60 protein-coding genes and 1 pseudogene (2 of these 61 running past the window's edge) are annotated in these 55,054 nt (G+C 61.0%); 24 read left to right on the forward strand and 37 right to left on the reverse strand.

Features of this window, described 5'->3' with window-relative positions:
* The 5 genes in view from ACR0LW_RS08705 to ACR0LW_RS08725 are tightly spaced (each overlapping or abutting the next) and all read right to left on the reverse strand, a layout consistent with a single transcriptional unit that may run on beyond the window.
* Window positions 1-385, reverse strand: the 5' portion of a protein-coding gene (locus tag ACR0LW_RS08705; protein WP_480882284.1) for a molybdopterin-binding protein. It extends 1,685 nt beyond the left edge of the window; 385 of the gene's 2,070 nt are visible here — the first part of the coding sequence; it begins with the start codon at window positions 383-385; its stop codon lies off the left edge, out of view.
* Complete coding sequence (gene mobB / locus ACR0LW_RS08710) at window positions 382-873, reverse strand: molybdopterin-guanine dinucleotide biosynthesis protein B (RefSeq protein ID WP_480882285.1); 492 nt, start codon at window positions 871-873, stop codon at window positions 382-384. The genes ACR0LW_RS08705 and mobB overlap by 4 nt, the downstream gene beginning before the upstream one ends.
* Window positions 870-1,514 (reverse strand): molybdenum cofactor guanylyltransferase MobA, encoded by a 645-nt coding sequence (mobA, locus tag ACR0LW_RS08715; RefSeq protein ID WP_480882286.1) that lies wholly within the window; start codon window positions 1,512-1,514, stop codon window positions 870-872. The genes mobB and mobA overlap by 4 nt, the downstream gene beginning before the upstream one ends.
* A complete protein-coding gene (locus ACR0LW_RS08720) occupies window positions 1,511-2,047 on the reverse strand; it encodes a hypothetical protein (RefSeq protein WP_480882288.1) in 537 nt (178 codons plus the stop codon). The genes mobA and ACR0LW_RS08720 overlap by 4 nt, the downstream gene beginning before the upstream one ends.
* A complete protein-coding gene (locus ACR0LW_RS08725) occupies window positions 2,044-2,982 on the reverse strand; it encodes a formate dehydrogenase accessory sulfurtransferase FdhD (RefSeq protein WP_480627027.1) in 939 nt (312 codons plus the stop codon). The genes ACR0LW_RS08720 and ACR0LW_RS08725 overlap by 4 nt, the downstream gene beginning before the upstream one ends.
* On the opposite strand from ACR0LW_RS08725, the gene ACR0LW_RS08730 reads away from it, so the two are divergent.
* Both ACR0LW_RS08730 and ACR0LW_RS08735 read left to right on the forward strand, forming a co-directional pair.
* Window positions 2,981-3,691 carry an AzlC family ABC transporter permease gene (locus ACR0LW_RS08730; protein WP_170453175.1) on the forward strand — a complete coding sequence of 237 codons (711 nt, stop codon included), beginning with the start codon at window positions 2,981-2,983 and terminating at the stop codon, window positions 3,689-3,691. The two genes, ACR0LW_RS08725 and ACR0LW_RS08730, sit on opposite strands and share 2 nt — an antisense overlap.
* The gene (locus tag ACR0LW_RS08735) at window positions 3,688-4,020 is read left to right on the forward strand and encodes an AzlD domain-containing protein (protein WP_170522163.1); all 333 of its coding nucleotides are present in this window, start codon (window positions 3,688-3,690) and stop codon (window positions 4,018-4,020) included. Before ACR0LW_RS08730 ends, ACR0LW_RS08735 begins: the two co-directional genes overlap by 4 nt.
* Here ACR0LW_RS08735 and ACR0LW_RS08740 read toward each other — a convergent pair.
* The 7 genes from ACR0LW_RS08740 to ACR0LW_RS08770 form a co-directional block, all read right to left on the reverse strand.
* Window positions 4,009-4,641, reverse strand: coding sequence for a hypothetical protein (locus tag ACR0LW_RS08740; protein WP_170453177.1), 633 nt, complete (start codon window positions 4,639-4,641; stop codon window positions 4,009-4,011). The two genes, ACR0LW_RS08735 and ACR0LW_RS08740, sit on opposite strands and share 12 nt — an antisense overlap.
* 18 nt (window positions 4,642-4,659) lie before the next feature.
* Window positions 4,660-4,794: an aa3-type cytochrome c oxidase subunit IV gene (locus ACR0LW_RS08745; protein ID WP_170453178.1), complete on the reverse strand. Its 135-nt coding sequence runs from the start codon at window positions 4,792-4,794 to the stop codon at window positions 4,660-4,662.
* Window positions 4,795-4,908: 114 nt separating this feature from the next.
* Window positions 4,909-5,469: a hypothetical protein gene (locus tag ACR0LW_RS08750; RefSeq protein ID WP_480585600.1), complete on the reverse strand. Its 561-nt coding sequence runs from the start codon at window positions 5,467-5,469 to the stop codon at window positions 4,909-4,911.
* The gene (locus tag ACR0LW_RS08755) at window positions 5,456-7,294 is read right to left on the reverse strand and encodes a glycerophosphodiester phosphodiesterase family protein (protein ID WP_480882289.1); all 1,839 of its coding nucleotides are present in this window, start codon (window positions 7,292-7,294) and stop codon (window positions 5,456-5,458) included. Before ACR0LW_RS08755 ends, ACR0LW_RS08750 begins: the two co-directional genes overlap by 14 nt.
* A gap of 57 nt (window positions 7,295-7,351) precedes the next feature.
* The gene (locus tag ACR0LW_RS08760; RefSeq protein ID WP_480882291.1) at window positions 7,352-7,804 is read right to left on the reverse strand and encodes a DUF6173 family protein; all 453 of its coding nucleotides are present in this window, start codon (window positions 7,802-7,804) and stop codon (window positions 7,352-7,354) included.
* Between the two features lie 3 nt (window positions 7,805-7,807).
* Complete coding sequence (locus tag ACR0LW_RS08765; RefSeq protein WP_480882292.1) at window positions 7,808-8,854, reverse strand: MBL fold metallo-hydrolase; 1,047 nt, start codon at window positions 8,852-8,854, stop codon at window positions 7,808-7,810.
* Entirely contained in the window at window positions 8,854-10,557 is a 1,704-nt protein-coding gene (locus tag ACR0LW_RS08770) for an acyl-CoA dehydrogenase (protein WP_170633353.1), read from the reverse strand. The genes ACR0LW_RS08765 and ACR0LW_RS08770 overlap by 1 nt, the downstream gene beginning before the upstream one ends.
* 139 nt (window positions 10,558-10,696) lie before the next feature.
* On the opposite strand from ACR0LW_RS08770, the gene ACR0LW_RS08775 reads away from it, so the two are divergent.
* Entirely contained in the window at window positions 10,697-11,644 is a 948-nt protein-coding gene (locus ACR0LW_RS08775; RefSeq protein WP_480882294.1) for an L-threonylcarbamoyladenylate synthase, read from the forward strand.
* Here ACR0LW_RS08775 and ACR0LW_RS08780 read toward each other — a convergent pair whose 3' ends face one another.
* Window positions 11,645-12,199 carry a YqgE/AlgH family protein gene (locus tag ACR0LW_RS08780; protein ID WP_170453185.1) on the reverse strand — a complete coding sequence of 185 codons (555 nt, stop codon included), beginning with the start codon at window positions 12,197-12,199 and terminating at the stop codon, window positions 11,645-11,647.
* A 145-nt stretch (window positions 12,200-12,344) separates the two neighbouring features.
* Here ACR0LW_RS08780 and ACR0LW_RS08785 point away from each other — a divergent pair, with 145 nt between their 5' ends.
* The gene (locus tag ACR0LW_RS08785; protein ID WP_170453186.1) at window positions 12,345-13,157 is read left to right on the forward strand and encodes a protein-disulfide reductase DsbD domain-containing protein; all 813 of its coding nucleotides are present in this window, start codon (window positions 12,345-12,347) and stop codon (window positions 13,155-13,157) included.
* A gap of 4 nt (window positions 13,158-13,161) precedes the next feature.
* Complete coding sequence (locus tag ACR0LW_RS08790; protein ID WP_480585580.1) at window positions 13,162-13,581, forward strand: NUDIX hydrolase; 420 nt, start codon at window positions 13,162-13,164, stop codon at window positions 13,579-13,581.
* Here the strand turns inward: ACR0LW_RS08790 and ACR0LW_RS08795 are convergent.
* From ACR0LW_RS08795 to ACR0LW_RS08820, 6 genes are all read right to left on the reverse strand, one after another.
* Entirely contained in the window at window positions 13,578-16,979 is a 3,402-nt protein-coding gene (locus tag ACR0LW_RS08795; protein ID WP_480882295.1) for an efflux RND transporter permease subunit, read from the reverse strand. The genes ACR0LW_RS08790 and ACR0LW_RS08795 overlap by 4 nt on opposite strands.
* A gap of 5 nt (window positions 16,980-16,984) precedes the next feature.
* A complete protein-coding gene (locus ACR0LW_RS08800) occupies window positions 16,985-18,433 on the reverse strand; it encodes an efflux RND transporter periplasmic adaptor subunit (RefSeq protein WP_480882296.1) in 1,449 nt (482 codons plus the stop codon).
* Window positions 18,434-18,539: 106 nt separating this feature from the next.
* Entirely contained in the window at window positions 18,540-19,082 is a 543-nt protein-coding gene (gene moaB / locus ACR0LW_RS08805; protein WP_170522142.1) for a molybdenum cofactor biosynthesis protein B, read from the reverse strand.
* A gap of 6 nt (window positions 19,083-19,088) precedes the next feature.
* Window positions 19,089-19,709 (reverse strand): LysE family translocator, encoded by a 621-nt coding sequence (locus tag ACR0LW_RS08810; RefSeq protein WP_480882297.1) that lies wholly within the window; start codon window positions 19,707-19,709, stop codon window positions 19,089-19,091.
* Complete coding sequence (locus tag ACR0LW_RS08815; protein ID WP_480882299.1) at window positions 19,706-20,305, reverse strand: metallophosphoesterase family protein; 600 nt, start codon at window positions 20,303-20,305, stop codon at window positions 19,706-19,708. The genes ACR0LW_RS08810 and ACR0LW_RS08815 overlap by 4 nt, the downstream gene beginning before the upstream one ends.
* Entirely contained in the window at window positions 20,305-21,069 is a 765-nt protein-coding gene (locus tag ACR0LW_RS08820) for a uracil-DNA glycosylase (RefSeq protein ID WP_480882420.1), read from the reverse strand. The genes ACR0LW_RS08815 and ACR0LW_RS08820 overlap by 1 nt, the downstream gene beginning before the upstream one ends.
* 73 nt (window positions 21,070-21,142) lie before the next feature.
* Between ACR0LW_RS08820 and ACR0LW_RS08825 the strand changes: the two genes are divergently transcribed.
* The 9 genes from ACR0LW_RS08825 (at window position 21,143) to ACR0LW_RS08865 (ending at window position 27,261) form a co-directional block, all read left to right on the forward strand.
* Window positions 21,143-21,769 (forward strand): scavenger receptor class F, member 2, encoded by a 627-nt coding sequence (locus ACR0LW_RS08825; protein ID WP_480882300.1) that lies wholly within the window; start codon window positions 21,143-21,145, stop codon window positions 21,767-21,769.
* Between the two features lie 60 nt (window positions 21,770-21,829).
* A complete protein-coding gene (locus tag ACR0LW_RS08830; protein WP_480882302.1) occupies window positions 21,830-22,765 on the forward strand; it encodes an aspartate carbamoyltransferase catalytic subunit in 936 nt (311 codons plus the stop codon).
* Complete coding sequence (locus ACR0LW_RS08835) at window positions 22,762-23,283, forward strand: hypothetical protein (RefSeq protein ID WP_480882303.1); 522 nt, start codon at window positions 22,762-22,764, stop codon at window positions 23,281-23,283. Before ACR0LW_RS08830 ends, ACR0LW_RS08835 begins: the two co-directional genes overlap by 4 nt.
* Complete coding sequence (locus ACR0LW_RS08840) at window positions 23,268-23,654, forward strand: hypothetical protein (protein ID WP_480585561.1); 387 nt, start codon at window positions 23,268-23,270, stop codon at window positions 23,652-23,654. Before ACR0LW_RS08835 ends, ACR0LW_RS08840 begins: the two co-directional genes overlap by 16 nt.
* Complete coding sequence (gene pyrC, locus ACR0LW_RS08845; RefSeq protein ID WP_480882304.1) at window positions 23,651-24,931, forward strand: dihydroorotase; 1,281 nt, start codon at window positions 23,651-23,653, stop codon at window positions 24,929-24,931. Before ACR0LW_RS08840 ends, pyrC begins: the two co-directional genes overlap by 4 nt.
* A complete protein-coding gene (gene plsY / locus ACR0LW_RS08850; protein ID WP_480882306.1) occupies window positions 24,931-25,536 on the forward strand; it encodes a glycerol-3-phosphate 1-O-acyltransferase PlsY in 606 nt (201 codons plus the stop codon). The genes pyrC and plsY overlap by 1 nt, the downstream gene beginning before the upstream one ends.
* Entirely contained in the window at window positions 25,533-25,802 is a 270-nt protein-coding gene (locus ACR0LW_RS08855; protein ID WP_480882307.1) for a hypothetical protein, read from the forward strand. The genes plsY and ACR0LW_RS08855 overlap by 4 nt, the downstream gene beginning before the upstream one ends.
* A gap of 189 nt (window positions 25,803-25,991) precedes the next feature.
* Window positions 25,992-26,465 (forward strand): YHS domain-containing (seleno)protein, encoded by a 474-nt coding sequence (locus tag ACR0LW_RS08860; RefSeq protein WP_480882308.1) that lies wholly within the window; start codon window positions 25,992-25,994, stop codon window positions 26,463-26,465.
* 262 nt (window positions 26,466-26,727) lie between these two features.
* Window positions 26,728-27,261 (forward strand): porin family protein, encoded by a 534-nt coding sequence (locus tag ACR0LW_RS08865; RefSeq protein ID WP_170522132.1) that lies wholly within the window; start codon window positions 26,728-26,730, stop codon window positions 27,259-27,261.
* A 51-nt stretch (window positions 27,262-27,312) separates the two neighbouring features.
* On the opposite strand, the gene ACR0LW_RS08870 is transcribed toward ACR0LW_RS08865, so the two are convergent.
* Window positions 27,313-28,296: a quinone oxidoreductase family protein gene (locus tag ACR0LW_RS08870; protein WP_480882310.1), complete on the reverse strand. Its 984-nt coding sequence runs from the start codon at window positions 28,294-28,296 to the stop codon at window positions 27,313-27,315.
* 194 nt (window positions 28,297-28,490) lie between these two features.
* Here ACR0LW_RS08870 and ACR0LW_RS08875 point away from each other — a divergent pair, with 194 nt between their 5' ends.
* A complete protein-coding gene (locus ACR0LW_RS08875) occupies window positions 28,491-29,348 on the forward strand; it encodes a DUF2189 domain-containing protein (RefSeq protein WP_480882311.1) in 858 nt (285 codons plus the stop codon).
* A gap of 20 nt (window positions 29,349-29,368) precedes the next feature.
* Here ACR0LW_RS08875 and ACR0LW_RS08880 read toward each other — a convergent pair whose 3' ends face one another.
* Window positions 29,369-30,355 (reverse strand): NAD(P)H-quinone oxidoreductase, encoded by a 987-nt coding sequence (locus ACR0LW_RS08880; protein WP_170737309.1) that lies wholly within the window; start codon window positions 30,353-30,355, stop codon window positions 29,369-29,371.
* A gap of 57 nt (window positions 30,356-30,412) precedes the next feature.
* Entirely contained in the window at window positions 30,413-31,105 is a 693-nt protein-coding gene (locus ACR0LW_RS08885) for a COQ9 family protein (protein ID WP_480585540.1), read from the reverse strand.
* 111 nt (window positions 31,106-31,216) lie between these two features.
* Between ACR0LW_RS08885 and rpsU the strand changes: the two genes are divergently transcribed.
* Window positions 31,217-31,423 carry a 30S ribosomal protein S21 gene (rpsU, locus tag ACR0LW_RS08890; RefSeq protein WP_005614280.1) on the forward strand — a complete coding sequence of 69 codons (207 nt, stop codon included), beginning with the start codon at window positions 31,217-31,219 and terminating at the stop codon, window positions 31,421-31,423.
* Window positions 31,424-31,724: 301 nt separating this feature from the next.
* A complete protein-coding gene (locus tag ACR0LW_RS08895) occupies window positions 31,725-32,720 on the forward strand; it encodes a CAP domain-containing protein (RefSeq protein ID WP_480882312.1) in 996 nt (331 codons plus the stop codon).
* Between the two features lie 106 nt (window positions 32,721-32,826).
* Here the strand turns inward: ACR0LW_RS08895 and ppk2 are convergent, their stop codons facing one another.
* The gene (ppk2, locus tag ACR0LW_RS08900; protein ID WP_170453205.1) at window positions 32,827-33,765 is read right to left on the reverse strand and encodes a polyphosphate kinase 2; all 939 of its coding nucleotides are present in this window, start codon (window positions 33,763-33,765) and stop codon (window positions 32,827-32,829) included.
* 772 nt (window positions 33,766-34,537) lie between these two features.
* On the opposite strand from ppk2, the pseudogene ACR0LW_RS08905 reads away from it, so the two are divergent.
* Window positions 34,538-34,813: pseudogene (locus ACR0LW_RS08905) on the forward strand (CPBP family intramembrane glutamic endopeptidase); the annotation flags it as partial.
* 51 nt (window positions 34,814-34,864) lie between these two features.
* Here the strand turns inward: ACR0LW_RS08905 and ACR0LW_RS08910 are convergent.
* Window positions 34,865-35,323 carry an Lrp/AsnC family transcriptional regulator gene (locus ACR0LW_RS08910; protein ID WP_170453206.1) on the reverse strand — a complete coding sequence of 153 codons (459 nt, stop codon included), beginning with the start codon at window positions 35,321-35,323 and terminating at the stop codon, window positions 34,865-34,867.
* Window positions 35,324-35,459: 136 nt separating this feature from the next.
* Here ACR0LW_RS08910 and ald point away from each other — a divergent pair, with 136 nt between their 5' ends.
* Window positions 35,460-36,578: an alanine dehydrogenase gene (ald, locus tag ACR0LW_RS08915; protein WP_480627050.1), complete on the forward strand. Its 1,119-nt coding sequence runs from the start codon at window positions 35,460-35,462 to the stop codon at window positions 36,576-36,578.
* A gap of 190 nt (window positions 36,579-36,768) precedes the next feature.
* Here the strand turns inward: ald and ACR0LW_RS08920 are convergent, their stop codons facing one another.
* The gene (locus ACR0LW_RS08920; RefSeq protein WP_170453208.1) at window positions 36,769-37,575 is read right to left on the reverse strand and encodes a mechanosensitive ion channel domain-containing protein; all 807 of its coding nucleotides are present in this window, start codon (window positions 37,573-37,575) and stop codon (window positions 36,769-36,771) included.
* A gap of 216 nt (window positions 37,576-37,791) precedes the next feature.
* Between ACR0LW_RS08920 and ACR0LW_RS08925 the strand changes: the two genes are divergently transcribed.
* A complete protein-coding gene (locus tag ACR0LW_RS08925) occupies window positions 37,792-38,490 on the forward strand; it encodes a glutathione S-transferase N-terminal domain-containing protein (protein ID WP_170522116.1) in 699 nt (232 codons plus the stop codon).
* A gap of 51 nt (window positions 38,491-38,541) precedes the next feature.
* Here the strand turns inward: ACR0LW_RS08925 and ACR0LW_RS08930 are convergent, their stop codons facing one another.
* The 11 genes from ACR0LW_RS08930 to ACR0LW_RS08980 all read right to left on the reverse strand — a co-directional run bounded on the left by ACR0LW_RS08930 (window position 38,542) and on the right by ACR0LW_RS08980 (window position 50,144).
* Window positions 38,542-38,991 carry a YtoQ family protein gene (locus ACR0LW_RS08930; protein WP_170453210.1) on the reverse strand — a complete coding sequence of 150 codons (450 nt, stop codon included), beginning with the start codon at window positions 38,989-38,991 and terminating at the stop codon, window positions 38,542-38,544.
* A gap of 64 nt (window positions 38,992-39,055) precedes the next feature.
* Window positions 39,056-40,015 carry a hypothetical protein gene (locus ACR0LW_RS08935; RefSeq protein ID WP_480882315.1) on the reverse strand — a complete coding sequence of 320 codons (960 nt, stop codon included), beginning with the start codon at window positions 40,013-40,015 and terminating at the stop codon, window positions 39,056-39,058.
* Window positions 40,016-40,265: 250 nt separating this feature from the next.
* The gene (gene pheT, locus ACR0LW_RS08940) at window positions 40,266-42,662 is read right to left on the reverse strand and encodes a phenylalanine--tRNA ligase subunit beta (protein ID WP_480882316.1); all 2,397 of its coding nucleotides are present in this window, start codon (window positions 42,660-42,662) and stop codon (window positions 40,266-40,268) included.
* 78 nt (window positions 42,663-42,740) lie between these two features.
* Window positions 42,741-43,535 carry a CE1 family esterase gene (locus ACR0LW_RS08945; protein ID WP_480882317.1) on the reverse strand — a complete coding sequence of 265 codons (795 nt, stop codon included), beginning with the start codon at window positions 43,533-43,535 and terminating at the stop codon, window positions 42,741-42,743.
* 362 nt (window positions 43,536-43,897) lie between these two features.
* Entirely contained in the window at window positions 43,898-44,398 is a 501-nt protein-coding gene (locus ACR0LW_RS08950; RefSeq protein WP_170522108.1) for a hypothetical protein, read from the reverse strand.
* On the reverse strand, window positions 44,395-45,468 hold the full coding sequence (gene pheS, locus ACR0LW_RS08955; RefSeq protein ID WP_170453215.1) for a phenylalanine--tRNA ligase subunit alpha: 1,074 nt from the start codon (window positions 45,466-45,468) through the stop codon (window positions 44,395-44,397). The genes ACR0LW_RS08950 and pheS overlap by 4 nt, the downstream gene beginning before the upstream one ends.
* Before the next feature lie 81 nt (window positions 45,469-45,549).
* Complete coding sequence (locus ACR0LW_RS08960) at window positions 45,550-46,626, reverse strand: Hint domain-containing protein (protein ID WP_480882318.1); 1,077 nt, start codon at window positions 46,624-46,626, stop codon at window positions 45,550-45,552.
* A 174-nt stretch (window positions 46,627-46,800) separates the two neighbouring features.
* A complete protein-coding gene (locus ACR0LW_RS08965; RefSeq protein ID WP_480882319.1) occupies window positions 46,801-48,171 on the reverse strand; it encodes a glutamate--cysteine ligase in 1,371 nt (456 codons plus the stop codon).
* A gap of 65 nt (window positions 48,172-48,236) precedes the next feature.
* The gene (locus ACR0LW_RS08970; RefSeq protein ID WP_480882321.1) at window positions 48,237-48,764 is read right to left on the reverse strand and encodes a hypothetical protein; all 528 of its coding nucleotides are present in this window, start codon (window positions 48,762-48,764) and stop codon (window positions 48,237-48,239) included.
* The gene (locus tag ACR0LW_RS08975) at window positions 48,761-49,282 is read right to left on the reverse strand and encodes a hypothetical protein (protein WP_480882322.1); all 522 of its coding nucleotides are present in this window, start codon (window positions 49,280-49,282) and stop codon (window positions 48,761-48,763) included. The genes ACR0LW_RS08970 and ACR0LW_RS08975 overlap by 4 nt, the downstream gene beginning before the upstream one ends.
* A gap of 136 nt (window positions 49,283-49,418) precedes the next feature.
* Window positions 49,419-50,144: a 16S rRNA (uracil(1498)-N(3))-methyltransferase gene (locus ACR0LW_RS08980; RefSeq protein WP_480882324.1), complete on the reverse strand. Its 726-nt coding sequence runs from the start codon at window positions 50,142-50,144 to the stop codon at window positions 49,419-49,421.
* Window positions 50,145-50,156: 12 nt separating this feature from the next.
* On the opposite strand from ACR0LW_RS08980, the gene ubiA reads away from it, so the two are divergent.
* The 4 genes from ubiA (at window position 50,157) to ACR0LW_RS09000 (ending at window position 54,372) form a co-directional block, all read left to right on the forward strand.
* Window positions 50,157-51,119: a 4-hydroxybenzoate octaprenyltransferase gene (ubiA, locus tag ACR0LW_RS08985; protein WP_480882326.1), complete on the forward strand. Its 963-nt coding sequence runs from the start codon at window positions 50,157-50,159 to the stop codon at window positions 51,117-51,119.
* Between the two features lie 64 nt (window positions 51,120-51,183).
* A complete protein-coding gene (locus ACR0LW_RS08990; RefSeq protein ID WP_480882327.1) occupies window positions 51,184-53,097 on the forward strand; it encodes an OmpA family protein in 1,914 nt (637 codons plus the stop codon).
* A gap of 1 nt (window position 53,098) precedes the next feature.
* Window positions 53,099-53,419 (forward strand): prefoldin domain-containing protein, encoded by a 321-nt coding sequence (locus ACR0LW_RS08995; protein ID WP_170453223.1) that lies wholly within the window; start codon window positions 53,099-53,101, stop codon window positions 53,417-53,419.
* A 479-nt stretch (window positions 53,420-53,898) separates the two neighbouring features.
* A complete protein-coding gene (locus ACR0LW_RS09000; protein ID WP_480882329.1) occupies window positions 53,899-54,372 on the forward strand; it encodes a hypothetical protein in 474 nt (157 codons plus the stop codon).
* Window positions 54,373-54,705: 333 nt separating this feature from the next.
* Here the strand turns inward: ACR0LW_RS09000 and ACR0LW_RS09005 are convergent, their stop codons facing one another.
* Window positions 54,706-55,054, reverse strand: the 3' portion of a protein-coding gene (locus ACR0LW_RS09005) for a molybdopterin synthase catalytic subunit (RefSeq protein ID WP_170624137.1). Its footprint extends 122 nt past the window's final position; the window shows 349 of its 471 coding nt (coding positions 123-471); its start codon lies beyond the right edge, outside the window; it ends in the stop codon at window positions 54,706-54,708.

The raw sequence follows: 55,054 nt of genomic DNA on the forward strand, positions 1-55,054 counted from the left end.
AGAACGGACCTTTGCCGCCAAACCGACGGTTGACCCGCCCCGCCAGATCGAAGCGGTTGTTGGCGGTCGGAGAATCCTCAATCTGAGCCCCGAACCAGTCCCACAAAGCCAAGGGGTCACTTGTCCCCGTGATCTCCTTGGCAAACCCTGCGGGGTAGCCAAAGGGAAAATCAAAGCCCAGCAGCAAGCGGCGACCTTCGGCCAGTTCGGTCTCGATCAGCCTGCGCAACCAATCCTCGGCGACCTGACGGTTGCGCAAATAGTCAAGCGCCTGCACGGCATCATCGCGCACGACGCAAGCCCAGATCGCATCTTTGCGCGGGCGCGGGCCGGTGTCGTTGCCACCCGACCAGTCCACCATCGCAAAGCTGTCGAAAAGGCTCACAAACCGACCTCGGACAGGATGAAATCCGCAATCGCCTTTGTGTCGTTCAGATCGAAAACAGGGCGATCCAGGTCCAGGGGCGTATCGCTGGCAACCGCGCGGATCGTGTCGTCTCGGGTCGCGATCAGATCATTGCCTGGCTCAGCGCGGAAGGCTTCGACCTTGGGATGGCGTTCGCGCTTATAGCCCTCGATCAGCACCAGATCGACCGGCGACAGACGCGCCAGCAGAGCCTCCAGCGAAGGTTCCGGCGCGCCGCGCAATTCCTGCATCAGGGCCACACGTTGCCCCGATGCCAGCAGTACCTCGCTGGCGCCCGCCATTCGGTGACGGTGACTGTCGCGCCCGGGCTGGTCGACATCAAAGGAATGATGCGCATGTTTGACGGTTGAAACGGTGAACCCGCGCCCGGTGATCTCGGCCACCAGCCGCTCCATCAACCCGGTTTTGCCCGCGTTTTTCCAGCCGGTGACGCCGTAAACCCTCATGCCTGCTCCAACAGTTTCCGGGCCAGCGCCAGATCGTCCGGCGTATTGACGTTGAAAAACGGGTCAAAGGGGTCAGCCGGAAACAATGCCTCGCGCCCGTTGTGCTGATCGGTCCACAGCACGACCTTACGCAGACCATCGTTCAACGCCGCACGCAGATCATCGCGCAGCGCCACCGGCCAGAGACCAAAAGTCGGGTGCCGGTTCACCCGCTTGCCGCCGCCGGATTTCAACGCTTCCTCACCCGTGCGCGGCGTTGTCGCCAACACCAGCGGATGCGTCTGCCCCCGCGCTGTGTCGGTCAACCGATCCACCAGATCGCGTGGACAAAAGGGCGTGTCTGCGGCGGCAGTCACGATACTGTTCGCGCCCTGCTCTGCCGCCCAATCGAGCCCGGCAAGAACGCCCGCCAATGGTCCAGCAAAGCCCTCGATCGTATCCGGCAGGACCGGCAGGTTCAGATCTGCGAACCGTTTGGGGTCGCCATTGGCGTTGAGGGCAAGATGATCGACCTGCGGAGACAGCCGCTGGATGACATGAGACAACAGGCTTTGCCCGCCGATTTCCAACAGCCCCTTATCGCCCCCGCCCATACGGGTGGCCAGACCACCTGCGAGGATAATGCCAAGAGGTTTGGTCATGTCTGGTCCTCGACCCCCGGCCATTTTTGAAATTTCTCTGCGGGCAAGAAAACATAAAGCGCAGAGCCAATTCCAAGCAATATCAAACACATGGACAGAGGTAGCCCCGAAAGGTCGGACAACCTATGGCTCAGGCGAACAAAGGCCGGCAACAGGATCAACGCGGCTGTTGGAACAACAAAAAAACAGAAATAGAGCCGAAAACGACGAACCGATTGTTCGATTTCATCTGAGACACCAACGCCTTTTGGCAAACCGCGAAATAAAACACGTTGCAAGGCCACGTTTTGCTTCTGCACAGCCTGTCCCCACGCATTCCACCCCAACCGGAAAGGGGCCCACAGATCAAACGTCCCGATGTAGTCTCTTGGACCCCACCCCAATCCATCCAATATGCGCTCGTCCAGACGGGAAACTCCCTCAATGATGCCTTTTTTGCTTTGCGCATAACTTCGCATAGCCAGAAAGCAGAGCGGCAGAATGCTGACTGCAAGAACAAAAAGAGCGAAAATATACAGCGTTTCCAAAATCATCCCGCACTTTTCCGTCGATGTTTCCTGTCCTCTACCGCGACGCTGGCCGGGTCTACGTCGCGTACCAGCCGGTCCTCACCCGAGAGGCACACAAACCGCTGGCCGCGCATCCGGCCGATCAGGGTCAGGCCGACCTCGCGCGCGATCTCGACGCCCCAGGCGGTGAAACCGGACCGTGAGGCCAGAACCGGGATGCCCATCATCGCTGTTTTGATCACCATCTCGGACGTCAGCCGCCCGGTGGTGTAAAGGATCTTGTCCTCCGCCGCCTTACCCTCGGACAGCATCCAGCCTGCGATCTTGTCGACCGCGTTGTGGCGGCCCACATCCTCCATATAAACCAGCGGGCGGTTCTCGCGGCACAGCACGGTGCCATGGATCGCCCCGGCCTCAAGATACAGGGATGGCGTACGGTTGATCTTGGCGGCCAGATCATAGAGCCATGAGGTGCGCACCTGAACCTGCGGCAGGCGCACGTCCTCCAACCCCTCCATCATGTCGCCAAACACGGTGCCCACGGCGCAGCCGCTGGTGCGGGTCTTTTTCTTCAGCTTGTCCTCGTAGGAGGTCTCACGCGCCGTGCGGACCACGACGGTTTCCAGATCGTCGTCATAGTCCACCCGCGTGATCTGGTCATCGGCCAGCAACATGCCCTGATTGCGCAGGAATCCCAGTGCCAGATATTCCGGGTAGTCGCCGATTGTCATCGCCGTGACGATTTCCTGCGAATTCAGGAATATCGTCAGCGGGCGCTCCTCGACCACCGAGATTTGGCTGACCTCGCCATTCTGGTCCACGCCTTCCACCGCGCGGGTCAGGCGGGCCGCGCCGGGGTCTGGGGCGATGATGTAGTCCGTGACATCCAGTTCCGTGGCCAATTGCAACCCTTTCCCAAGACCGCTACTTCTTCTGCGGACACCATAGGATTTAGCCATGGCAACCGCCACATCCAAGTCATACTTCTGGAAGGGTTTTCGCGACGGGACGCCGTTCATCTTCGTGGCGATGCCCTTCGGGACCCTGTTCGGCGTTTTCGCGACCGAGGCCGGGCTGGACATCGTTCAGACAATGGCCTTCTCGATCACGGTTTTTGCAGGCGCCGCACAGTTTGCGGCCCTGCAGTTGCTGCAGGACAACGCACCGACCATCATCATTCTGGCCTCCGCATTGGCGGTAAACCTGCGGGTGGCGATGTATTCGGCCTCGCTCACCCCTTATTTAGGGGCGGCGCCCCTGTGGCAGAGGGCCTGCGCAGCCTATTTGATCGTGGATCAGTCCTATGCCTGCTCGGTGGTGCGGTTCGAAAAAGAACCCCGGATGACCGTGCCTCAGCGCATGGCGTATTTCTTCGGGTCGGTCACGCCGATCACGCCGCTTTGGATGCTCACCACCTATCTGGGTGCGGTTCTTGGGGCACAAATCCCTGAAAGCTGGGCACTGGATTTTGCGCTGCCGATCACCTTTCTGGCCATGGTGGGCCCGATGATGCGGACGCTGGCGCATGTGGTCGCCGCGCTGGTTGCGATTGTCGTCGCGCTGCTGACGGTTGCCGTCCCGTTCAATCTGGGTTTGCTGATCGCCGGAGCGGCGGGGATGGTGGCCGGGGCGCAAGCCGAACTGATGCTGGAGGGGAAGAAATCATGACTCAGGTCGACCCGGTCACCATCTGGACCATCATCGTCGGGCTGGCCGTCGGCAGCTTTGCCCTGCGCTTTGCCTTTATCGGGCTGGTTGGCGACCGTCCGATGCCACCGTGGCTGTTGCGGCACCTGCGCTACACAGCGGTTGCCATCATTCCGGCCCTGATTGCGCCACTGGTCGTCTGGCCCACGGCAACCGAAGGGCAACCCGACATCCCGCGCATGGCAGCCGCCGCAGTCGCATTATCGGTCGGAGTTTTGACGAAAAACGTCCTTGCCGCGATTTTCACCGGCGCGGCAACCCTTTACGGGTTGCTGTTCCTATTGGGTTGACGTCGCATCCAACTGGTTCAGGCGCGCATTGTTCGCGGCCAGACCTTTTTGCAGATCGGCATCGTCATTCTCGCGGTATTCTTCCGTCACGACACCGGGCAATTGTCCGAATTGATCCGAGAGCTTCACCGGGTAGAACGTCACGTCGATCTGCTCGAACCCCGGCACCTGCTGCAATATCCGGGCGGTTGAGTTTGCGCAGAACGCGCCTGCAACCGGACCGCTTTGCTTGGCCAGCTGCAGCGCGATTTCGGCCTGCTGAGGGCTCACTTGAATCGTTTGGATGCGCGCATAATGGGATTCGCGCGCGTGTGAGCTGCGATAGGCTTGCTCGACCGCCGGGGTGATCCCGTAGAGAACATCGTCCTTGATCGGCACCACATCCGCGCGAAACGACCCGGCGGGATCAAAGATCACCCGCTCGCTGCCGCCGATCATCAAGGATGTGTGCGCGCCGGAACCGGTGCGCGTGTTGATCATCGTGTACAGCGTCAGGGTAGACGGCCCGGGGTCACGGTAAGACCGGGCGACAATTTCGGCCTGATCTGCCTGCGGACGGTCGGACACCGCACAGCCTGTCAGCGTTGCTGCCAGAAGGCAGGCAATCAAAATCCGGAACACAGTCGCCCTCGGTTCAGCTTAGGACGCGAAAACCGCGAGGAACAGGCAAAGGAAGGCGATGACAACCACGCACCATGTGGTGGCCTTGATGAAGCCGTTGAAGGTTTTTTCCTGGACGGTGATGTCCATTTCGCCGTGCTTGTGGTCAGCCATGTGTCTAAGAATCCCAATTCGCGTGTTTTCCAGTTGGATAATCGAAAAGAGTCAGGCTGTCACCACGTCATTCGCGCGCAGGTGCACGATGCCATTTGCGCGCAGGGCATGACGTCACTCGCTTGCAGGGGTGCGTTCTCCGAACACGGAACATCCCGGATATCCAAATCCCCAGCGCCAGGGCAAACCGCTGCACGGGCCGCCGCCAAAGCGGACGGCACCGTACATGGCATCTGCGGTCAGTGCATGGACGTTTCGGATCTGATCAGGGGTCATCTCATAGCGCTCTGCGTATTCCTCGGCATGGCTGTTGCCATGGGCCTTGACGCAGGCCCGCAAGGTTTGATCCGCAGAAAGCCGCGCGTCAAAGCTGTCTTCGGCGCGCAGGGCCCCGCCTGCGTTGTGATAGGCGCGGTCATGGATGATGCAACATTCCTCCCAAGGGGGATGCGCTTGATACAGCTCACCGATCTGCGGGAAGGTGTCTGCCACCCAGCGCCAACTGGCCGACAACCCGCCCGAGCATCCGTCCGTTTCAAACGGTGTCAGAGGATCCGTTCCCCGCTGCGCGATCAAGGCCCGGTGGGCAGGCATTTCGACGCTGCGCATCAGGTCCTGCGCGACGGCAGGCCCCGACAGGCAGATCAGAAACAGCGCCAGCTTATGGGCTGTCATCGCGCATCGCCTCGGTATCGACCTGCATTCCGAAACTTGTGGCCAGCCACAGCAGCAACCGCTCTGCCGGTCCCATCTCGGCACGAACGCGCAAAACCTCGCGCGCCATGGCCGGGCGGTCGGTGATCAGCCCGTCCACCCCCATCGAGGCCATGGCAGACATTTGCAGCGGGTCATTCACCGTCCAGACATAAATGTCCTTGCCCGCATCCTGAACGGATCGGATCAGCCCAGGCGACACCGTGGCCGCGTTCACGGCAACAAAATCCCCCTCTAACCCGGACAGATCACCCACGGCGGTCGCGGCCAGAACGCCCGCCCGCCAGTCGGGCCGGATCGCCTTCATCTTCTGCACAGCCGGGTATTTCAGCGACATGGTGGCAATGTCGTCCTGCATTCCCAACTCTTCGACCAAAGCGGCCACACGGTTCTCCAGATCAATATCGTGACCGTAGTATTTCAGCTCGATAATGACCTTGGATCTGCCCTTTGTGGCCTCCAAAACCTCTCGCAGCGTTGGGGTACGCTGATCGGCATATTCGGGGCCAAACCAGCTGCCGATATCGATCTGGGCCACATCCTCCATCGTGGCGTCCCAAACCTTCAGATTGACCCCGGCCAGTTTCATGAAATCACTGTCATGGGCGACGATCACCACATCATCCGCCGTTTCCTGTACGTCGATCTCAACCCAGTCCGCGCCGTCCTCGATGGCTTTCAGGACCGAGGCCATGGTGTTTTCAGGCCGCAACGCCGCCGCCCCGCGGTGGCCGATCACCTCGGCCCGGTCCGGGGCCTGCACCCGTTCCAGCAGGTTTTGACCAAACCAAATGCCTGCCAGCACGGCGACCAAGGCCAGACCAACGGCGGTGAACAGCGGCACCCCCAGACGCCCCGGTTCGGGATGCGGCAGGTCGGCTGTCTGCAGTTCAAAGAACCGGTCCAGCAAAACCGCCAAAGCGCCCAGTGCCGTGGCCGCCAGCACCAACCCGGCCAAGGCCCAAAGCCCTGCAATGACCAGGCTGTAGATCAAGGCCAGTCGCAGATGAGCGCTGCCCTGCAATGGCACCAGTGCAAACAGGAGGCCCGCAACCCACGCAATCACTGCAGCAATGACAAGGCGCGTGGCCAGCCATAGCACCAGCGACAGTTTCAGACGGCCCCGATTACCCTCCATCCGCGATGCGCTGATATTGAACACATGCGCCGGGTGAACGTTTTCAAACAACACCAGATGCAGCGAAAGCGCCCAGGCCGATAGCCTGCGGATCAGGACCCAAGCCATCACAAGCATCAGCGCCCCGATCAGCAGCACGGCAACCCAGAAGGCGGGCGGGTGGAAGGTCAGGTAGTAGTTGATGTCATATTCGGTCAGACACCACCACGCGATCAGGCCGGAAATGGCCAGAAAGGGCAGCGCCAGAATCAACACACGCAGGATAAAGCGCGCTGCAAAGTTGAACAGCGCGGGCAGGCGCGACAGAACCAGGCGGATCGAAGAGCTGCCTGCGCGCCACGGATCGGGTTCGCCCATGCGAAGCGAACCCGCCATGACCGCAAAGACAAAAACCTCGGCCATCAGAAACAGGCTCAGCACCACAAGTGCCGCGATGAACCCGGCGGGGGACAGAATGAAGGCAGCGATGTCCTGATCCGTCAGGGCCGTTTGATTGGATAGGGACACCGCCAGATTGACCGCCGCCGCCACGCCCGGTGCAATCAGCGCAATCAGCAACAGGCGGACGGCAAGGTAGACGGGCACGAAGACACGCCGCCGCCGCCAGGCGGCACCATAGGCATGTGTAACGGCTGAGAAATCTGACACTTGCGCGGCCTCCTGAACGGTTTACTCATTCAAGGCTGCGAAAGCGTGAATTGCAAGTCAGCTTTCTTCCAGATCTGCGGCCAGACGGAATCCGATGCGGTTGGCGGGCTTGTCCTCGACCGATTTCGGCAAGGCGCGCAGCATCACGTTCAACTGACTGACATGCTGCACCAACTGAGTGCGTGCGCCCGACCCGTCCGAGCCGTAGAAGGTGATGATGTCGGGGTCGAAATACCCCATCCCTTCAATCCGCATGACACCGGCATCACCGCCGGTGAAGCCCATCGCCACCTCCTGATCGCCATCCAGAGTCTTCTCGAAGTTCTGGATGTAAAGGATCAGACGTTCGTATGCCCATTGGGCCGGGCTTTTGGTCTCGACCGGTTGTTGCAAGGGTTCCGGCAGGGTTTTCGAGCCGGATTCGGCCTCGGGGTTGGCGTGGACCTCGTAGCAGCGTGGGAGGGCCGCCGCTTCGGCAGCTTCGGCTGAGGTTTCGATCTCGTCCTGCATTCTTTACCCTTTGCGTTGGTAGACCCAGGCACCGTCTGCGCGGCGCGTCCGGGTGACAGCTCCAATGTGGTAAAGATGGTTCATATGTGCAACCGCTTCGACCAGAGCCAGGCCATATTCCCCCTCGCCGATCGACCGTTTGAACAGGGGCGCAAAACACTCGGCGGCGGCTTTGGGTTCGGTCAGGTCTTTCAACAAGCGCTTAAGCGCACTGTGATGGTTGTCGATCAACTGTCGCATCCGCAGCGGCAGGCCAGTGAACGGCAGTTTATGGCCGCCCAGAACAAGATGTTCGGGCCGCGCCAGGGTTGCCAGCCGTTCACACGCCTCCAGCCAGCCCGAGATCGGGTCGGCCATGGGCTCGGTCGCGTAGACACCCAGATTGGGACTGATCGAGCTGAGGATCTGATCGCCGCTGAGAACCAGATCGTCGTCGCGGCTCCAGAGCGTGACATGTTCCGGCGCGTGGCCGTTGCCCATATGCACGTCCCAGTCCCGCCCGCCCATGCGGAACACGTCGCCCTGCTGGATACGGGTGAACCCAAGCGGCATGGGATAGACGCTGTCGGCAAAGTTAAAGGGGCGGTCGGCTTTGCGTTTGTCCAGAACCTCGGCCGCCATTCCGGCGCTTTGGTAGAAATCCAGCGTTTCCTGCGGCCAGCTTTCCTGCACGTCCAGCGTCAGCATGCGCGCGAACAGCCATGCGGTGCGGCTGGTCACCAGTTCAGCGCCGTGTTCGGACTGAAACCAGCCCGCGTTGCCGATGTGATCGGGGTGATGATGCGTAGCCACAACCCGGTGGACGGGTTTGCCGCCCAGCGGGCCGGACATCAGCTCCTGCCAGATCGCGCGGGTTTTCCGCGACGACATCCCGGTGTCGACGATGGTCCAGCCGTCACCGTCATCCAGCGCATAGACATTCACATGGTCCAGCGCCATCGGCAGCGGCAGGCGGATCCACAGCACACCTTCGGCAATCCGCGTGGCCTCGCCGGGTGCGGGCGGCTCGGGCCAGGGGTAGCGGATGGCCGGAGAGTGCAGGTCGTCCATCATGCCGACAGATCATCCGCGCTAAGGGCAAACAGGTCCGCCGACCCGTTCTGCGCTTGCGCCAGCAGGCCGGTATATTCGGGCAGCAGCGCTTTGATGTAATAGCGCGCCAGCTTGCCACGCGCGCCCTCTGGGTCCGCCAGGGCGGCTTTCAGATGGAAATGCCCGCCCAGAACCCGCGCGAAGGCGTGCAGATAAGCCAGCGCCCCGGCAAAGCGGTCATTCATGTTGCCCTGTGACACCATCCATTCGGTTGCTTCGCGCAGGGATTCGGTCGCCTCCCACACGGGCCCTGCAAGATCGGGCACCGTGGCGCGGGCCTGTTCGGCGTGATCTTCGATCTCGTCCAGCAGGCGCGAAGCCGCCTCGCCCCCGTCCATCATCTTGCGGGCGACAAGGTCCATCGCCTGAATACCGTTGGTGCCTTCGTAGATCGCGGTGACGCGGACATCGCGGTAGAACTGAGCCGCCCCGGTTTCCTCGATCACGCCCATGCCGCCATGCACCTGAATGCCGGTTTCGGACACGCGCATCCCGGTGCGGGACCCGAACGCCTTGGAGATCGGGGTCAGCAATGCAGCGCGGGCCACCCAATCAGCGTCGCCGGTCGCCTCGGCCATGTCGATGGCGGCAGCATTGGCCAGCATGATCGCACGGGCCGCAAAGGTATCGGCGCGCATATCGGCGACCATTCGGCGCACGTCGGCGTGGTCAATGATTGTCCCTGAAGGAGTTTTGCCCTGCTTGCGATCCTGCGCGTAGGCCAGCGCGTGCTGATAGGCGGCTTCGGCCACACCGATGCCCTGCCCACCCACGCCCAGCCGCGCGTTGTTCATCATGGTGAACATGGCTGCCATGCCACCATGTTCCTGCCCTACCAGCCAACCGGTTGCGCCGTCATACTGCATCACACAGGTGGGCGAGCCATGCAGACCCAGCTTATGCTCGATCGAAACAACCTTCAGATCATTGCGCGCACCCGGATTGCCATCGGCATCCGGGATGAACTTTGGCACCAGGAACAGCGAAATCCCCTTTGTGCCCGGCACCCCATCCGGCAAGCGTGCCAGCACCAGATGACAGATATTTTCGGCAAAGTCGTTGTCACCCCATGAGATAAAGATCTTCTGCCCCGAGATCGCATAGGTTCCATCGCCGTTGGGTTCGGCCTTCGATGTCAGCGACCCAACATCCGAGCCTGCCTGCGGTTCCGTCAGGTTCATCGTGCCCGACCATGCACCGGTCATCAGCTTGGGCAGATACAGCGCCTTGAGCGCGTCACTGGCATGGTGCTGCAGGGCTTCGATCTGCCCCTGGCTCATCAGCGGGGCCACCTGCAGTGACAGGCAGGCCGCGCTCATCATCTCGTTCACGGCGGTGGTGACGGTCATCGGCAGGCCCATACCGCCATGCTCGGGGTCGCCGCTGATCCCGATCCAGCCGCCCTCGGCAATCGCGGCCCAGCCATCCGCATAGCCGGGCGGGCTGTGCAGCACACCATCCTCCAACCGTGCCGGTTTCAGATCGCCGGTGGCGTTCAGTGGGGCCAGAACCTCTTCGCACATCTTGCCCGCCTCGGACAGGATCGCGCTGACGACGTCGGGGCTGGCATCGGCAAACCTTTCGGTCGCCGCAATCTGATCGAATTCGACCACATTTTGAAACAGGAACTCGTAGTCTGAAATCGGTGCGCGGTATGTCATGTTGTCCCTCGGGGGCTGTCTGACCGGTATTGCGCAGGCGGGCTTGGAATTCCGGCCCGGCACCGGTATGCATCAAGGCTTGGGTGCATTACCTACCTGTCCTTATGTTGCAAGCAACCAAAACGCGGCGTCACCAGACATGATCCCCACAACTCTCGATCTGACAGCAGACCCAGACGGCATCGCGCGCGCGGCTGACCTGCTGCGTCAGGGCCTGCTGGTCGCCTTTGCAACCGAGACGGTCTATGGCCTTGGCGGCGATGCCCGCAACGGAGAGGCCGTGGCCGCGATTTACGAGGCCAAGGGCCGCCCCAGCTTTAACCCGCTGATCGCCCATGTCGCTTCGGCCGAGGCTGCGCGGCGGTTTGTCGAATGGTCGGATCACGCCGAAACCCTGGCCAATGCCTTTTGGCCCGGCCCGCTGACACTGGTTCTGCCTTTGCGCGACGGGCACGGGATTTCTTCACTGGTCACGGCGGGGCTGGACACGCTGGCGGTGCGGGTGCCCGCGCATCAAACCGCCCGCGATCTGCTGACCGCCTTTGACGGGCCGGTCGCGGCCCCGTCGGCGAACCCCTCAGGTCAAATCAGCCCGACGACTGCCCAGCATGTGCGTGCAGGCCTTGGAGGCCGGATCGCAGCCATTCTGGATGATGGCCCTTGTGGCGTGGGTCTGGAATCCACAATCGTGGGGCTGGCCGGAGAGCCGACCTTGCTGCGCCCCGGAGGTGTGGCGCTGGAAGCGGTAGAGACCGCCCTCAACACCCGCCTGCACCTGCACCAATCCGGCGACCTGCTGACCGCGCCCGGGCAATTGCAGTCACATTATGCCCCGGATGCGCCCGTGCGCCTGAACGCGCAGAGCAGGCAAGGCGATGAGGTTCTTTTGGGCTTTGGCCCTGTCGATTGCGATCTGAACCTGTCTGAAGCCGGAAACTTGCCCGAGGCCGCCGCCAACCTGTTTGCGGCACTGCACAGCTTGAATGAAACGGGCCGGCCGATTGCCGTGTCTCCGATCCCGGACCATGATCTTGGGGCTGCGATCAATGACCGCCTGCGCCGGGCCGCGGCCCCACGCGACAGCTGATCAGGCGCGGCCCGCGCTGGCCGACAGGGTCAGGGGATCGACGCCCAGCGTGGCCAAGGCGGCCTCCCACTTTTCGTCGTCGGGCACATCAAACACGAGTTTCGAGCTCGCCTCGGTCGTCAGCCAGCCATTCATTGCGATCTCATCTTCCAATTGCCCCGGCCCCCAGCCGGAATAGCCCAGTGCGAGCACAGAATTCAGCGGCCCCCGGCCCGAGGCCAGATCCTCCAGCACATCCAGCGTCGCGGTCATGCTGAAATCATCCGAGATTTGCATGGAATGCAGGTTGGCCTCGTAATCTGCGCTGTGCAGGACAAAGCCGCGCGACATCTCGACCGGGCCACCGAAATGCACAAGCCGCTCGCCCACAATCGGGATACTGCAGGCGATGTTCAACTGCCCCAGCAGGGCCTTGATCCGCAGGTCCGAGGGTTTGTTCACGATCAGACCCATCGCGCCATCGTCGCCATGACTGCACATATAGACAACCGAGTGGTCGAATCGCGGATCGCCCATGCCGGGCATCGCAATCAACAGTTTTCCGGTCAGGTCCATTGGGTGGCTTCTCTTTTTCAACTCAGCTTCACAATGACCCTGCGGCGCAGGGATTGGCAAGTCGGCAGCGGGGTTTTCCGCAGATTTCAGTCAGGTGACCCGAACGTGACTTGGATTTTCGTGCCGCACCGCGCATGTATAGGCAATGAACACGCTGATGAAATCCCTTGCCGCCACCATCGCGGCCTGTTTTTGCATGATCTTTCCGGCCACCGCGCAGGGGCTGGACGGAGTTGTCAGGCTGGACATTCTGGATGGTGGCCGCACCGCCAATGGGACCTATATGGGGGCCTTGCGCCTGACTTTGAAGGACGGGTGGAAGACCTATTGGCGCGCACCGGGCGATGCGGGCATTCCGCCGCAATTCGACTGGAACGGGTCGCGCAACGTGGGCGATGTGTCAATCACATGGCCCGCGCCCGATGTGTTTGACCAGAACGGCCTGCAATCTATCGGATACGAGGATCAACTGGTTCTGCCGGTCGAGATCACGCCGAAGAACCCGGCCAAGCCCGTGCGTCTGCGCGGTGAGATGGATTTGGGCGTCTGCAAGGATGTCTGCATCCCCGAACGGCTGGATTTCGACCACACGCTGGATGCCGAAGCGGGCCGCAACCCTGCCATCGCCGCAGCACTGGCCCAGCGCCCGTTTTCCGCGCGTGAGGCCAACGTATCCGCTGCGCGGTGTAGTTTGACCCCAACGGCGGACGGCATGCAGATCGAAGCGCGCGTCACCATGCCTTCGGCGGGTGGGCAAGAGATTGCGGTGATAGAACCCGGCAATCCGGTGCTGTGGGCTTCGCAGCCCAAAACCGTCCGGCAAGGTGGCACGCTGATCGCAACTGCCGAGGTTATCAATGCCTCTGGCGCGCCTTTTGCGCTGGACCGGTCCGAGATTCGGATCACGGTATTGGGCGCAAACCACGCCGTGGACATTCAGGGCTGCACCGCTGGGTGATCGCATGACCCAAACCCCGAAGATCGGCGCGCTGGCGGTTGTGCTGCATCAGGACCAGGTGCTGCTGGTGCAACGCAGCAAACAGCCTGACCGGGGATTATGGGGCTTTCCCGGCGGTCATCTGGAATGGGGCGAAACCGTTTTGGAGGCCGCGCAACGAGAGCTATTCGAGGAAACCTCGGTCACTGCGCAGCCAACGCATTATCTGGACAATCTGGACATGCTGCGGCGGGATGAAACGGGCCTTGTGATTTCCCACTACCTTTTGGTCGGCGTGGCCTGCCGCTATCAATCCGGCGCGCCGGTCGCAGGCGATGATGCACTGGATGCGCGCTGGTTTCCGATTGAGCAAATACGGCAGGGCGATCTGCCGATGAGCGCACGGGTTTCCCAACTTCTGGAATATGCTCTGCGCGAAGGCTAAGGGCCAACACGATCTTTCAGCCGCGCATATAGCATCCCAGAGGCTACAAAGCTGAGCACGACAATCGGGATCGCCCCAACCAGAAACGCGCCCAGCCCCATGTTCAAAACGGCCACCCCTTCATCACCCGGATAAAGGGCGGACAGGGCACCAACCGGCGCGCCTGTCAACGCGGGCCAGACCATTGTCACAGCAAACCAGAACAATAGCGCCGCGCCCGTGGCGGCAACTGCCCCCTGCATCACCCGATCCGGGGCGCGGACAGCGCGGCGCATGGCCGTCATCGGACGCGATACGTCGTTCAGGATCGCCAGCAGGGCCGGAACCAGCACCAAAACCAGCAACATTCCAAAACCCAACCCGTAGACCAGAGTGATCACCGTGGGCTTCAGGAACTGCGCCTGCTGAGAGCCTTCGTACAGCAAAGGCGTCAGCCCCAGCACCGTCGTCAGGGTCGTCAGCATCACCGGACGCAACCGGTCCGCTGTTCCTTCGACGATGGACGGCACCAATCCGCGTTCCTGCTGGTGGCCATCGATGGTGGTCACCAGCACAATCGAGTCGTTGATGATGATCCCGGTCATGCCCAGCAGACCCACAACCGTGAACATGCTCAGCGGTACGTCCCAGATGTAGTGCCCCCAGATCGCGCCCACCAAGCCAAACGGGATGATTGCCATCACCACCAAGGGCCGCGACCAGCTGGCAAAGACCCAGGCCAGTACCAGATAGATCCCGGTCAGACACAGGATCAGGCCTGTGCGCGCCTCGGACAGGAACTCATCCTCTTGTTCGCTAAGGCCCGCCATACGCCATTCGACCTGCCGTTCGGCGGCGATATTGGGCAGAATCTCTTCGTTCAGCGCGCGTTCGATCTCGGCCGCGCGGGTCGGATCGTCCTCGGATATGTCGCCATTGACCGAAATCACCCGCAGCCCGTTTTCACGCCGTACGGTCGAGAAGCCCGATTTCCGCTCGACCGAGACGATATCGGCCAGCGGTACATACACCCCATCCGGCGTGCGCATCAGCGTGCGTTCAAGGAAATCGGCGGTCAGTTCGCCCTCGGGCAGTTCCACCCGGATCTCAGCACTGCGGGGACCATCGGGGAAGGTTGCGGCCTCGATCCCGTTCAACCGGTTGCGCAATACACGTCCCAGGGTTTCGATCCGGAAGCCCAGCGCCTGACCTTGCGCAGTCAGGTCCAGAATGAATTCTTCCTTGTCATAAGCCAGATTATCCTCAAGCGCCGAGACCTCGGGGAATTTCGACAATTCGGTCTGCAGATCCTCTGACGCCGCCTTGAGCGTATTCACGTCCGAGCCGTAAAACTGCACATCGATGGCATCACCGCCGGGGCCGGATCGCCAGCCGCGGAAACTGATCAATTCGACCTTGGGGTGGCGGGGCACGAATTCCTGCAACTCGCCCACAAACTCAAAGCTCGAATAGGGGCGCAGGTCGGCGTCGATCAGTTCGATCGAAATACCACCCAGCAAATCGTCGTCCTTGCCCTCGGCGGCGGACAGACCAAACCCGGCACTGCCGCCAACCTCGGCCAGAACATAGTCGATGGGGTTGCGGCCATGGCGTTCCTCGTAAATCTGTCCCAGCTCATCGGTGGCCTGCTGCAACTGGCGCATCATTTCCAGCGTATCGGCGCGGGTGGCGCCTTCGGCCATGATGAAGTTGCCGGTAACCGAGCCACGCTCGGGCGCGTTGAAGAACCGCCAGTTCACGTCCCCCCGGATGAACAGGGCAATCTGGCTGGCCAGAATCACAATCATCAGGGCGACGACCACATACCGGGCCCAGATGACCCAGGCGATGAAGGGCCGGAACAGATGATCCCGCACCCAGCGGAACCCCCGGTTTACGACCCGGTTGGGCAGGTCGTACCAATGTTCCTTGGCCGAATGCGCGATGGCATGGGCCATGTGGTTGGGCAGGATCAGGAAGCATTCGATCAATGAGGCCGCCAGAACGGCGATCACGGTAAAGGGAATATCTCGGATCAACTCTCCGAACCGACCACCCACAAGGGTCAGGCCGAAAAAGGCGATTACCGTGGTGATCGTGGCCGCAAAGACCGGCATGGCCATGCGTCGGGCGGCGCGTTCAGCGGCAACCATGGGCGGCTCACCCAATCGGCGGGCACGGAAATCGGCGTGTTCGCCCACCACAATCGCGTCATCGACGACAATCCCCAGCGTGATAATCAGGCCGAACAAGGACACCATATTCAGCGACAAACCGCCCAGATACATCAGGGCAATCGCAGCCGACATCGCGACCGGGATGCCTGCCGCCACCCAAAAGGCGATCCGGGCGTTGAGGAACAAAAACAGCAGGCAGACGACCAACCCAAGCCCGACAAGGCCGTTGTCGATCAGAATATCCAGCCGGTCCGTGATCGCCTGCGCGCGGGTGCGGATCAGTTCAACCGTGACACCTTCGGGCAGGCTGGCCTGCATTTCGGCGACCACATCTTCGACCGAATGCTGGATACCGATGGCGTCACCCAAATTCGAGCGATCCACCCGGATGGACATGGCCGGGTTGTCGCCCACAAAGTAGCTGCGGTTGCGGTTGACCCCTTCGACCCGGATCGTCGCCACATCACCCACGAGCAGTTTGGACCCATCCGCAAAATTGCGCAGCGTGATGCCTTCGATCTCTTCCGGTGTGCGTTTCTCGGCCCCCGTCCGAATGCGGGCATTGGCCCCGCTGACATCGCCGGCGGGGCTGGCATTGACCTCGGCCGCGATGGCCGTCGCGATATCGGCCAGAGCGATATCGTTGGCGATCAGCTGAGCGGTCGGCACCTCGACCACAACGCGCGGAGCCGCCAGCCCCCGGATCGTGGTGCGGGTGACGCCGACCGCAAACAGCCGGTTTATCAACTCATCGGTAAACTTCGCCAACTGGTCAGGCGCGACCGGACCCGTGACAACCACATCCGTAACGCGATCCCGCCACGCGCCGCGCCGGATTGAGGGTTCTTCGGCGTCCACCGGCAGGTTGGTGACGCTGTCCACGGCGGTGCGGACTTCTTCGATGGCGCGGGCCATGTCCCAGTTGGGCTCGAACTCCAACCGGATGCTGGCCGAGCCTTCGCGTGAGGTGGCCATTGTGCTGGTGACGCCTTCAACCGCCAGCAACTCGGGTTCCAGCAGTTGAACGATACCATTGTCGACATCCTCGGGGCCTGCACCGTCCCATTCAACCGCCACATCGACCCGTTCCAGAATGACATCCGGAAAAAACTGCGCGCGCATGTTCGGGATCGCTGCGGCCCCCAAGACCAGCATGACCAGCAGAAGCAGATTGGCGACCGTCCGGTGTCGGGTGAAATAACTCAGGATGCCACCGGCCGCGCTTGGGATCTCGCGCATCATGGCGCTTAGCCCCCGGCCCGGTTTTCAATACGCCGGACAAGCGAGGCAGGGACCTGCGCCGCCTCCAACTGACCCAGCATGCGCGATTTGACGTCCTGCGGCATGCCTTCGCTGGCTTCCACCTGCGCCATGAGTTGCGCGCGCTGCGTGTCCGTCAGTTCGACCATATCCGCGTCGGCATTTGCCTCCACCCGCAAGGGGCGGACGCGGACGCCCGAGCCGAGCAGCGGCGTCCGGCCAATCACGACCTCGCGGCCTTCCAGGCCTTCGCCGCGCAACAGCACCTCATCGCCTTGCCGCCGGATCAACTGCACCGGCAGCGCCTCTAACCGGTCATCTGCGCCCAGAACCAGAACCGTTCCAGCCGCATCCAGAACCGAGGATGGCAAACGCACCACCGCATCCAAAGGTTGTTCCTGCACGGTCACGGTCACGAAATCCCCCGGCTTGAAGCCCGAGACGGTGTCCAGCCGGGCAAAGATCAAACGTCCGGTCTGCCCTTCCCCGGCTGATCCGCTATCCCGGCTGATCCGGCCCTGAGCGGTCAGGTCAGTCCCTGTAACCTCAAGCGAGACAGTCACCGGCGCGTCGATCAGTGCGCCCGTGTCATCCAGCAACCGCACGAACTGCGCCGTCGAGACCCTGAACGCCACTTCCAGAGCATTTGGGTCCACCAGCTCGGCCAGCTTTTCATTGGCCGACACCAATCGCCCCTCGACCAAAGTGACATCGGTCAGCGTACCGCCAAACCGGGCGCGGATGGTCATATCGTCCAGATCGCGTTCTGCTGCTTCCAGCGCAATCCGTGCCCGCGCAAACAGCGTGGTTGCCTGATCCACGCGCGACTCGGCCTGCGCCAAGGCAATGCGGCGCGCCAGAACCGATTGCTGGGCGGCTGCAGCGGACAATTCAGCCTCTTCCACGCTGGCCGTGGCCCCCACACCGCGGGATTCCAGATCGCGTTGCCGTTGCAGGGCGCGGTCTCGCAGGTCCGCCTGGGCCTCTGCCGATTTCAACTCATCCTGTGCCAGCAGCAGCGAGCGTTCGGCATCGCGTTCCTCGAACTGGGCATCCAGCAAATCCGATTTGGCGCGATCCAAGGCAGATTGCGCATCTGCCGGGTCCAGCTCAACCAGAACCTCGCCTGCTGTGACGGTGCCTCCGTCCTCAAAATCATCTGCCAGAGCAACCACGCGCCCGCCCAGCGCCGCGCGCAATTCCAGCCTGCGGCGGCTTTGCACCTCACCAAACGCTTCCAGATAGGGGGTGACGGTCTCAAGCTCGGCCTGTCGGACGGTTACCGCAAAAACCCGCTCGCGCGCCTGAGGTTGTTCGTTCTCGCGCGTCAGTACGTCCTGCACCGCGCCAGAGATGATTTGCGCGGCCACAAACAGCAAAGCCAGCGTCAGCGACGCCAGAAAGACACCGACAAGACTTTGCCTTAGAAAACGCATTCTCACTTACCCCGGGTTGCAATGGGCTGCCTTGTGCAAAATGTAGCCGGACCGCCAAATATGCCAAGCCACAAAGCGGTTATAAGGTCTTGAACGTAGGACCAGTCTACTTCCGTCGCAGATGTTCGTCCAATCGGGGCATTATTTCCACGAAATTGCAGGGGCGGTGGCGGTAATCGAGTTGTTTCTCCAAAATCCCGTCCCACGCATCCTTGCAGGCTCCGGGGCTGCCGGGCAGGGCAAACAGATAGGTTCCCCCGGCGACCCCGCCAGTGGCGCGGGACTGCACGGCCGAGGTGCCGATTTTCTCCATCGAGATGATGGTGAAGACAGTACCGAAGGCCTCGATCTCTTTTTCATAAACATCGCGATGTGCCTCGACCGTCACATCCCGCCCGGTCAGTCCGGTGCCGCCGGTCGAGATCACGACGTCGATTTCAGGGTCGCCGATCCACAGCCGCAGCTGCGCGGCTATTTCGGCGCGTTCGTCCTGGATGATCTTACGATCAGCCAGCACATGCCCTGCCCGTTCGATCCGGTCCACCAATGTCTGGCCCGAGCGGTCTTCGTCCAGCGAACGGGTGTCCGACACGGTCAACACCGCAATGCGGACCGGGATAAACTCCATATTTTCATCGATGCGCGACATGCAGCGTCAGGCCCTTTCCATGATTGCCAGCCGGGCCGCCAAAGTGATGAATATCCCTCCGGTGACCCAACCCATGATGCGCGAGGCGCGCGGGTTCGAAATCAGAAGCTTGCCCGCTCCTCCGGCGAACACGCCGACCAGCCCGTTCACCACAAACCCGCCCAGCGCGATGATGACGCCAAAGATCAGGAACTGCGCAAGGATCGACCCCGAGTTGGGATCAACGAATTGCGGGATGAAGGCCAGAACAAACAGGATCACCTTCGGGTTGGTCAGGTTCACCACCAAACCATCGCGGAAGGCCATGCGGGTCGGCCTGACCGACCCCTCTGCCGAGACCGCACCGTTCCGGATCGCGCCCCATGCCAGATACAGCAGATAGGCAACGCCCATCCAGCGGATGACATCGAACAGCCACGGCATTGAAGACACCAATGCCCCAAGACCCAGCCCGGCCAGCAGCACATGCACCATCAGCCCCAGCGAGACCCCTGCACTGGCCACAAGCGCCGGTTTTGCGCCCGAACGCAGCCCCTGCCCGAAACAGAACATCATATCCGCGCCGGGCGTAAAATTCAGAACCATGGCCGCCGGGACAAAAGCCAGCAGCGTGACGGTGTCGATCATGAGGGTACCTCGAACCAGTTTGCCTTGGGTCCCAAATTGGCGATCTGCGACCGCCCCAGTGTGCCGCGATAGCCCCAGCTGTCGTGGATATGGCCGCAAAACACCAGCCCAGGCTGTAGTCTTTCCACCGCATCGCGCACCGAAACCGAGCCGACCGAGATGCCCTGCGACGTGGTATCGCCATAGCCTTTGGGCGGCGAATGCACGATCAGCACATCCGCGCCGTCGCAGCGATCCAGCAATTCAGTTGCTTCGGCCTCGGTCAGGTCGCAGGACCAGTCGCCAAAGGGCGTCACCGGCACGCCATAGCCCAGACCGAACAGGCGCACCCCATCGACGGTCATGCCAGTACCGTGCAGCACATGCACGCCTTCGGGGGCGGCATCGATCAACTCACCCGCGCTTTCGGCATTGCCGGGAACCAGAACCAATGGTGCCGATATGCCCGAGAGCATCTGCATCGCTTCATCCAACCGCTGCCGCATATTGCAATAGTCCCCGGCCCCGATCACCAGATCAGCCTCGGCACTGGCCGCAACCAGCTCGGCCGCGCGGTTGCGCGCCATATGCAGGTCCGAGAAGGCCAGAATCCGCATCACCCTGCCCCCAGCCGTGCTTTCAACTCCAGCAGATCAGCCCAGGCCTGCCGTTTCATCTGCGGCTGGCGCAGCAGATAGGCCGGGTGGAACATCGGGATCACCGGCAGGTCCAGCGCCTGATCCCAATTGCCGCGCAGCCGCGTGATGCCGCGTTTGCCCAGCACCGCCTGACAGCTGATATTGCCCATCACCACCAACACTTCGGGCTTGGCCAGCGCCACATGGCGTTCCAGAAACGACTTCATCATGCCGATCTCTTCCGGCTTGGGATCCCGGTTTTGCGGCGGCCGCCAGGGCAGCACATTGGTGATATAGACGTTCTCGCGCCGATCCAGATCAATCGCCGCCAGCATCCGATCCAGCAATTGCCCTGCGCGACCGACAAAAGGCTTACCCTCGCGATCTTCATCCCGGCCCGGAGCCTCGCCGATGATCATCACCCGCGCGCCGGGCGTACCATCGGCAAACACCAACTGGCGCGCACCGCGTTTCAACTCGCAATGGTCGAACGCCTCCATCGCTGCGCGTAGCTGATCCAGAGAGCCTGCATTCTGCGCAGCGGATTTCGCAATCGCGACCGGATCGACCTGCTTGGGCGTGACCGGGGCCGCCTGCGAAGTGGCGGGTTTCTTGGCCTTGGGGGCGGTATCGGGCAACGCGTAACGGTCCACCGGCGCGTCCCCGATAGCCTCGGTCACGCCCAGTTCGATCTGCCAATCCAGCAATGCCCGCGCGGTATGATAGTCCAAGCCCGATTCCATGCCTTTCAATCTAACCAGCTTTTGACTGAGGGAAAGCGAATAGACCTTGTCACGGCGCAGGGTCGCACCGACCATGACGCCAACCATGTTGTCGATCCTGCGATTCCTTTTGATTTCCTTTCTTTTGGTCCCCCTCAGCGGTCCGGCCGATGCGCAGTTATTCGACCGTGGCACGCAATGCCGGGGCGGACAGTTTCAATGTGGCAGCCGGTGCTGCTCGGCCGGGCAAAGATGCAGCTTTGACGGGCACTGCATCCCATTGGGCGGGACCTATTGCGGTGGTGGTCGGTCCTGCGGCCCGTTTGAACGCTGTGTTCCGGGCAGCACCCGCTGTGCGCCAAAGGCCGCAAACGCCTGTAATTCAAGCCTGGATTGCCCAAGCGGCAGCCGTTGCAACGGGCGCGGAGAGTGCGAGACGATCCAGCCCGATCTCCATCTGAACCTGCCGCAACCCTGCGCCGACGGCCGGATTTGTGCGCGCGGGTCGTTCTGCCTGCCGCAGGGCGGATGTTCCCGCGCCGGATGGTTTTTATGCGAAAAAACCGGGTCGCAATGCCGCCCGGGCTTCAAATGCTCGAAAAATCAGGGCTGTGTCCCGGTCAAGGCGGTCGATTGCGGCTATGGCAAATGGTGCAAACCCGGTGAACGGTGCCTGCCCGAAGGCGGATGCGAGATATTGCCCGACGGGTCTGATCCGTAGGTTGCCTTGGCCCGCGGGGCTTTCTATAAGCGGTCCGATTGTCAGACAGGAGCCCGCCACATGCGTTTCGCCCATCGTCACCTTCTTGGCATCGAGCATCTGTCGCAATCCGATATTACCGCCATCCTTGATCTGGCCGAAAAATATGTCGATCTGAACCGGCAATCCGCCAAACACTCGGACGTGTTGTCGGGGCTGACGCAGATCAACATGTTCTTTGAAAACTCGACCCGCACGCAGGCCAGTTTCGAACTGGCCGGTAAACGTCTGGGTGCGGATGTGATGAACATGGCGATGCAAGCCAGTTCGATCAAAAAGGGTGAAACGCTGATCGACACAGCGATGACGCTGAACGCAATGCACCCCGATCTGCTGGTGGTGCGGCATCCGCATTCCGGCGCGGTGGACCTGCTGGCGCAAAAGGTGAACTGCGCCGTGCTGAACGCCGGGGATGGCAAGCATGAACATCCCACGCAGGCGCTGCTGGACGCGCTGACCATCCGCCGCGCCAAGGGCCGCCTGCACCGTCTGAACATCGCCATTTGCGGGGATGTCGCGCATTCGCGCGTGGCACGCTCGAACCTGATCCTGCTGGGCAAGATGGAAAACCGCATCCGCCTGATTGGCCCTCCGACGCTGGTGCCCGCGCAATTCGCTGACTTCGGGGCCGAGATTTATGACGATATGGCCGAGGGGCTGCGTGACGTCGATGTGGTCATGATGCTGCGCCTTCAGAAAGAGCGGATGGATGGCGGCTTTATCCCCTCGGAACGCGAATATTATCACCGCTACGGGCTGGACGCCGCCAAACTGGCGCTGGCCAAACCCGATGCCATCGTCATGCATCCCGGCCCCATGAACCGGGGTGTCGAGATCGATGGAACCTTGGCGGATGACATCAACCGATCCGTCATTCAGGAACAGGTCGAGATGGGCGTCGCCGTCCGAATGGCCGCCATGGAACTGCTGGCCCGCAATCTGCGCGAGGCCGCATGAGCGATCTGACCATCGCCCCCCATGAACACGGCGTGATCCGCCTGTTCACACTGGACATGCGCCCCGAAGAGGCTAAATTCCTGCGCGAGCCCGGTGCGGCGGATCAGGTTCTGGGCGCGGCAGATCTGGCCCCCGAACAGATCGATATCTTCCCGGTCTCCGATCTCGAAGACTTGGGGCTTTATGGCTATCTGAACGACGGTTGCGGCGTGTCCGAGGATCAACTGGACCGCACGACGCTGGACGCGGTCGAGGGCTGGGTCATGGTCCTGCGAAGCGCCGCGTTCCACCGGCGCCCCGCGACGCTGACCCCCGCCCCCCGCCTAAAGCTGATCGGTCTGTTCACGGAAGAGGCGACAAACTGGACCGGTGGCGCAATCGAAACGGACAGCGCCAAACCCTTCTCGGCCTCGCAACGTGCGGGCGATGGGGGCAAGGCGTCGCGCCGTATGGGATCGGCTTTTCTGGCCCTTGTCCTGTTGTTGGTCGTCGGAGGTGCCCTGTGGCTGATCCTGTGATCTTCGCGCCCGACAAGGGGGCCTATATCCGCACCAACGCATGGCTCGCCGCCGTTGCCATGGCTGGCGCGATGATCATTCTGTGGCTGATCGGCAACCCCTATATCTGGACCGGAGCCCCCGCTGGCCTCGCCGCAATCGGGTTGCGCGCGTGGTATCTGGCCTCCGAGGAACTGACCGCCGCGTGGGAAATGACCGACACCCTGCTCACCGGCCCCGGCCCGCGCAAAGTTGCGCTGAACCAGATCGAGGCTGTGAACACCATGGGCAGCTTTGTCCAACTTGTGACCAAGGGCGGCGACAAGCATCTGATCAAGTACCAGGCGGACCCCGCCGCCACCAAAGCCGCCATCGAAAGGGCCCTGCCATGAGCACCGTTCTGTTTACCAATGCCCGCCTGATCGACCCGGAAAGCGGGGCGGACTCGGCCGGGTGGCTGCACGTGGCCGACGGGCGCATCGTGGCAAAGGGCGATGCAGAGGCCCCGGCCATCGACGGGCAGGTCATCGATTGCCAGGGCAAATGCCTTGCCCCCGGTATCGTCGATATTGGCGTCAAAGTGTGCGAGCCGGGCGAGCGGCACAAGGAAAGTTATAAATCCGCCGGGCAGGCGGCGGCGGCGGGTGGGGTGACCACGATGGTCACGCGTCCCGACACCTCGCCCGCGATCGACACGCCCGAAACGCTGGAGTTTGTAACCCGCCGCGCGCAAGCCGACACGCCGGTCAATGTGCTGCCGATGGCCGCGCTGACCAAGGGCCGTGAAGGCCGCGAAATGACCGAGATCGGATTCCTGATGGACGCGGGCGCGGTGGCTTTCACCGATTGCGACCATGTCGTCACCAACACCAAGGTCTTTTCGCGCGCTCTGACCTATGCACGGTCCTGCGGCGCGTTGTTGATTGCGCATCCTCAGGAACCGGGCCTCAGCGCCGGGGCGGCGGCAACCAGCGGCAAGTTTGCCGCCTTGCGCGGTTTGCCTGCGGTTTCGCCCATGGCCGAACGTATGGGGCTGGACCGCGACATTGCATTGCTGGAAATGACCGGGGCAAAATACCACGCCGACCAGATCACCACTGGCCGTGCCCTGCCCGCGTTGGAGCGCGCCAAGCGCAACGGGCTGGATATCACCGCCGGAACCTCGATCCACCATCTGACGCTGAACGAACTGGACGTGGCCGACTATCGCACCTTCTTCAAGGTCAAGCCGCCGCTGCGGTCCGAGGATGACCGGCAGGCAGTGATCGAGGCGGTGCGAACCGGCCTGATCGACACGATCAGTTCGATGCACACCCCGCAGGACGAGGAAAGCAAGCGCCTGCCGTTTGAAGAGGCGGCATCCGGAGCCGTCGCGCTGGAGACGCTTCTGCCTGCGGCCCTGCGCCTGTATCATTCGGGTCAGCTGGACCTGCCGACCCTGTTCCGGGCAATGACGCTGAACCCGGCGAAACGGCTGGGTCTGGACAGTGGCCGTTTGTCCACAGGTGCGCCTGCCGATCTGGTGGTGTTCGATCCGGATATTCCCTTTGTGCTGGACCGGTTTACACTCAGGTCAAAATCACAGAACACGCCGTTTGACGGGCAGAGGATGCAGGGTAAGGTCATTGCAACCTATGTTGCCGGCAAAGAAGTCTACCGGAGAGCCTGATGCCCTTGATTGACAGTACGACAACCCAGCTCATCCTGTGGGCGGCTATGGGCTATTTGCTGGGGTCGATCCCGTTTGGGCTGATCCTGGCCAAGGTGATGGGGCTGGGCAATCTGCGGCAGATCGGGTCGGGCAATATCGGCGCGACCAACGTTCTGCGTACGGGCAACAAGGCTGCGGCTGCGTTGACACTGCTGTTCGATGCCGGAAAAGGCGCGGCGGCGGTTCTACTGGCGCGGGCCTTTGCCGGGGAAGACGCCGTACAGCTGGCTGCGCTGATGGCGTTTCTGGGGCATTGCTTCCCCATCTGGCTGGGCTTCAAGGGCGGCAAGGGCGTGGCAACCTTTCTGGGTCTGTGGCTGGCGCTGGACTGGCGGGTCGGGGTGGCCTGCTGTCTGACCTGGCTTGTAGCGGCTGCCATCTGGCGCATCTCATCCGTTGGCGCGCTGGCTGCTGCGGCCTTGTCCACCACATGGGTTGTGGTTCTGACCGATGGATCCAGCTTTGTGCTGGGGATCATCCTGACGCTGCTGGTCTATTGGCGTCACAACGCCAACGTGGCCCGGATCAAAGCCGGGACCGAGCCCAAAATCGGAAAGCCGTGACCGCCACAGACGCGTTTCTTGCCGCGTTCTTTGCGTTGCCGCTGGGCACGTTCACCGGCCACACGCAAGGCGGGCGGTATGTTGTTTCGCGTCAGGAAATGGCGGGCGGCAAGTCGCATAAACTGGTCGCGCATCAGTTGGACGGCACCGATTACATCAGCCTGAATCTGTACCAGACCCGCAACAGCGGCGCGTTGCTGCGCCCGTGCGAAATGCCCGCCGAGAAGGTGGTCGCCTTTGTTCTGGCACTTTGCCCAGATGCGTGAGTCGACTGCATTTTCGAACAGACCCTCTTCACCTTCGCACAATCACAATTGATTGTTTTGAACGTGAACACTCCGCTTCCCACCTGAGATTTCGTGACGGTCAATTACCGGCCGCACAGGACAAAATCCCGGGTGCGCATATCGCAATTGCAGTGAGAACGCGCAGCCCATTTCACGAAAGGTGAAGCTATGAACACGTTTAAATCTCTGATCGGTGGCGTTGCCCTGTCTGTTGCTCTGGCAACTTCGACCCTGGCCGCAGGCGTTGAAATCAACGCAAGCTCGACCGGACTGGCGATGCAGGGCTATGACCCGGTTGCCTATTTCACCGAAGGCGAAGCCACCAAGGGCGATTACCGCATCACCACGCTGCACGATGACGCGCTGTACCGCTTCTCGTCGGAAGAAAACAAAGTCGCGTTCGAAGCCAACCCCGAGGCTTACCTGCCCGCATATGGCGGCTACTGCGCGTTTGGCGCGGCCATGGGCTTCAAGTTCGACGGTGACCCGAACCACTGGAAAATCGTCGACAATACGCTGTACCTGAACCTGTCGAAAGACATTCAGGAACGTTGGGAAGGCGACATCCCGGGTTTCATCGAACAGGCCAGCGCAAACTGGGAAGACATCGCGGACAAAGCGCCTGCAGAACTGCAGCAATAATCCGCTTAAAAACCAACGCATGTCGGCGGCAGAGTGATCTGCCGCCGACATGTCATTTGAAGCCCTTGGCACGCACCCTATCTCTTTTTGACAGACAGACCCGGATTTAACGGGCGCAGGCCGGTCAGATCGACCGACATTCAGTACGGAAAATGTAGCAAACGATGATCCGGCCCCGGCTTCGGATCGTAACAGCTTGTACACAGGCGCAACCTCAGGCCTCTGGCCGCTGCGCTCATTTTGCGAATGAAAGGATCAAAAGATGACTGGGAAATTGGCGCTCATCGCAGCTGTATCCACTTTGGCGGCAGGGTCGGCCATGGCGCAATCCTCGGGCGACTGGACCGGGTTCTACGGCGGCTTGCAGCTTGGTTATATTGACGTTGACACCAGCCTCTCGGGCGTGGACGGAGACAGCGCGCTCGGCGGCATCGTTCTGGGCTACGACTATGATCTGGGCGACTGGGTCGTAGGTGGCGGCTTCGATTATGACTGGGCGGATGTCGATCTGTCTGGCGCGGCCACGGTCGAGGATGTCTGGCGCATCAAGGCGCGCGCCGGGTACAAAGTGACCCCTCAGGGGCTGCTTTACGGTGTCGGGGGCTATGCCGAAGCCGGAACCGACAATCTGGGCAGCGACAGTGGCTGGTTCATCGGCGCGGGCTATGAACAGATCGTTGCGCCCAATGTCAGCATCGGGGGCGAGTTGCTGTATCACGAGTTTGACGATTTCAACTCAACCGGCGTGGATGTGGACGCCACCACGTTGCAATTCCGGGCGACCTATCGGTTCTGACGACGGCGACATAGAAAACGGGACCCGGCGTCATTCGCCGGGTCTTTGCGTTCAGATATCCAGGATCGTACTGCCCGTGGTCTGACGCGCCTCAAGCGCGCGGTGCGCATCGGCGATCTGGTCCAGCGGAAAGCGCTGGTCTATGTGGATTTTGACCTCTCCACCTTCAACCTTGCCGAACAGCCGCCGCGCCATGGCCTGACACACCGTATGATCCCCGATATGGGTGAACAGGGTCGGTCTGGTGATCTTGAGCGATCCCTTTTGCCCCAGAATCCCGATATCCACCGGCGGCACGGGCCCCGAGGCATTGCCGAATGAAATCATCATGCCCAGCGGCTTGAGGCAATCCAGCGACCCCTCGAACGTGTCCGCCCCGACCGAATCCATCACCACATCGACGCCTTTGCCATTGGTGATCTCAGTAACGCGCTCGACAAAGTTTTCAGAGCGGTAGTTGATGCAGTGGGCCGCGCCGTTGAACTGGGCCAACGAACATTTCTCATCGGTACCGGCAGTGCCGATCAGGGTAATCCCCTCGGACTTGGCCCATTGGCAGGCGATCAGGCCGACGCCCCCGGCAGCCGCGTGAAACAACACCGTATCGCCGCGCCGCAAAGGCGTGGTGCGGTGAAACAGGTATTCGACCGTCATGCCCTTCAGCATCATTGCAGCGGCGGCTTCGAAGGATATGCCATCAGGCAGCGGACAGACCTGCGCGGCTGGCATCACCCGCGCCTCGCAATAGGCGCCGGGCGGGGCTGCGGCATAGGCAGCGCGCTGGCCGGGTTCCAGATGGGTTACACCCTCGCCAACCGCTTCGATCACACCTGCGGCCTCCATGCCCAACGCATGGGGCAACTCCAACGGATACAGGCCTGTGCGCTGGTAGACGTCTATGAAGTTCAAACCGCAGGCATGATGGCGGATGCGAACCTCGCCGGGGCCGGGATCGCCCAACGATCTGTCTTCGATCTGCAAAACCTCGGGTCCGCCAAATTCCTGGATGACGACTGTGCGGGCGGTGTGCTGCATTCTGACCTCCTTCTGCCTGTGCCCAAGCTATCACGCCTGCGCGACAGGGCAATCGGCGCGAAACGCATCCTCGTGATTCGCGGTTATCGAAAACTGTGCTATAGTTGCATCAGGCGTTGCCGGCTGGTCCGGCCACGGGCAACCCAAAGCCGGATCCATTCCGCGGCGCATCTTCGCCAAGGAAAGGGAACAAGATGGCAAAAACAATCGGTAATCCGATCAGCTGGGCAGCCCAAAGCCTTGGAGCGACCAGCGATCACGTTACGGAAAGCGTCTCGCGCATTGGTAGTTCGGATGTCCGCCACCTGCCGATGGTCCAAACACTTACGATTCAGGACCTCAAAGCCTGTCTGAGGGCCGGATATAACGATTTCCTGGAAACCCGGGCGGACGCGATCTTTATCGTGCTGATCTATCCGATCGCCGGGCTGCTGATGTTCGGCTTTGCGATGAACCTGAACCTTGTGCCGCTGCTCGCCCCGCTGGTTGCAGGATTTGCGCTGATCGGACCGGTCGCCGCTGTTGGCCTGTATGAGATCAGCCGCAAGCGCGAAGAAGGCGGCGAAGTCCATTGGCTGGACGCGTTCGGCGTCTTCCGATCACCATCCTACGGGGCCATTCTGGCGCTGGGTTTCTATCTGGTCATGCTGCTGCTGGTCTGGCTGATGGTCGCGCAGAGCATCTACGTGCAGACCCTCGGCCCGGAACCCCCAACCTCATTCGGGGCGTTCGTAAGCGAAGTTCTGACCACAGGGGCCGGATGGACGATGATCATCTTCGGAACCGCTGTCGGGTTTGTCTTTGCCCTGTGCGCGCTGGCCGTCAGCGTTGTCAGCTTCCCGCTGTTGCTGGATCGCAAGGTGGGTCTGCCGGTCGCGGTCGTCACCTCGGTCCGCGTTTTGCGTCACAATCCGGGCGTTGTCCTGTGCTGGGGCTTCATCGTGGCCGCGTTGTTGGTTTTGGGCGCAATCCCGATGCTGCTGGGCCTGATCGTGGTGATGCCCGTTCTGGGCCACGCAACCTGGCACCTGTATCGGCGCGCGGTTGCGTGACCTGATTTGGGGCGCGCGGGTCAGCCCGCGACGTTCAGAACGATCTTGCCAATATGTTGCGAGCTTTCCATGTGCGCATGGGCCGCCGCAGCCTCGGCCAATGGAAATTCACTGTCCATAACTGGCGCAACCTTGCCTGCGGCCAGCAAGGGCCAAACGGCTTCGCGCAGATCCTGCGCGATCCTCGCCTTGGCCAGATCGCTTTGCGGGCGCAAGGTGCTGCCGGTCAGCGTCAGTCGTTTCACCATCATCAGGGCAAAGTTCAACTCGGCCACCGGACCTTGCAGAAAGGCGATCTGGACCAGCCGCCCATCTTCGGCCAGAGCCTTCACATTGCGCGGGATATAGTCGCCGCCCACCATGTCGAGGATCAGGTTCGCCCCGCCCTCGGCCCGCATGACGCCGACAAAGTCTTCATCCCGGTAATTGATCGCCTTCTCGGCCCCCAGTTTCAGGCAAGCCTCGCATTTCTCAGCGGACCCGGCGGTTGCGAAGACCCGCGCACCAAAGGCATTGGCCAGTTGGATCGCAGTGGTTCCAATCCCGCTGGAGCCGCCATGGACCAAAAACCGCTCTCCCGCTTTCACGCCACCGCGCGTGAACACGTTGGACCAGACGGTAAAGAAGGTCTCGGGCAGGCAGGCGGCCTGTTTCATGTCCATCCCGTCCGGCACCGGCAGACAATGCGCGGCAGGGGTGGCGACATATTCGGCATATCCCCCACCGGGCAACAGCGCGCACACCTTGTCACCCAGCGACAAGCCTTCGACACCTGACCCGACGGCCACCACCTCACCCGACGCTTCCAGCCCCGGCAAGTCGCTGGCTCCGGGTGGAGGATCGTACGCCCCGGCGCGCTGCAAAGCGTCCGGGCGGTTCACCCCGGCATAGGCAACCTTTAGAACAACCTGCCCCGCCTCGGCTGTGGGGATCGGGCGTTCGGTCAGCTTCAGAACGTCGGGGCCGCCGGGCTGGCTGATTTCGACAGCGCGCATCATCTGGGTCATGGGCAAATCTCCTTTGCCCAATGCCTAGCTGTCATCCGGCCAAAGGCCAAGCGTTGACTACTTGCGAGGGTTCAACAGACCCGGCAGATCGGCCCGCATCTTTACCGGAGCCTTCACATGACCGGCCAGCCAGTTCGGCACCGCCAGAAACGGCTTGAACAGCGGATTACTGTTCACCTGCGCCTTGAGCTTTTCGAACTGCATCACATCGCCAATGCGTCGGTCCAGAAACTCCCACGTTTTGTGGTGATCGGGCGAATCGTCGCCCAGCCAGAACAGCAGGGTCGAGGAATACACCCCCGACAGCGTCGCCCGCTTGGTGTACCAGTTCACGTCATCCGACGTGTCGCCCAGCGCATCCCATATCAGATCGCAGGTCTGCCAGACCGCCTTGGCCCCCTCGCCCGCATGCATCGGCAGCGAAAACAGCGTCATGCCCCGGCGGACCAGTTCCTTATCCTCGACCGCTTCCAGCCGGAACCGAACGGCAGCGGCGACCTTTTCGCGGAACTTAAGCGCGCTGAGGTCTTCGGACTTGATCCGATCCAGCATCATCTGATCGCCGCGCGCATGATAGGCCAGCGCCAGATCAACCGCGCCGCGCGGGCAGATCGCCCGGGCCAGACCGTCATCCAGATTGCAATCGACAATGGCCGCGCGAAAACTGGTTTCGGACCAGCCGTCAAACGGCACGTGGATCAGCATCGCGTCCAGAAGTTGCTGTTTTGCGTCTTCATAAGTCACTGTCATGGCGGTTCTCCGGTGTTCGGGGCCAGTACTAGACAAGTTAGAACGGCTTTGCTATACGGCCAACTCCTGCAATTTCCTTGCAACTCTATCTAGAAAGGTGGTGACAACCACATGCAGGTTAGTGTTCGCGACAATAACGTCGATCAGGCGCTTCGTGCCCTGAAGAAAAAGCTGCAGCGCGAAGGCGTGTTCCGTGAAATGAAGCTGAAGCAACATTTCGAGAAACCGTCCGAGAAAAAAGCGCGCGAGAAGGCTGAAGCGATCCGCCGTGCCCGTAAACTGGCACGTAAGAAAGCACAGCGCGAAGGTTTGCTCTAAGACCTTTGGTCTCGTCCAGCTTTGGATGACACTATTTGACGACCCCCGAGGCATCGCCCGGGGGTTTGTCGTTTTCAGGACCGGTCTCATTTCGCCGACTCGAACATGTCGGCTGTGCGGCAAGCTGCCATTTCGCCCCCGGCAGGATTTTGCCCGGCATTTTGCAGCGCAACGAATCCCGTATCGGTAGCGCGGGCCTGCCCAAATTCGCCTGAACGAACAGCGCCGCTATCCGCCGCGCTGCGGGTCTTTGTATCAGCCTCCCGTCACCCAAGACGACACATCAAAAACGGAGGCTACAATGTCGACTGCAAGCAATATCGAGCGAGAAATGCTCGCGCTGATCAATCAAGAGCGCACATCCCGCGGACTGAATCCGCTGCAATTGGAAACGCGGCTGAACGCATCATCCGAGGATCACAGCGAATGGATGCTGGATCGCGATATCTTCAGCCATACCGGTTCGGGCGGGTCCAGCGCGACACAGCGGATGGAGGATGCCGGGTTTGATTTCTCGGGCAGCTGGCGTTCGGGCGAAAACATCGCCTGGCAATCGGAACGTGGCGCGCCGGGGATCAGTGACGATGTCGCACAGCTGCATCAGAATCTGATGAACAGCCCCGGCCACCGCGCCAACATCCTGAATCCGGATTTCGAATATATCGGGATCGGAATCGAGACCGGGGACATGCAAGGCTTTGACGCCGTGATGGTCACACAGAACTTTGCCACCACGGATGGAACGGTTGTGCTGGACACGGGCTCGGCCCTGACCCCGCCACCGGTCATCCCGGACGTACCGGATACGCCCGACGCGCCTGATACGCCAGACCTACCAGATACTCCTGACGTGGCTGATACACCCGACACACCCGACACACCGGACGTGGTTGATACGCCAGACGTAACCGACGACCCGGACACGCCGGTCGAGCCTGAAACACCTGATGTGGCAGAAGATCCGGACGCACCGGTCGCGCCCGAGGACCCCGACGTTGCCGAGCAACCCGATACGCCCGAGCCCACGGATGAATACACCTTTGATGTCGAAGCATTCCTTGCGGCGATCGAGCAATTCGTGAACGAAGTTCTGGCCTTGATCGACGACTTTGACTGGATCGACATCGAACTGCCGGACACACAGACCGTGGACGCCGGAACGGATGACGACCTGCTGCTGATGCCCGACCCAAGCACCGACAACACACCTTCGGACCCCATGGCGGACTTGGGCGATGACGATGACATGCTGGTGTTCACGCCCTTTGAACCGGGCTGCATGATGGACGCTGCCTGATCGCAAGTCCGGTTGGGGCGCGGCGCGCTGCGCCCCTTCAAAGCGTTGGTGTCAGACTGCCACCGGAAAACAAACAAGAAACGCCCCAAACATGGGGCGTTTCGTTTCAATAGATCTTGGGAACGTGAAGCTCGTCCGGCAGGACGCGGCGTTCGTAGTCGGGGTTGTAGCGGCGGTCCGGCAGGTTGACCTTTTCCTGCGGCACATCCGTGTAGGGTATCTTGGTCAGCAGATGCTCGATACAGTTCAACCGCTCGCGTTTCTTGTCATTGCCTTCAACGATATACCACGGCGCCTCTGAGATGTTGGTGCGGAAGAACATATCCTCTTTGGCCTTGGTGTAGGCCTCCCAGCGGATGCGGGATTCCAGATCCATAGGAGATAGTTTCCACTGTTTCATCGGGTCGTGGATGCGCATGAGGAATCGCAACTGCTGTTCCTCATCGGTGATCGAGAACCAGTATTTCAGCAGGATAATCCCCGACCGCACCAGCATCCGTTCGAATTCGGGAACGTCCTGAAAGAACTGTTCCACCTGATCTTCGGTGGCAAAGCCCATGACCCGCTCGACACCCGCGCGGTTGTACCATGAGCGGTCGAAGAAAACGATCTCTCCGGCGGCTGGCAAATGCGGAACGTAGCGCTGGAAATACCACTGGCTCTGCTCGCGGCGGCTGGGTGCAGGCAGGGCAACCACGCGCGCAACACGGGGGTTCAGGCGCTGGGTGATCCGTTTGATCACGCCGCCCTTGCCCGCACTGTCGCGGCCTTCGAACAGAATGCAGACCTTGGCACCGGTATGCTGCACCCAATCCTGAACCTTGATCAGCTCGGCCTGAAGGCGCAGCAGGTTGCGGAAATAGACCTTGCGGTCCAGCATATCCGGATGCTGATCCTTGTAGATCTTGCGGACTTCCATCGACAGCATTGGCTCGCTGAATTCGATCTCGAAATCTTCGTCCAGCGTGTCTTCCAGTTCGGCTTCCAGCCAGTCTTTGGGGGCGTCATCGTTTTCATATGCCAAAGTCTGTTCCTTTTTGGTCATCGGGTGCGGACCGTATCGGCTGTGTGTAACCGCCTGATGTCATCGGACAAATTGATGACATGATGCGCCTGCCCGAACCTGCACCGGGTCCGGGCGGCTTTGCGACCCTTTGCACAAGTTTGACCCGCGCGGGCCGGGGATACAAGCGTCAGAATTGCCGCAATCTGAACAGCTTGACCCAAAAAGCAGTTCGGAAATCTTGAGTCGGTCTTGCATTGCTGTACATCACTGAGGTCGTTGACATGAAGAGATAGAATTGGCGTACGTATTTTCCATTCTTCCCGCGATCTGGCCCTGGCTGATCCTTATTGCAGCGCTGGTCACAGCGGTGTCGGGGCGCATGAGCGTTGGTTTGGCGTTGTTGGTATTGTTTGCCAGCGTCGCCTCGGTCACAGACCTGATGACACCGCTGGCGGTTGCAGTTGTCGCACTGGGGCTGATCGGCGCGTCCGTCCTGCCCCGCCTGACGGGATGGGGTGCGGTTGTCGGGCACGTGTTGCTGATCCTGTGGTGTCTGGCCCTGGGGGCGCATTTGATACCCGGCTTCAACAACCTGCGCGTTCTGGATGCCGTTCATGCCGGCGCAAACAGCGCCGCATTCACGATGCACCTGAACCTCGACAAACCAATGGTGGTGTTTGCGGTCCTGCTTGCCTGGCCAGGGATGGTTGGGGCTGCACATAAAACCAATGTCGCGCTGCTTGCCGCCGGGTGTGCTCTGCTGCCGTTGCTGATAGCGGCTGCTGTAGCCTCTGGCGCGGTTCAGCCGGAAATGGGCCTGCCGCCGTGGTGGCTGCTCTTCTCGCTTTCAAACCTGTTCCTGACCTGCATCGCGGAAGAGGCGTTTTTTCGCGGCTACCTGCAATCCATCCTGAGTTCCAAACTGGGAACAGCCGGAGGGATAGCTGCGGCAAGCCTGTTGTTCGGGCTGGTCCATTTCGGCGGCGGTCCGGCCCTGGTGGTCTTTGCGACGCTACTTGGTGTGGGCGTGGGCTGCGCCTATGCCGCGACGGGTCGGCTGTGGGTTCCGATTGCGATGCATTTTGCGTTCAACTTCGTGCATCTGGCGTTTTTCACCTATCCGGGTCCGGCCCGAGACCTAAACCGGCAGGGCCGTGGTTTTGAAAACGGTCCGCAGGGCAAACGAGCTCTGCATCTGCGCCACACCCGGAAGACGGGACAGATATTGCCGGTGGATGCGCGCAAAATCCTCGGTGTTTTCGGCCACAACTTTCAACAGGTAATCCGCCGTCCCGGCCATCAGGTGGCATTCCAGCACATCCGGAATGCGGGCCACGGCCTTTTCGAACGCGTTCAGAACCTCTTCGGCCTGACCCTGCAATGTGATCTCGACAAACACGGTCGTCGGCACATTCATCTTCCGGGCGTTCAGCAACGCAACGTAATTTCGAATGTACCCTTCAAGTTCCAATCGCTGTACGCGACGATGGCAAGCTGACGGCGACAGATTCACCATCTCGGACAGGCCCGCATTCGAAAGGCGGCCGTTCTTTTGCAGAGCGGCAAGAATCTTACGATCAGTCGTATCCAAGCTCATTCACGCACATCCATTGCAAGGTTTTGCCCTATTGCAGGAGATTCTTTCGAAAGAAAATCCATTGGCGGGCATTGTTTCACAAAAATTGCGTAACGTAATGCACATAATTTGAGCAGTTTATGAACGGAGAGCCAAAATGAAAATCGGTTGCCCCAAGGAAATCAAACCTCAGGAATTCCGTGTCGGCATGACACCCAACGCCGCACAGGAAGCCATCGCGCGCGGCCATGAGGTCATCATCGAAACCGGCGCGGGTCTGGGATCCGGCTTTGCCAATGAAGATTACGTGGCAGCAGGTGCCAGCATCGTTGACACCGCAGCCGAGGTGTTTGCGACAGCGGACATGATCGTGAAGGTCAAGGAACCGCAGGCGGTCGAGCGCAAGATGCTGCGCGAAGGCCAGCTGCTGTTCACCTATCTGCACCTGGCCCCCGATCCGGATCAGACCCGTGACCTGCTGGAGTCGGGCTGCACCGCGATTGCCTATGAAACCGTGACCGACCGCAATGGCGGCCTGCCACTGCTGGCCCCGATGTCCGAGGTTGCCGGTCGTCTGGCCCCGCAGGTCGGCTCGTGGACGCTGCAAAAGGCCAATGGTGGCCGCGGCGTTCTGATGGGTGGCGTTCCCGGCGTCGGCCCGGCCAAAGTTGTGGTGATCGGTGGTGGTGTTGTTGGCACGCACGCAGCCAAGATCGCAGCAGGCATGGGCGCGGATGTCACCATCCTGGACCGCTCGCTGCCGCGCCTGCGCTATCTGGACGATGTCTTTGGACGCACCTTCAAGAACCAGTACTCGACCGCTGGCGCGACGGCTGAACTGATCCAGACCGCCGACATGGTTATCGGCGCGGTTCTGATCCCCGGTGCCGAAGCGCCCAAGCTGGTATCGCGCGCGCAACTGTCGACCATGAAGCCCGGCGCGGTTCTGGTGGACGTGGCCATCGACCAGGGCGGGTGCTTTGAAACCTCGAAGGCGACCACCCATGCTGACCCGATCTATGATGTGGATGGCATCATGCATTACTGCGTCGCCAACATGCCGGGCGCGGTTGCACGGACCTCGACCATCGCACTGGGCAACGCAACGATGCCGTTCATGCTGTCGCTGGCCGACAAGGGTTGGAAGCAGGCATGTCAGGACGATCCGCACCTGCTGAACGGTCTGAACGTACACGCCGGTCAACTGACCTACTATGCGGTTGGCAAAGCTCTGGGCATTGATGTCGTCTCTCCCAACGTTGTCATCAAGTCCTGAGTTCTCCCGCCGCTGAAAGCGCCCGCTGACGCGGGCGATTTCCAGCGTTGGGCCAGGCCGCGCCTTCGGGCGCGGCTTTTGCGTCTTTGGCATATCGATCCGCACAATAGAAAAGGCGCCGCACGAAGGTGCGGCGCCGGGCCCAACGGGAGGAGGGCATTTTGAATGCCCGAACGACGGGCGGGAGGCCTTAGCCCTGTTTCTGGATCTCCACCGAATGCGGATAGGGGATCGACACGCCCTTGGCGTCGAAGGCTTCCTTGATCGTCTTGGTCAGTTCGAACTTCACATCCCAATAATCCGCCGCCGCGCACCACAGGCGCGCCGTCAGGTCAACCGAGCTGTCACCCAGATTGGTCACACGCACCCAGGGTTCCGGGTCCTTGTGAATGCGCTCATCCGCGTTCGCAACGTCCAGAATGATCTTCATCGCCTCATCGGCGCTGTCACCGTAGTCGATGCCAAAGACCAGATCGACGCGACGCGTGTCATGGGCCGAGTAGTTGGTGATCACAGACCCCCAGGCCTGCCCGTTTGGTACGATGATCTGCACATTGTCCGGCGTCACCAGCTCGGTCGTGAACAGGTTCAGGTCTTTGACAGTCCCGGCTGTTCCGCCAATATCCACGTATTGGCCCAGCTTATAGGGCCGGAACACAACCAACATCACGCCTGCGGCCAGATCGCTGAGTGTCCCTTGCAGCGCCAAACCAATCGCCAGCGATGCAGCACCCAGAATGGCGACGATGCTTGTGGCTTCGATCCCGAAAATCCCCAGCACAGCCACCAGGACCATCGCCAGAATGGCCCATTTGACCAGGCTGGCCATGAAATTGCCAAGCGTCGGGTCAATATGCGGGGTCGCGTTGATCCGACGCCGTACGACGCCAGCGATCATACCCGCAACAATCCAACCGATGATCAGAACGATCAGTGCCTTCACCGCGTTCATGATCACAGGCGCAAATGCACCCACCTGTGTTACGACCTCATCCACGCGCATCTCCTTTGTCCAACAAGAAACCCGCGTCTTATGCGCGGGATTGGCCAAATTGTGAGGCAAAACCGCGTTTTGGTCTAGGTGCGAGTTGCGCGGGATTTCCCCGTTGTTCACCAGCAAACAGGCGCTGACCGGCGTTGCACACTGGCAGGGGCTTTCAAGATCGCGCTGTGCTGCCTAGGTTTGACGATATCCAAAACAGGAGCCCCCTCAATGCTGGATGCCGAAACACACCCGATCATGACCCGTTGGCCTGCGCAGTTCCCTGACAGAATCCAACTCTATTCCTTTCCCACACCAAACGGCGTCAAGGCGTCGATCATGCTGGAAGAAACCGGCCTGCCGTATGAGGCGCACAAGGTCACTCTGGCCGATGCCGACGTGAAAAGCCCCGCGTTCCTGTCGCTGAACCCCAACAACAAGATCCCTGCGATCATCGACCCCAACGGCCCCGATGGCGAACCCTTGGGTCTGTTCGAAAGCGGTGCGATCCTGCTGTATCTGGCCGAGAAAACCGGCCAGTTCATCGGACAAACCGCAGCGGACAAGCATCGCGTCACCCAATGGCTGATGTTCCAGATGGGCGGCATCGGCCCGATGTTTGGACAGCTTGGATATTTCTACAAATTTGCTGGCAGCGAGATCGAAGACCCCCGCCCGCGCGAGCGTTATGTGAACGAAGCCAAGCGCCTGCTGAATGTGCTGAACACGCAGCTGGACGGGCAGGACTGGATTGCCGGTGAGTACTCGATTGCCGATATCGCCATCGCACCCTGGCTGCGCGGGTTGGACTTCTACGGCGCCAAAGAGCTGTTGGGATGGGATGACCACGCCCATCTCGCGCCCTATCTGGATCGGTTTCTGGACCGACCTGCGGTGCAAAAAGGACTGGTTACGCCTGCCCGTGACTAAGTGAACGCAACTGGTGGATGCCCGTCACAGGCATCCACCAGTTGTTTCACCTTAGCCCGGCAGCTTGCCGGTCAGGACATAGCGCAGGATCTCCACCACCTGTCGGGGGTCTTCCGCAACCGCCAGGGCGGCGGCATCGACCTCTTTCAGGGCATGTTGGTGATCGGGGCCGTGCAGCACGATCAGTGACTTGCCCAGCGCGGCGGCATAGCCCGCGTCAAAGGCCGCGTTCCACTGTTTGTACTTGTCGCCAAACCGTACCACGACCACATCGGCATCCGCGATGCCCTTGCGGGTGCGGATGGCGTTGACCATTGCGCCCTTGTGGTCATGCCAATACTTGTTCGGCTCGGCCCCAAGAATGGCGACCCCGCAATCATCGCTGGCGGCATGATCTGTGACCGGGCTGTTGAACGTGACATCCAGCCCCTGCGCCCCTTCAATGATTTGCTCACGCCAATCGGTGTGGATTTCTCCGGAAAGATAGACATTCAGGCCCATGGGTGCCTCCTTTGATTTCTTGCTGCGACCCTAGTTCGAAAGGGCGCGCAACCCAAGGGGTCGCTCAGAACGACAAGCGCCAGAATACCGGCTGATCGTTCCGAGCCACCCTGCGGGCCGCACTGCGTTGCTTGCTGCCCAAAAAGGGCGGCGTTTCGCGCGTCGGTTCGAACCCGAAACTGCGGGGCAGTTTGGTGTAGATCGACCGCGGCGGCATCCGGCCCCAGGTGATCGCCTTCAGCTTTGCGCCCGGACCGGGCTGATGCATCCAGACGGTGCGCACGGCAAATTCCTCGCGCAGCAGCATCAGAACCGCCAGCATCATCACCTCAGCCCAGATTTTCGCGTATTTCCGCCGCAGCGCCTGTTCATATTCCGAGGTCAGCCGCAATTCGCGCGAGCGTGGCGCGCGGTTTTCCAACCGTTGCCGCGCACGACCGACAAAGCGCAACCAGTCCGATTGAACCTCTTCAATCAGGCAATGGCCGCTGGTCAGATCGACGTCCAGACGGCACCAGGCAAGGGTCGGACGACCTTCGGTCCGGACCGGGTGCCAGCAGCTTTGATATGCACCAACAGCGCAGCGCTGTTCGTATTTCCACAGCAGCGCGGCATGTTCGGTCGGGAACCCCAACTGCACGACAAGGTTATGCGCCTTGCGCGTAGTCTGCTCGCCAGACCAGCAGTCGAAGCTGAGGCAGAAATCCATCCACTGGGATTGATAGGAAACCTCCAGCCCCGACAGCGCAGCCGGGCTCAGCCCGTCAAACCGCATCGCACGGTCCGCATGGGCCACCGCCAGCACATCATGCCGCCGCAGGACGCCACCGCACTGTGCAATCATCGGTGCCAACAGCGGGCGTGACAGCAAACGGGACAGTCCCGATTGTTTCAGGGTCGAGACCGGGGCCTCGGCATCCATGACCTGGCCAAGCAACCATGGGCTCTGCCGGTCGGGATAGTAAGGAAAGGGCATCTCTTGCGGCAGAATCTGCCGAATCATCGAGATGTCTTGGCGTTTCATGACAGCTCTCCAACGGGAAACACACCCGCCGAAGAACCGGCGGGCAATCAGATATGGGGTATCGCTTGCGCAGGGCTGGGATCTGGCATCTGGCAGACTCCGAAGTTTGATTGCGTCAGGGGGCCGGATGTAGGGGCCGAGGGTGATTCTGCTCAACCCTTTGTTTCGAGGCGCTTTCAGGTGTTGCCGTTTCGCCACAACAAAAAAGCGCGCCGGATGGCGCGCTTTTGTCGGATCATGTCGGGGGCGATCAGCCGCGCAGAACGCCACCTGTGGCCTTTGTGACCTTGGCGATGATCTTTTCGGCCACCGCTTCGATGTCTTTCTCCTTCAGCGTTGCATCCGTCGGCTGCAAACGCACGGTGATGGCCAGCGATTTCTTACCCTCACCCACGCTGCCGCCGATGAACTCGTCAAAGACGCGCACATCCTCGATCAGCGCCTTGTCGGCACCGGCTGCTGCGTTCACCAGCGTCAGCGCCTCGACGCCTTCATCCACGACAAAGGCAAAGTCCCGCTCGACCGCTTGCAGGTCACGCAGTTCCAGCGCGGCCCGGGTGGCCCCGGATTTGCGCGGCAAGGGCACCTCATCCGGCCAGATGGTAAAGGCCATCGCCGGGCCCTTGATGTCCATCGCCTGCAACACACGCGGATGCAGTTCACCAAAGACGCCCAGCACCTTTTTCGGCCCCAGACAGATCTTGCCGTGACGGCCCGGATGCCACCAGGCATCACCATCGCGCAGAACCTGCACCTTGCCGGGCGCGCCAATGGCGGCCAGCACCGCCTCGGCGTCTGCCTTGGCATCAAACACATCAACTGGACGGGATGCGCCGTGCACGTCCTTGGGCCCACTCCGACCGACCAGCAGGCCGGTGATCTGGGTCTTCTGATCGCCGGGCTCGCCGTCATGGAAGACCGGGCCAACCTCGAACAGGGCTACATCCGCATAGCCACGCGCCTGATTGCGGGCAGCAGCCTGCAACAGACCGGGCAGCAGATCGGGGCGCATATGGCTCATCTCGGACGAGATCGGGTTTTCCAGCTGCGTCGCATCATCGCCACCACCAAACAGCGCCGCCGAGGCCTGATCGATGAAGGTGTACGAGACGCATTCGTTATAGCCCAGCGCCGCACAGGTCCGCCGCGCCATCGACTGACGGCGTTGCGCCGGGGTCATCACCGGCTTGGGGATACCATCCGTCACGCGCGGCAGCGGTTTGCCCTGCAGTTTGGTCAATGATGCAATCCGCGCGACCTCTTCCACCAGATCGGCCTCGCCCATGATATCGGGCCGCCAGCTTGGCACATGCGCCATCTCGCCTTCCAGACGGAAACCCAGACGGGTCAGGGTCTGGCGCTGCTCGCTCTCGGCGATGTCCATCCCGACCAGAGACTGCACCCGCGCCGCATCCAGCTTGTAGGCCCGCGCGTGGTTCGGCGCTTTGCCCGCCTGAACCACGTTCGACGCCTCGCCCCCGCAGATATCCAGAATCATCTGCGTCGCGTGTTCCAAGCCTTCCAGCGTGTATTCCGGGTCTACCCCACGTTCGAACCGATAGCGCGCATCCGAGTTGATCTTGAGCGCCCGCCCGGTCAGAGCGATCTGCACGTGATCCCAGAACGCGCTTTCCAGAAAGACATTCACAGTCTCTTCGGTACAGCCGGTTTCCTCGCCGCCCATGATACCGGCAATCGATTCCGGGCCCTTGTCGTCCGAAATCACCATCATGCCGGGTTGCAGTGTGTATTCTTTCTCATCCAGCGCCACCAGCTTTTCGCCGCCTTTGGCGCGATGCACCCGCAGGTTACCCTGCACCTTGTCAGCGTCGAACACGTGCAGCGGGCGGTTGTGGTCGAAAGTCATATAGTTGGTGATATCCACCAGGGCCGAGATCGGACGCAGCCCGATCGCCTTCAACTGATCCTGCAACCACTGCGGGCTGGGGCCGTTCTTGACGCCACGGATCAAACGCCCGGTGAAATGCGGTGCTCCATCCAGCGTGTCGTCGTCAATCGTCACCTTGATCGGGCTTTCGAAATCGCCGGGCACCGGCGTGTAGTCCCGCTGTTTCAGCGTCCCTATCCCGCGCGCGGCCAGATCGCGGGCAATCCCCTCGACCCCCAGCGCATCGGGGCGGTTCGGCGTGATCGCGATCTCGATCATCGGATCGACCTTGGACGGCTCATTCTCGGCCAGCCAGTCGACGAACCGATCACCAACCGCGCCCGAGGGCAGTTCGATGATGCCGTCGTGCTCGTCCGACAGCTCCAGCTCACGTTCCGAGGCCATCATGCCAAAGCTTTCAACGCCACGGATCTTGCCGACGCTGATGGTCAGGTCCAGACCGGGGATATACATGCCCGGTTTGCAGACCACGACGGTGATGCCTTCGCGCGCGTTCGGGGCACCGCAGATGATCTGCAACTCACCCTCATCCGTGTCCACCTTGCAGACGCGCAGCTTGTCGGCGTCGGGGTGCTTCTCGGCATGTTTCACATAGCCCAGCGTAAAGCCCGCCAGCCGATCCGCCGGGTTCACGATCTCTTCGACCTCAAGGCCAAGATCGGTCAGCGCCTCGGCGATCTCATCAACCGAAGCGTCAGTGTCGAGGTGGTCTTTCAGCCAGGACAGAGTGAATTTCATTGCTCAGGGCCTTTTTTGGCAGATATCCAGTCGGCACAGGCAATGGCAAAGAATGCGCCGGGGTGCAAGCGCTGCGCGTCACGGATAGCTTGGGGTGCGGCCCAAAAGCTCATCCAACTGCCGCCCGATCCAACCATGCGGGATGAAATGCCCGCCCGGATGGGTGTCCAGCACCACATGGCCTTTCGCGCAATCGGTCCATTCCACCCGGCTGAGCGTCAGGATCGGCACCACGCTCCAATCCCCGGCCGGGGTCGCTCCGTTGCAGTTGTACTTTTCCCGCCACAGGGCCACAGGATAGGTGGTGTCGCCGCCCGGCCCAAAGGGGAAATCCATCACCGTGTCACCCGTCCCATGCACATGGCGCACCTGGCGCGGGGCTTGCGGGCAGTGCTCGGTCTGGCGGATGGTTCCGGCCACGCCCAGCAGCGCCGCGATGTCGTCACCCGACTCGCAAGCAAACCGCCACGCCATCGCACCGCCAAAGGAATAGCCCGAGACATAGATGCGCTCGGGATCAATCGGATAGCGTTTGGCGACGTCCTTCAACACCCGGTCGGCAAAACCCACGTCGTCGGTGTCCGAAGTCCAGAAATCCCAGCTTTTGCCCAGCCCGTTCGGAGCCACCAGCAGCACGCCCCGCAGCTTCGTGGCCCCGGCGATGCGCTGATGGTTCACCACCACGGTCCCCTGCCGCGCCCAGCCGTGGAAATGCAGCAGCACCGGCAGCGGCGTTTCGCCATCCCATCCGTCCGGCTCCAGCACATGATACGAGCGATCGCCGACCTGACAGGCAGTATCGCCGTGGCAGGTATCCACAGCAGCGGCTTGGGTGGCGGTCAGCAACAGAAGGCAGAGCAGTCGATAGATCATGCGCCCGACCCTAACGAGACTTTTCGCCCTGTCACCTAACATATCGGTGTAGGAGAAGCGTAGGCCGGGCTTCAGCCCGGCACTCACCCTTCGCAAATGGCGGGTTGAAGCCCGCCCTACATCCCCCAAAATCCGGCCCAAGCACCAAGCCGCGCCATCGCCAGACCGCGGGATGGCGATCCTTGGGTTGTGGTGGGCAATTTATGCTGGCCAAGTCCGTGAAATGTTCAAACGTTGCGCTTGCGGAGACAAATCGCCAGCCCGTGCGGGCGGTCTGGCGATGGCGCGGCGGCCTATGGCCTTGATTCCGCGCTTTCAAGCAACTTAGAAACAAACAGTGAAAATGCTATTCCGCCCTCTATTTATTCGGTTACTTCTTCGCCATGCTTTTCCAAATACTTTTTCACAACATCTTCGATTGCAACCTCGTCAACTGATTTTGCACCAGAAGTTCCAATGTAATCCAGAACGAATACTGTCAGAACGGCAGCTATTATTGGCAAAGCAACAGAGGAAAAAAGTTTATCAAGTTGGCGGCCAGACCATCTAAGAAACCGCTTATAAAGAGTATTCTGGCGATAATCCCGCAACCAACCATGCCCTTTGTAAGTCAGATGGACATTTAAAGCACCGTTCTTCATGAACGCCCCGGTAATCAAATCCTCGGCGCGCATGATACGGAACAGGAAATCTCGTTCAGGAATCGATATCCCCAATTTGTTTTGGGTCGTGTCTTGTCGAGGCTCCGTCGTCGGATAACGAGCATTCCCACTCTCGGCAGTATCATCGAAAGAGGCTCCGGAATTATCCGAAGCCTCAATATACTCCATAATGCGGAGTAACTTCTTCTCGTCCAGCTTCACCGCGACAAACCACCATGCAGGTTCGGCATATCCAGCGCCGCAAACCCGTAGTGCCGCAGCCAGCGCAGATCGCTGTCAAAGAACGCCCGCAAATCCGGGATGCCGTATTTCAGCATCGCCAGACGGTCGATCCCGATGCCGAACGCAAAGCCCTGATAGACCTCCGGATCAATCCCACCCGCAGCGATCACCTTGGGATGGACCATGCCGGAACCCAGAATCTCCATCCAGTCGTCGCCCTCGCCGATCTTCAGCTGACCATTATCCCAGGAACAGCGGATATCGACCTCGGCCGATGGCTCGGTGAAGGGGAAATGCGAGGCGCGGAAGCGCAGCTCGACATCGTCAACCTCGAAAAACGCCTTCACGAACTCTTCCAGAACCCATTTCAGGTTCGCCATCGAGATGTCCTTGTCGATGGCCAGCCCCTCGACCTGATGGAACATCGGCGTATGGGTCTGGTCATAGTCGGCGCGGTAGACGCCGCCCGGACAGATCACGCGGATCGGCGCGCCCTGTTTCTCCATCGACCGGATCTGCACCGGTGAGGTATGGGTGCGCAGCACATGCGGCGGGCGGTTGTCGCCTTCGGCACGGTGCATGTAGAACGTGTCCATCTCGGCCCGCGCGGGGTGGTGGCCGGGGATGTTCAGGGCGTCGAAATTATACCAGTCGGTCTCGATCCGCGGCCCTTCGGCCACCGAGAACCCCAGTTCGGCAAAGATCGCGGTCAGTTCCTCGGTCGCCTGGCTGATCGGGTGGATCGAGCCCTGACGGCGCGCGCGGGTCGGCAGGGTGACGTCCAGCCATTCGGTGCGCAGACGCTCATCCAGCGCGGCATCGGCAAGTGCTGCTTTCTTGGCGGAGAGCGCCGAGTTGATCTCATCCTTCAACGCATTCAGCGCGGGGCCTGCGACCTGACGTTCTTCGGGGGTCATCTTGCCCAGTTCGCGCATCTTCAGCGCGACCTCGCCCTTTTTGCCGACGGCGGCGACGCGGATCGACTCGAGCGTGTTCTCGTCGCCTGCTTCGGCGATCTGACCCAGATATTTTGCCTTGAGATCGTCCATGACGCTTCCTGACCTTGGCCCCTGACTGCTGTTCAGGCTCTGCTATCACAGCGGACCGTGAAAGCAAGAGGGGCCGGGCAATCAGGCGCAGCGCAGCAAAGCGGTGGTTCTGTCCTGCCGCACCGGGCGCGCGGTCTCGCCATAAGTTTCGGGGCAGTCGCGCAGGTTGGGGAACAGGGTCAGGATCTCATCCGTGGCGTCACTGCCCAGACCATCCAGCCCCTCTTGCTCGGGAAAGAAGCTTTCGGACACCAGACCGCTGGTGATCACCAATTGGTGGCGGTCGAACATCATATGGATGTAGCGCACGATATCGCAGGGCACGGCGGTCACGGTCGCGCCGTTGACCTGTGCCTTGGCGGGAACCAGCACCTCATGCTCGCCAAACAGAAGCTGAGCTTGCCAGCCGGTGATCAGAACCTGGTGCTGGGGGGAAATCAGAACGTCATTCTTGGCACCCAGTGTTCCTGCGCTGATCCGGATCGGGGCAAAGCGGCCGCGCCCGGACACCGTGCTGCCCCAGATCCAGCTGATCGGAAGCGGGCCGTTATCAACGGTGTTCACCAGATCCCCGGCTTCAAGCGTTTCGATACGGCGGGGCCCGTCTGGGGTATCCACCAACGTGCCCGCCGTGAAACAGGCGGCGCCACTGTCACCGGGCGAAACGTCGGCATGAACCAGCGTGTTCGGGTTGGGCTGGTTGAACTGCAGGGATGTGGTGGTCGAGCCGGGACCCGTCAGAACAACCAGATTTTCGGACGTCGCCCCCGCAGCCAGCCCATCGATTGCGGTGATATTCTGAGTGCCGCCGCCGATGTCATAGAAGTCAATGACCTGATTGGTGCTTGTGTTGGTCAATGCGACCGCTTCGAAGATCGTATCGTTCACCGGAACAGGCGCATCGGGGTCGGTCAGCAGGAAGGTGAAGTTATCCGCCGAGATGACAAAGACCTGCTCATTGTTGTCCGGGTCGGTTGTCACTACGACGCCGGGATCGGTCAGCGCGATCTCTAACCCGACGGTGCCGTCGCTGTTGTAAAGCGAAACGGTGAAATCTGCCGGATCTTCCGACGCGCCCAGCGCAACTTCGACAAACTCACTCACGCCGGAGGAAACGACAAATGGGTCGGCGTAGTGCAATTCGCTGATGCGGGGCATTCAGAGCATCCTTTGGGGAAAGGTCGTCGCAAATATTAGGACGCTTGTATTCACGAACGGTGAACGCCTTCAATCCACAGGCGATCACAATTTGCGTTACCACACGGCAGCTTACGACGCGCACGCCACCTCACCAAAGGGGTAAGGTGGGCTGCTCGGCGTGTTAGGTCAGTGTCAGTAGCTGTACTGCGGGAACACCCGCGTCAGATCGCCGTTCCAGTCGCCGTTATAGTGATCCAGCAATTCATCTGCCGGAACCTTGCCGGTTTCGATACTGTCTTTCAGCGCATTCAGGAAATGGGTTTCGTCCGGCACCAGACCGCCTGCGCCGGGGAAGGCGCGGGATTTCAGCCCGGATTCCGAGATCGCCACGACCTCGCGCGCCAGATCGTGCATGTTGATGTTGCCGACCCGCGCTTGCAGCCCGTCCTTGGCGGCCTCAACACGCAGCGCTTCGCGGGTTTCGGCATCCCAGCCCTTGACCAGATCCCAGGCTGCATCCAGCGCGCCCTGATCGTAGGTCAGACCAACCCAAAAGGCAGGCAGCGCACAAAGCCTGCGCCACGGGCCGCCATCAGCGCCGCGCATCTCCATGAATTTCTTGATCCGCGCTTCGGGGAAGGCGGTGGTCAGATGGTCGGCCCAATCGGACAGGGTCGGTGTTTCGCCCGGCAATGCGGGCAGCTTGCCTTGCAGGAAGTCACGGAAGGACATGCCCAAAGCATTCACATACTGACCGTCGCGATAGACAAAATACATCGGCACATCGAGCGCATATTGCACGTAGCGCTCGAACCCGAACCCGTCTTCGAACACGAAGGGCAACATGCCCGTACGCGCATCATCGAGATGCCGCCAGATATAGCTGCGCCAGCTTTTCTGGCCGTTGGGCTTGCCCTCGAAGAACGGAGAGTTGGCGAACAGCGCCGTTGCCACCGGCTGCAACGCCAGCGCCACGCGCAGTTTCTGCACCATGTCGGCCTCGGAGCCGAAGTCGATATTGACCTGAACGGTGCAGGTGCGCCGCATCATGGCGCGGCCCATGGTGCCGACTTTCTCCATATAGTCGTTCATCAGCCGATAGCGGCCCTTGGGCATCAGCGGCATTTCCTCATGGGTCCAGATCGGGGCCGCGCCCAGACCGATGAAGCCCACGCCGATCTCGTCAGCGATGTCCTTTACCTCGCGCAGGTGGGTGTTCACCTCGTCGCAGGTCTCGTGGATCGTTTCCAGCGGTGCCCCCGACAGCTCCAGCGCGCCACCGGGTTCGAGGCTGACATTCGCCCCGTCTTTCTCCAGACCGATCAGCTTGCCGCCTTCGCGCACTTCGGCCCAGCCGTGCCGATCCCGCAGACCTTCCAGCACCGCCACGATAGACCGAGTGCCTTCGAATGGCAGCGGTTTCAGGGTGTCCTTGCAATAGCCGAACTTTTCATGCTCGGTGCCGATGCGCCAATCCTGCTTGGGCTTGCAGCCCGATTCCAGGTATTCGGCCAATTGCTCATGACGTTCGATCGGTCCGCCGCCGGACTGGGGGATGGACATGAATCGCGCTCCGATCCTGATGTGTCTGTCTGGTTGGTCAGTCGTGGGGGCAAACCGCGCCAGTGTCAATGCAGCCTGAGATGCGCCGGGCGCGAGGGCCTGCGTTCCCAGATCACCACCGGATGGCTCGCGCCACCGTTCAACTCCGCCAGCATTTGTTCGGCTTTCAATCCCGGCAGGGCCGAGAAGACATCGAACAGCGCCTCGGCCCCTTCGGCATTCACAGGAATGTGAAGCAGAGGCTGGCCCGGTTGTTCCAGCACCCAATGCGCCGGGGTCGAGGTCGGGTCGAGCGCCAGCCGCTCAATCTCGCGTGTGGCGACCATGCCGCCGTCCAGCGGGCCAAAGTAGTTGATCTGACCTTCGTCGACGGTGACAACACCCTGCCCGCCCGACCCGGTCCGGAACCGCCCGCGCTGCACCCCGATCACCGCCAGCGCCACCGCGACGGCCACAAGCACCCAGCCGAGCCAGCCCAGCAATCCACCGGGCCCGCTGATCCAACTGAGGCCGAGGATCAGGACAAACCCGGCCACCAACACTTCACGCCAGCGCCACAGGGCCTGTTTTGCTTCGGGTCGGATAAAGCTCATTCGACAACTAGGCTTTCTATCCCCCGATAGGGTGCCGGGATACTCTCAAACTGCATTTCTCCAAAGTCTCCGATCAGTTTGTTGCCGTCTGAGGTCTTACGAAACAACTTTGCCCCTTCGCAGTGATAACAACTCAAAAGCACCGCAGGCTTACCTCTTCTTTCGTCGTCCGATTTACGCAGTCTCGCGATTTCTTGTTCAGTAGTATTCTGCCATTCAGCCCGAGGTCTCCAGTGCAACCACGGCTTTTTGGATCTATCCAATTTGAAACCAGATCTCAGAGTTTCAATGCCTCGGCCATCTGCGGTGCCCCGAAACGAAACGGTCGTGTTATCAACAAAAACCCCCCGCATGAGTACGAGTCCGGATATGGGAAGTACTCCAATGCCGTAAAATATGGCGGCCTGCTGACCGCCATAAAAAGTTTGGAGGAGTTTTTTTGCATCCCGCCATATAAGAAATGGCGACCGTCTGGAGAAAGTGCGCAATCGCTTTCGTAAATACGGGTCTTTATCCACTGCCCAACGGCAAAATTATCACCATTGGTCTGCCAATGGATCAAACGATAAAGACTGTTACTCGCCCGATAGAGTATTACTGCGGTGCTGGACTCAGTTGAGAAGAATAGATGAAGTTCCTGTCTCGGCTTTTGGTTCACGCCCAATCCCCCAACGCCTGCTGCCACATTGTCAGCGCCGCCACCGCCGCCGTATCGGCCCGCAGGATACGGGGGCCAAGGCTGACCACATGCGCAAAGGGCAGCGCCGCCAGACGCGCGCGTTCCTTGTCCGAGAATCCGCCCTCGGGACCCACCAGAATGGCCCATGGCTGACCCTTTTCGTTGGCCGCCAACCGCAGGGCCGAGCCCACCTCGGCCTCATTACAGAACATCAACTGACGCCCCTCGGGCCACGCGTCCAGTACACGATCCAGTCGCTGCAGATCAGCGACCTCGGGCACAAACGTACCGCCGCATTGCTCGGCTGCCTCAACCGCATGGGCCTGCAAACGGTCCTGTCGGATGCGTTCGGAATTTGTGAACTCGGTCTGCACGGGCACAATCCGCGCCGCGCCCATTTCCGCTGCTTTTTCAACAATGAAATCCGTGCGGGCCTTTTTGATCGGCGCGAACAGAAACCACAGATCGGGCGGCAATTGCAGCGGCCTGGTCTGCCGCTGACAGGTCAGAACACCACCGCGCTTTCCGGCCTCGGCGACCTCGGCCAGCCATTCGCCATCCTTGCTGTTGAACAACGCCACAGGGCCGCCAACCGACAGGCGCATGACGCCGAACAGGTAATGCGCCTGCTCGCGCGTCAATTCAACCGATTGCCCCTGACCCAAGGGCTGCTCTACATACAGTCTGATCTTCGCACTCATGAGACCTTACATATGCAAGGCAATGCCCCAACACCAGATGGTCAGGTCGCCGATGCCGTAACCGGCAACTGGGTCGACACCTATGCCCCCGCTTTCGCGCGCCCCTACCTGCGCCTCAGCCGTGCCGACCGACCCATCGGAACATGGCTTTTGCTGATTCCCTGCTGGTGGGGTCTGGCGCTGGCCATCCTGCACGACGGGCAAGCGCGGTTGGAGGATCTGTGGATCGCCATCGGATGCGCGCTGGGCGCGTTCCTGATGCGCGGGGCGGGGTGCACCTGGAACGACATCACTGACCGAGAGTTCGACGCGCAAGTCGAACGCACGCGGTCGCGCCCGCTGCCCGCAGGTCAAGTCACGGTGCGGCAGGCGATGGGCTGGATGATCCTGCAATGTCTGCTGGCGTTGGGCATCCTGCTCAGCTTCAATCAGGCGGCAATTGCGATGGGAGTGCTGTCGCTGCTGCCGGTGGCGATCTACCCGTTTGCCAAGCGCTTTACATGGTGGCCGCAGGTGTTTCTGGGGCTGGCCTTCAACTGGGGCGCGCTGCTGGCCTGGGCGGCGCATACCGGATCAGTGGGCTGGCCCGCGATCACCCTATATCTGGCGGGCATCGCGTGGACGCTGTTTTATGACACCATCTACGCCCATCAGGACGCCGAGGATGACGAACTGGTCGGCATTAAATCCACCGCGCGCCTGTTCGGGACCGATACGGCAAAATGGCTCAAATATTTTCTGGCCGCCACCGTTTCGCTGATGGGGCTGGCGATCATCGACGCGCTGGTTCCCGGCGGGTCGATTCTGGTGCTGGTTATCGCCCTTGGCGGCCCATGGGCGATGGGCTGGCACATGATGTGGCAATTGCGCGGTCTGGATCTGGAAAACAATGCCAAGCTGCTGCAATTGTTCCAGTCGAACCGGGACACCGGCCTTATTCCGCTGATCTTCCTCTGCGTCGCGCTGCTGCTCTGATTGCACCTGCGGACCGGGGTCTGTAAGAGTCCGCCCAAACGCCTGAGGAGTCACTAGCCCGCACATGCGTCTGCCGTATTTTCTGTCCGTGTCCCTGATCTTTCTTGTATCCGCAGGGGTGTCACTGCTGGCGGCCGGTTTTGCCGTCACCAAGATCGAGGAAAGCTCGGAATTTGCTGTGCGGCGGGCCCTGGACCTGAAGGGCCATGACTGGGCCGAAGTCCAGTCAGACGGGCTGCGCGTGGTGCTGACCGGCATCGCACCGGACGAGGCCACACGGTTCAATGCCCTGACCGCTGCGGGAACCGAGGTCGATACCTCGCGCGTCATCGACGAGATGGAGGTCACCGCCACCACCGCGCTGGCCGCGCCGCGCTTTTCGGTCGAGATTCTGCGCAATGACAGCGGTATCTCGGTCATTGGCCTGTTCCCGGCCAGCGAAAGCCGCGATGACCTTGTCGACAGGCTTAGCGATCTGGATCGCGCGGCCCCTGTTGCGGATCTGATGGAAACTGCCGACTACCCGAAACCCGATGGCTGGGATGAGGCGATTGCCTATGCGGTCAGCGCCCTGTCGCGCCTGCCGCGTGCAAAGATCTCGGCTAGCCCGGGGTTGGTGAAAGTGACCGCCATTGCCGACAGCCAGGCCGAAAAAGAACAGCTGGAACAGGACCTGACCCGCGCCGCGCCGCCCAGCCTGCGCATCGGCCTGTCGATCTCGGCCCCGCGCCCCGTCATCACTCCGTTCACCCTGCGTTACCTGATCGGCGCGGATGGTGGCCAGTTTGACGCCTGCTCGGCCCAGGATGAAGAGGCGCGGGATCAGATCATTGCCGCCGCGCAGCAGGCCGGTCTGAGCACGACATATACCTGCACCATCGGTCTGGGTGTGCCGTCGCCCCGTTGGGCAGACGCGGCAACCCTTGGCATCAAGGCGCTGGCCGAGATTGGGCAGGGATCGATCACCCTGTCCGATGCAGATATCACCCTGATTGCCGCGCAAGGAACCAATCCCGCCCTGTTCGACCGTGTGGTGGGCGAACTGGAAAACGCCCTGCCCGAGGTCTTCGCCCTGCACGCCGTACTGCCCGAGCCCGAGGACGAAGAACCCGCAGGCCCGATTGAGTTTTCAGCCACGCGCAGCCCCGAAGGGCTGGTGCAATTGCGCGGTCGCGTGGGCGATGAAACCCTGCGGGACATGGCCGACAGCTATGCCCGAGCCGCCTTTGGGTCGGAACAGGTTTATACAGCCACCCGCGTCGTTCCTGATCTGCCCGCAGACTGGCCTGTCCGTGTTCTGGCGGGGCTTGAGGCGCTGTCGCTTCTGCAAAACGGCGCTTTGACCGTGACACCGGAATCAGTGGACCTGAGCGGCAACAGCCATGATGAAGACGCCAAGGCCCGCATCGCCGGAATGTTGTCCGAGAAATTGGGCGAAGCGCAGGATTTCACCCTGTCCATCACCTATGTACCGCCGCCGGAACCCGAGGACGCTCTGCCCGATCCCGAGCTGTGCGAGGAACGGATTGCCGAGGTACAGAAAGCCAGCAAAATCGCGTTCGAGCCCGGCTCGGCCACAATCGCGGCGGACTCGCGCGATGCGGTGAACCAGATCGCCGATATCCTGCGCGAATGCGGCCCGATCCGATTGGAAATCCAGGGCCATACTGACAGTCAGGGTCGCGAAGAAATGAACCAGCAACTCAGCCAGGCGCGCGCGCAATCCATCCTGAACGAATTGCGCGGGCGGCGGATTCCGACCTCAAGCTATACCGCCGTCGGGTATGGGGAAACGCAGCCCATCGCCGACAATGACAGCGAAGCGGGCCGCGAGGAAAACCGCCGGATCGAGTTCCGCCTGATCCGCCCGGAACCGGTCGAAAACACCGAAACCGGGCTTGAAGCGCTGGAAACCGGCGCGACCGAGCCGGACCAGACCGACACGACCGCACCGGATGCGGATGCAGAGGATCAATAGAGTGAACAGAACCGAATTCATCATCGCCACCGCCGTCATCCTGTTCGCGGCCTTCTGCATGGGCTGGTTCGCCAACTGGTTGGCCCACCGCCTGTCCCGCGTGCGCCAAAGCGACGTGGCCGATCTGGACCGGATGAGCCAGGAGCTGCACGAGGCCGAAGAAACCCGCGATCAGGCGATTACCTACCTGCAACAGCGCGAAGCCGAACTGACAAACCAGTTAACCCAGACCGAAGCGGAACTCGCCGCCGCCATGGACGGCCTGCGCGCCGCCCGGCAAGAGGCCGAAGAACTGCGCGGACGCATCAACAACGCGGACTAGGATTTTCCTCAGAGTTGAGACCTTCGGGCTTACCAACTGTTGAACGTCACCCGAACCTGACGCAACCGCCATAGTTGGATCAGTAACAAGGTGAGCGCTCGACATCAGAGATGTGCCCGAGTCAAACATCTTTGGAGCAAAGAGATCAGGCGCAGAAGTACTGATCTGTACGGCGCTCTTTAGGAAGTGTCGGCTATAAGCCCTAGGTGTCAGATGCTGCGGCAACAACGAACGTCGGTTTTTCGCGCTATGATCAAAAACCAGAGCTGGTCTCGAACAACATTGCACGCAGAAATACAGTAGCGCGACTTACTCACCTGTATCGAGTGGTTGATGACGGCCTCACTGGCTTAGGATAAAGTGAACCTATGAAATGTAGTCAATGTGAACGGCCAGCGCTCTACGAATACGATAACGGGCTGTATCTGTGCCTGTCCTGCAATGCGATCCTGCAAGAAAACAATTACCGTGGCTTCCTGATGAACGCTGCTATGATGAACCATGCCATGGATGAAATGGACATGGTGACGGGCATTCCTCTGGGAGGTGGTAGAATCCCGGTTAGCGCGCTAGCCCAAGCAATGAGCCGCCCCATGACAAACAACCATATCACCATCTCAAATTCATCCGTGGGCGTTTTGAACACTGGTGACCTAGCGAAGATCAATGCAGTTATAACGATCACGGAAGGAAGTGACGCTGAGGAGCTGGGTCACACCATCAAAGACTTCGCGCAAGCTGTGGTCGATTCCGATGAGATCACGAAAGAGGAAAAGCACGAGGTAGGCGAACTGCTCGGGACCCTGTCGGAGCAGATCGCCGCAAAGCGTTCTAAACCTGTGATCGGAAGCGTTCTCAAAGGAATCGAGGAGCGGATAAAGTCCGTGAATGTGTTGTGGGGCTTCGCTGAGAAAATTGGTAAGCTACTAGCAGACCTTGGAATTACAGCTTGACGTTCTGGCACGTGGCGCAGGTCAAGACCCCTCTACCGTGCCTCTCGACACTCCTGTTTGTCCTTCGCCCTAGCCAGTACCTCACCAATCGCGAGAAGCCCCGTCCGACGGCACTGGCGGCTTCTTCTGACGCTCGGCCACCACTCCCGCTCGTTGATCCGCAACACTGCTATTTCCGAGTGTTTCGTGACCAGCACGTTCTTGAAGCTGACATTGGCGCGTGTGGGTTTAACGACAACTTGGTCCCGCACTGCCGACACTGGATCAGCAATACACGGTGTTCGGGCCAATGCTACGTGTCGGGTCACGCTGCATTGATTCAGAAATTTCGCATCAAGACTCAGAGAGTTGCGACGTTCCATCCCAACGGGTCAGCGCGTCTTCGTCCTCATCCTTGGCGGCGACCCATTCTGCACCGGAATTGGTGATCTCTTTCTTCCAGAACGGAGCGCGGGATTTGAGGTAGTCCATCAGAAACTCAGCCGCCTCGAACGCATCCTTGCGATGCCGCGCAGCGGTGGCGACCATCATGATGCGGTCGCCCGGAGCAAGTCGTCCGTGGCGGTGAATAACCAGCACGTCGCCCAACGACCAGCGCGCGCGCGCCTCTTCCGCGATCTTGGTCAGGGCACGTTCGGTCATGCCAGGATAATGCTCGATCTCCATCACATCCAGATCGCCC

The sequence above is a fragment of the Ruegeria sp. N4 genome, from assembly GCF_056531425.1.

Excerpts from the sequence above, each read along its gene's own strand:
- pyrC (WP_480882304.1), top strand. The coding sequence starts at position 23,651 with ATGAGCACCGTTCTGTTTACCAATGCCCGCCTGATCGACCCGGAAAGC.
- mobB (WP_480882285.1), bottom strand. The coding sequence starts at position 873 with ATGAGGGTTTACGGCGTCACCGGCTGGAAAAACGCGGGCAAAACCGGG.
- ACR0LW_RS08930 (WP_170453210.1), bottom strand. The coding sequence starts at position 38,991 with ATGGGCCTGAATGTCTATCTTTCCGGAGAAATCCACACCGATTGGCGT.
- ACR0LW_RS08965 (WP_480882319.1), bottom strand. The coding sequence starts at position 48,171 with ATGTCCATCCCCCAGTCCGGCGGCGGACCGATCGAACGTCATGAGCAA.
- ACR0LW_RS08895 (WP_480882312.1), top strand. The coding sequence starts at position 31,725 with ATGTCGACTGCAAGCAATATCGAGCGAGAAATGCTCGCGCTGATCAAT.
- ACR0LW_RS08745 (WP_170453178.1), bottom strand. The coding sequence starts at position 4,794 with ATGGCTGACCACAAGCACGGCGAAATGGACATCACCGTCCAGGAAAAA.
- ACR0LW_RS08730 (WP_170453175.1), top strand. The coding sequence starts at position 2,981 with ATGGCAACCGCCACATCCAAGTCATACTTCTGGAAGGGTTTTCGCGAC.
- mobA (WP_480882286.1), bottom strand. The coding sequence starts at position 1,514 with ATGACCAAACCTCTTGGCATTATCCTCGCAGGTGGTCTGGCCACCCGT.
- ACR0LW_RS08720 (WP_480882288.1), bottom strand. The coding sequence starts at position 2,047 with ATGATTTTGGAAACGCTGTATATTTTCGCTCTTTTTGTTCTTGCAGTC.
- ACR0LW_RS08735 (WP_170522163.1), top strand. The coding sequence starts at position 3,688 with ATGACTCAGGTCGACCCGGTCACCATCTGGACCATCATCGTCGGGCTG.
- ACR0LW_RS08775 (WP_480882294.1), top strand. The coding sequence starts at position 10,697 with ATGATCCCCACAACTCTCGATCTGACAGCAGACCCAGACGGCATCGCG.
- ACR0LW_RS08910 (WP_170453206.1), bottom strand. The coding sequence starts at position 35,323 with ATGAGCTTGGATACGACTGATCGTAAGATTCTTGCCGCTCTGCAAAAG.
- ACR0LW_RS08750 (WP_480585600.1), bottom strand. The coding sequence starts at position 5,469 with ATGACAGCCCATAAGCTGGCGCTGTTTCTGATCTGCCTGTCGGGGCCT.
- ACR0LW_RS08785 (WP_170453186.1), top strand. The coding sequence starts at position 12,345 with ATGAACACGCTGATGAAATCCCTTGCCGCCACCATCGCGGCCTGTTTT.
- ACR0LW_RS08800 (WP_480882296.1), bottom strand. The coding sequence starts at position 18,433 with ATGCGTTTTCTAAGGCAAAGTCTTGTCGGTGTCTTTCTGGCGTCGCTG.
- ACR0LW_RS08770 (WP_170633353.1), bottom strand. The coding sequence starts at position 10,557 with ATGACATACCGCGCACCGATTTCAGACTACGAGTTCCTGTTTCAAAAT.
- pheS (WP_170453215.1), bottom strand. The coding sequence starts at position 45,468 with ATGGACGATCTCAAGGCAAAATATCTGGGTCAGATCGCCGAAGCAGGC.
- ACR0LW_RS08810 (WP_480882297.1), bottom strand. The coding sequence starts at position 19,709 with ATGATCGACACCGTCACGCTGCTGGCTTTTGTCCCGGCGGCCATGGTT.
- ACR0LW_RS08780 (WP_170453185.1), bottom strand. The coding sequence starts at position 12,199 with ATGGACCTGACCGGAAAACTGTTGATTGCGATGCCCGGCATGGGCGAT.
- ald (WP_480627050.1), top strand. The coding sequence starts at position 35,460 with ATGAAAATCGGTTGCCCCAAGGAAATCAAACCTCAGGAATTCCGTGTC.
- ACR0LW_RS08830 (WP_480882302.1), top strand. The coding sequence starts at position 21,830 with ATGCGTTTCGCCCATCGTCACCTTCTTGGCATCGAGCATCTGTCGCAA.
- ACR0LW_RS08760 (WP_480882291.1), bottom strand. The coding sequence starts at position 7,804 with ATGCAGGACGAGATCGAAACCTCAGCCGAAGCTGCCGAAGCGGCGGCC.
- ACR0LW_RS08860 (WP_480882308.1), top strand. The coding sequence starts at position 25,992 with ATGAACACGTTTAAATCTCTGATCGGTGGCGTTGCCCTGTCTGTTGCT.
- ACR0LW_RS09000 (WP_480882329.1), top strand. The coding sequence starts at position 53,899 with ATGAACGCTGCTATGATGAACCATGCCATGGATGAAATGGACATGGTG.
- ACR0LW_RS08820 (WP_480882420.1), bottom strand. The coding sequence starts at position 21,069 with ATGGAATCGGGCTTGGACTATCATACCGCGCGGGCATTGCTGGATTGG.
- ACR0LW_RS08725 (WP_480627027.1), bottom strand. The coding sequence starts at position 2,982 with ATGGCTAAATCCTATGGTGTCCGCAGAAGAAGTAGCGGTCTTGGGAAA.
- ACR0LW_RS08765 (WP_480882292.1), bottom strand. The coding sequence starts at position 8,854 with ATGGACGACCTGCACTCTCCGGCCATCCGCTACCCCTGGCCCGAGCCG.
- ACR0LW_RS08990 (WP_480882327.1), top strand. The coding sequence starts at position 51,184 with ATGCGTCTGCCGTATTTTCTGTCCGTGTCCCTGATCTTTCTTGTATCC.
- ACR0LW_RS08980 (WP_480882324.1), bottom strand. The coding sequence starts at position 50,144 with ATGAGTGCGAAGATCAGACTGTATGTAGAGCAGCCCTTGGGTCAGGGG.
- ACR0LW_RS08960 (WP_480882318.1), bottom strand. The coding sequence starts at position 46,626 with ATGCCCCGCATCAGCGAATTGCACTACGCCGACCCATTTGTCGTTTCC.
- ACR0LW_RS08835 (WP_480882303.1), top strand. The coding sequence starts at position 22,762 with ATGAGCGATCTGACCATCGCCCCCCATGAACACGGCGTGATCCGCCTG.
- pheT (WP_480882316.1), bottom strand. The coding sequence starts at position 42,662 with ATGAAATTCACTCTGTCCTGGCTGAAAGACCACCTCGACACTGACGCT.
- ACR0LW_RS08870 (WP_480882310.1), bottom strand. The coding sequence starts at position 28,296 with ATGCAGCACACCGCCCGCACAGTCGTCATCCAGGAATTTGGCGGACCC.
- ACR0LW_RS08885 (WP_480585540.1), bottom strand. The coding sequence starts at position 31,105 with ATGACAGTGACTTATGAAGACGCAAAACAGCAACTTCTGGACGCGATG.
- rpsU (WP_005614280.1), top strand. The coding sequence starts at position 31,217 with ATGCAGGTTAGTGTTCGCGACAATAACGTCGATCAGGCGCTTCGTGCC.
- ACR0LW_RS08925 (WP_170522116.1), top strand. The coding sequence starts at position 37,792 with ATGCTGGATGCCGAAACACACCCGATCATGACCCGTTGGCCTGCGCAG.
- ACR0LW_RS08880 (WP_170737309.1), bottom strand. The coding sequence starts at position 30,355 with ATGACCCAGATGATGCGCGCTGTCGAAATCAGCCAGCCCGGCGGCCCC.
- ACR0LW_RS08935 (WP_480882315.1), bottom strand. The coding sequence starts at position 40,015 with ATGAAACGCCAAGACATCTCGATGATTCGGCAGATTCTGCCGCAAGAG.
- ACR0LW_RS08945 (WP_480882317.1), bottom strand. The coding sequence starts at position 43,535 with ATGATCTATCGACTGCTCTGCCTTCTGTTGCTGACCGCCACCCAAGCC.
- ACR0LW_RS08790 (WP_480585580.1), top strand. The coding sequence starts at position 13,162 with ATGACCCAAACCCCGAAGATCGGCGCGCTGGCGGTTGTGCTGCATCAG.
- ppk2 (WP_170453205.1), bottom strand. The coding sequence starts at position 33,765 with ATGACCAAAAAGGAACAGACTTTGGCATATGAAAACGATGACGCCCCC.
- ACR0LW_RS08865 (WP_170522132.1), top strand. The coding sequence starts at position 26,728 with ATGACTGGGAAATTGGCGCTCATCGCAGCTGTATCCACTTTGGCGGCA.
- ubiA (WP_480882326.1), top strand. The coding sequence starts at position 50,157 with ATGCAAGGCAATGCCCCAACACCAGATGGTCAGGTCGCCGATGCCGTA.
- plsY (WP_480882306.1), top strand. The coding sequence starts at position 24,931 with ATGCCCTTGATTGACAGTACGACAACCCAGCTCATCCTGTGGGCGGCT.
- ACR0LW_RS08795 (WP_480882295.1), bottom strand. The coding sequence starts at position 16,979 with ATGATGCGCGAGATCCCAAGCGCGGCCGGTGGCATCCTGAGTTATTTC.
- ACR0LW_RS08875 (WP_480882311.1), top strand. The coding sequence starts at position 28,491 with ATGGCAAAAACAATCGGTAATCCGATCAGCTGGGCAGCCCAAAGCCTT.
- ACR0LW_RS08825 (WP_480882300.1), top strand. The coding sequence starts at position 21,143 with ATGACGCCAACCATGTTGTCGATCCTGCGATTCCTTTTGATTTCCTTT.
- ACR0LW_RS08815 (WP_480882299.1), bottom strand. The coding sequence starts at position 20,305 with ATGCGGATTCTGGCCTTCTCGGACCTGCATATGGCGCGCAACCGCGCG.
- moaB (WP_170522142.1), bottom strand. The coding sequence starts at position 19,082 with ATGTCGCGCATCGATGAAAATATGGAGTTTATCCCGGTCCGCATTGCG.
- ACR0LW_RS08970 (WP_480882321.1), bottom strand. The coding sequence starts at position 48,764 with ATGAGCTTTATCCGACCCGAAGCAAAACAGGCCCTGTGGCGCTGGCGT.